Origin of the sequence: Nonomuraea coxensis DSM 45129, from assembly GCF_019397265.1 — a bacterium.
Classification (GTDB): Bacteria; Actinomycetota; Actinomycetes; order Streptosporangiales; family Streptosporangiaceae; genus Nonomuraea; species Nonomuraea coxensis.
Genome location: NZ_CP068985.1, coordinates 1,453,965 through 1,510,308, shown reverse-complemented (window position 1 = coordinate 1,510,308; position 56,344 = coordinate 1,453,965). Strand labels below are relative to the sequence as shown.

General features: G+C 68.5%; 55 protein-coding genes, 1 tRNA gene and 1 pseudogene (2 of these 57 only partly in view). 28 read left to right on the top strand and 29 right to left on the bottom strand.

Annotation, left to right across the window (positions count from 1 at the left end):
- Together Nocox_RS07415 and Nocox_RS07410 are read left to right on the top strand one after the other, a co-directional pair.
- On the top strand, positions 1-351 hold the end of the coding sequence (locus Nocox_RS07415) for an IS3 family transposase (protein ID WP_219495485.1). The gene continues 657 nt to the left of window position 1, outside the view; only the last 351 of its 1,008 coding nucleotides appear in the window; the start codon falls outside the window, past its left edge; its stop codon occupies positions 349-351.
- Positions 352-411: 60 nt separating this feature from the next.
- Positions 412-570 carry a hypothetical protein gene (locus Nocox_RS07410; protein WP_020544434.1) on the top strand — a complete coding sequence of 53 codons (159 nt, stop codon included), beginning with the start codon at positions 412-414 and terminating at the stop codon, positions 568-570.
- Positions 571-795: 225 nt separating this feature from the next.
- Here the strand turns inward: Nocox_RS07410 and Nocox_RS07405 are convergent, their stop codons facing one another.
- Positions 796-2,028, bottom strand: coding sequence for an IS701 family transposase (locus Nocox_RS07405; protein ID WP_020544435.1), 1,233 nt, complete (start codon positions 2,026-2,028; stop codon positions 796-798).
- On the opposite strand from Nocox_RS07405, the gene Nocox_RS07400 reads away from it, so the two are divergent.
- Together Nocox_RS07400 and Nocox_RS07395 are read left to right on the top strand one after the other, a co-directional pair.
- Positions 2,029-3,252 (top strand): scabin-related ADP-ribosyltransferase, encoded by a 1,224-nt coding sequence (locus tag Nocox_RS07400; protein WP_020544436.1) that lies wholly within the window; start codon positions 2,029-2,031, stop codon positions 3,250-3,252.
- Positions 3,215-3,661: a hypothetical protein gene (locus Nocox_RS07395; protein ID WP_157383176.1), complete on the top strand. Its 447-nt coding sequence runs from the start codon at positions 3,215-3,217 to the stop codon at positions 3,659-3,661. Before Nocox_RS07400 ends, Nocox_RS07395 begins: the two co-directional genes overlap by 38 nt.
- Before the next feature lie 123 nt (positions 3,662-3,784).
- Here the strand turns inward: Nocox_RS07395 and Nocox_RS07390 are convergent, their stop codons facing one another.
- Together Nocox_RS07390 and Nocox_RS07385 are read right to left on the bottom strand one after the other, a co-directional pair.
- Positions 3,785-3,931, bottom strand: coding sequence for a hypothetical protein (locus tag Nocox_RS07390; RefSeq protein ID WP_020544438.1), 147 nt, complete (start codon positions 3,929-3,931; stop codon positions 3,785-3,787).
- A gap of 146 nt (positions 3,932-4,077) precedes the next feature.
- Entirely contained in the window at positions 4,078-4,296 is a 219-nt protein-coding gene (locus Nocox_RS07385; RefSeq protein WP_020544439.1) for a hypothetical protein, read from the bottom strand.
- A gap of 85 nt (positions 4,297-4,381) precedes the next feature.
- On the opposite strand from Nocox_RS07385, the gene Nocox_RS07380 reads away from it, so the two are divergent.
- Both Nocox_RS07380 and Nocox_RS07375 read left to right on the top strand, forming a co-directional pair.
- Positions 4,382-4,633 carry a GntR family transcriptional regulator gene (locus Nocox_RS07380; RefSeq protein ID WP_020544440.1) on the top strand — a complete coding sequence of 84 codons (252 nt, stop codon included), beginning with the start codon at positions 4,382-4,384 and terminating at the stop codon, positions 4,631-4,633.
- A gap of 238 nt (positions 4,634-4,871) precedes the next feature.
- On the top strand, positions 4,872-5,162 hold the full coding sequence (locus Nocox_RS07375) for a hypothetical protein (protein WP_020544441.1): 291 nt from the start codon (positions 4,872-4,874) through the stop codon (positions 5,160-5,162).
- 123 nt (positions 5,163-5,285) lie between these two features.
- Here Nocox_RS07375 and Nocox_RS07370 read toward each other — a convergent pair whose 3' ends face one another.
- The 5 genes from Nocox_RS07370 to Nocox_RS07350 form a co-directional block, all read right to left on the bottom strand.
- On the bottom strand, positions 5,286-6,842 hold the full coding sequence (locus tag Nocox_RS07370; protein WP_020544442.1) for a serine/threonine-protein kinase: 1,557 nt from the start codon (positions 6,840-6,842) through the stop codon (positions 5,286-5,288).
- 78 nt (positions 6,843-6,920) lie between these two features.
- Positions 6,921-10,016 carry a type I restriction endonuclease subunit R gene (locus Nocox_RS07365; RefSeq protein ID WP_020544443.1) on the bottom strand — a complete coding sequence of 1,032 codons (3,096 nt, stop codon included), beginning with the start codon at positions 10,014-10,016 and terminating at the stop codon, positions 6,921-6,923.
- Positions 10,017-10,066: 50 nt separating this feature from the next.
- Positions 10,067-11,299, bottom strand: coding sequence for a restriction endonuclease subunit S (locus Nocox_RS07360; RefSeq protein WP_084685735.1), 1,233 nt, complete (start codon positions 11,297-11,299; stop codon positions 10,067-10,069).
- Positions 11,296-13,293, bottom strand: a complete 1,998-nt coding sequence (locus Nocox_RS07355) for a type I restriction-modification system subunit M (protein ID WP_020544444.1) — start codon at positions 13,291-13,293, stop codon at positions 11,296-11,298. Before Nocox_RS07355 ends, Nocox_RS07360 begins: the two co-directional genes overlap by 4 nt.
- 90 nt (positions 13,294-13,383) lie before the next feature.
- Positions 13,384-15,327, bottom strand: coding sequence for an N-6 DNA methylase (locus Nocox_RS07350; protein WP_020544445.1), 1,944 nt, complete (start codon positions 15,325-15,327; stop codon positions 13,384-13,386).
- A gap of 140 nt (positions 15,328-15,467) precedes the next feature.
- Here Nocox_RS07350 and Nocox_RS07345 point away from each other — a divergent pair, with 140 nt between their 5' ends.
- Positions 15,468-17,120: a DUF6119 family protein gene (locus Nocox_RS07345; RefSeq protein ID WP_020544446.1), complete on the top strand. Its 1,653-nt coding sequence runs from the start codon at positions 15,468-15,470 to the stop codon at positions 17,118-17,120.
- 370 nt (positions 17,121-17,490) lie between these two features.
- Here Nocox_RS07345 and Nocox_RS42840 read toward each other — a convergent pair whose 3' ends face one another.
- From Nocox_RS42840 to Nocox_RS07315, 7 genes are all read right to left on the bottom strand, one after another.
- On the bottom strand, positions 17,491-17,916 hold the full coding sequence (locus Nocox_RS42840; protein WP_020544447.1) for a DUF234 domain-containing protein: 426 nt from the start codon (positions 17,914-17,916) through the stop codon (positions 17,491-17,493).
- Positions 17,917-18,145: 229 nt separating this feature from the next.
- On the bottom strand, positions 18,146-19,204 hold the full coding sequence (locus Nocox_RS42835; protein WP_020544448.1) for a dienelactone hydrolase family protein: 1,059 nt from the start codon (positions 19,202-19,204) through the stop codon (positions 18,146-18,148).
- On the bottom strand, positions 19,194-20,474 hold the full coding sequence (locus Nocox_RS07335) for a Gfo/Idh/MocA family protein (protein ID WP_020544449.1): 1,281 nt from the start codon (positions 20,472-20,474) through the stop codon (positions 19,194-19,196). The genes Nocox_RS42835 and Nocox_RS07335 overlap by 11 nt, the downstream gene beginning before the upstream one ends.
- 8 nt (positions 20,475-20,482) lie before the next feature.
- Positions 20,483-21,769: an ABC transporter substrate-binding protein gene (locus Nocox_RS07330; RefSeq protein WP_020544450.1), complete on the bottom strand. Its 1,287-nt coding sequence runs from the start codon at positions 21,767-21,769 to the stop codon at positions 20,483-20,485.
- Between the two features lie 47 nt (positions 21,770-21,816).
- Positions 21,817-22,686, bottom strand: coding sequence for a carbohydrate ABC transporter permease (locus Nocox_RS07325; protein ID WP_020544451.1), 870 nt, complete (start codon positions 22,684-22,686; stop codon positions 21,817-21,819).
- Positions 22,670-23,629, bottom strand: coding sequence for a carbohydrate ABC transporter permease (locus Nocox_RS07320; RefSeq protein ID WP_020544452.1), 960 nt, complete (start codon positions 23,627-23,629; stop codon positions 22,670-22,672). Before Nocox_RS07320 ends, Nocox_RS07325 begins: the two co-directional genes overlap by 17 nt.
- Before the next feature lie 213 nt (positions 23,630-23,842).
- Positions 23,843-24,796: a LacI family DNA-binding transcriptional regulator gene (locus tag Nocox_RS07315; protein ID WP_026214592.1), complete on the bottom strand. Its 954-nt coding sequence runs from the start codon at positions 24,794-24,796 to the stop codon at positions 23,843-23,845.
- A gap of 191 nt (positions 24,797-24,987) precedes the next feature.
- Between Nocox_RS07315 and Nocox_RS07310 the strand changes: the two genes are divergently transcribed.
- The 4 genes from Nocox_RS07310 to Nocox_RS43915 are packed head-to-tail and all read left to right on the top strand — an operon-like array spanning position 24,988 to position 29,712.
- Positions 24,988-25,878 carry an NAD-dependent epimerase/dehydratase family protein gene (locus Nocox_RS07310; protein ID WP_026214593.1) on the top strand — a complete coding sequence of 297 codons (891 nt, stop codon included), beginning with the start codon at positions 24,988-24,990 and terminating at the stop codon, positions 25,876-25,878.
- Entirely contained in the window at positions 25,878-26,750 is an 873-nt protein-coding gene (locus Nocox_RS07305) for a 5-dehydro-4-deoxyglucarate dehydratase (protein ID WP_020544455.1), read from the top strand. Before Nocox_RS07310 ends, Nocox_RS07305 begins: the two co-directional genes overlap by 1 nt.
- Positions 26,747-27,799 carry a mandelate racemase/muconate lactonizing enzyme family protein gene (locus Nocox_RS07300; protein ID WP_020544456.1) on the top strand — a complete coding sequence of 351 codons (1,053 nt, stop codon included), beginning with the start codon at positions 26,747-26,749 and terminating at the stop codon, positions 27,797-27,799. The genes Nocox_RS07305 and Nocox_RS07300 overlap by 4 nt, the downstream gene beginning before the upstream one ends.
- Positions 27,796-29,712: a DUF6807 family protein gene (locus Nocox_RS43915; protein WP_157383177.1), complete on the top strand. Its 1,917-nt coding sequence runs from the start codon at positions 27,796-27,798 to the stop codon at positions 29,710-29,712. Before Nocox_RS07300 ends, Nocox_RS43915 begins: the two co-directional genes overlap by 4 nt.
- Before the next feature lie 6 nt (positions 29,713-29,718).
- On the opposite strand, the gene Nocox_RS07290 is transcribed toward Nocox_RS43915, so the two are convergent.
- On the bottom strand, positions 29,719-30,381 hold the full coding sequence (locus Nocox_RS07290) for a TetR family transcriptional regulator (protein ID WP_020544458.1): 663 nt from the start codon (positions 30,379-30,381) through the stop codon (positions 29,719-29,721).
- A gap of 90 nt (positions 30,382-30,471) precedes the next feature.
- Here Nocox_RS07290 and Nocox_RS07285 point away from each other — a divergent pair, with 90 nt between their 5' ends.
- From Nocox_RS07285 to Nocox_RS07235, 11 genes are all read left to right on the top strand, one after another.
- The gene (locus Nocox_RS07285) at positions 30,472-32,112 is read left to right on the top strand and encodes an ABC transporter substrate-binding protein (RefSeq protein ID WP_020544459.1); all 1,641 of its coding nucleotides are present in this window, start codon (positions 30,472-30,474) and stop codon (positions 32,110-32,112) included.
- Positions 32,109-33,047, top strand: coding sequence for an ABC transporter permease (locus Nocox_RS07280; RefSeq protein ID WP_020544460.1), 939 nt, complete (start codon positions 32,109-32,111; stop codon positions 33,045-33,047). Before Nocox_RS07285 ends, Nocox_RS07280 begins: the two co-directional genes overlap by 4 nt.
- Entirely contained in the window at positions 33,040-34,950 is a 1,911-nt protein-coding gene (locus Nocox_RS07275) for a dipeptide/oligopeptide/nickel ABC transporter permease/ATP-binding protein (RefSeq protein ID WP_020544461.1), read from the top strand. The genes Nocox_RS07280 and Nocox_RS07275 overlap by 8 nt, the downstream gene beginning before the upstream one ends.
- The gene (locus Nocox_RS07270) at positions 34,940-35,971 is read left to right on the top strand and encodes an ABC transporter ATP-binding protein (protein ID WP_020544462.1); all 1,032 of its coding nucleotides are present in this window, start codon (positions 34,940-34,942) and stop codon (positions 35,969-35,971) included. Before Nocox_RS07275 ends, Nocox_RS07270 begins: the two co-directional genes overlap by 11 nt.
- Positions 35,972-35,979: 8 nt before the next feature.
- Positions 35,980-37,203: an acyl-CoA dehydrogenase family protein gene (locus Nocox_RS07265; protein WP_020544463.1), complete on the top strand. Its 1,224-nt coding sequence runs from the start codon at positions 35,980-35,982 to the stop codon at positions 37,201-37,203.
- Between the two features lie 107 nt (positions 37,204-37,310).
- Positions 37,311-37,547, top strand: a complete 237-nt coding sequence (locus Nocox_RS07260; RefSeq protein ID WP_020544464.1) for an MDR/zinc-dependent alcohol dehydrogenase-like family protein — start codon at positions 37,311-37,313, stop codon at positions 37,545-37,547.
- Between the two features lie 125 nt (positions 37,548-37,672).
- Positions 37,673-38,215, top strand: coding sequence for an HdeD family acid-resistance protein (locus Nocox_RS07255; protein WP_020544465.1), 543 nt, complete (start codon positions 37,673-37,675; stop codon positions 38,213-38,215).
- A 40-nt stretch (positions 38,216-38,255) separates the two neighbouring features.
- Entirely contained in the window at positions 38,256-39,110 is an 855-nt protein-coding gene (locus Nocox_RS07250) for an SDR family oxidoreductase (protein WP_026214595.1), read from the top strand.
- A 45-nt stretch (positions 39,111-39,155) separates the two neighbouring features.
- The gene (locus Nocox_RS07245; RefSeq protein ID WP_063711649.1) at positions 39,156-39,509 is read left to right on the top strand and encodes a hypothetical protein; all 354 of its coding nucleotides are present in this window, start codon (positions 39,156-39,158) and stop codon (positions 39,507-39,509) included.
- Positions 39,506-40,348 carry a universal stress protein gene (locus Nocox_RS07240; RefSeq protein WP_026214596.1) on the top strand — a complete coding sequence of 281 codons (843 nt, stop codon included), beginning with the start codon at positions 39,506-39,508 and terminating at the stop codon, positions 40,346-40,348. The genes Nocox_RS07245 and Nocox_RS07240 overlap by 4 nt, the downstream gene beginning before the upstream one ends.
- 118 nt (positions 40,349-40,466) lie before the next feature.
- Positions 40,467-41,522 carry a cellulose binding domain-containing protein gene (locus tag Nocox_RS07235; protein WP_020544469.1) on the top strand — a complete coding sequence of 352 codons (1,056 nt, stop codon included), beginning with the start codon at positions 40,467-40,469 and terminating at the stop codon, positions 41,520-41,522.
- A gap of 73 nt (positions 41,523-41,595) precedes the next feature.
- Here the strand turns inward: Nocox_RS07235 and Nocox_RS07230 are convergent, their stop codons facing one another.
- Both Nocox_RS07230 and Nocox_RS07225 read right to left on the bottom strand, forming a co-directional pair.
- Positions 41,596-42,261 (bottom strand): AIM24 family protein, encoded by a 666-nt coding sequence (locus Nocox_RS07230; protein ID WP_051112617.1) that lies wholly within the window; start codon positions 42,259-42,261, stop codon positions 41,596-41,598.
- 108 nt (positions 42,262-42,369) lie between these two features.
- Positions 42,370-42,750, bottom strand: coding sequence for a response regulator transcription factor (locus Nocox_RS07225; protein WP_033409739.1), 381 nt, complete (start codon positions 42,748-42,750; stop codon positions 42,370-42,372).
- A gap of 115 nt (positions 42,751-42,865) precedes the next feature.
- Between Nocox_RS07225 and Nocox_RS07220 the strand changes: the two genes are divergently transcribed.
- A tRNA-Arg gene (locus Nocox_RS07220) sits at positions 42,866-42,937 on the top strand.
- A gap of 284 nt (positions 42,938-43,221) precedes the next feature.
- On the opposite strand, the gene Nocox_RS44105 is transcribed toward Nocox_RS07220, so the two are convergent.
- Positions 43,222-43,347, bottom strand: a complete 126-nt coding sequence (locus tag Nocox_RS44105) for a hypothetical protein (RefSeq protein ID WP_425517784.1) — start codon at positions 43,345-43,347, stop codon at positions 43,222-43,224.
- A 121-nt stretch (positions 43,348-43,468) separates the two neighbouring features.
- Positions 43,469-44,734 (bottom strand): hypothetical protein, encoded by a 1,266-nt coding sequence (locus tag Nocox_RS07215; protein WP_157383178.1) that lies wholly within the window; start codon positions 44,732-44,734, stop codon positions 43,469-43,471.
- Between the two features lie 659 nt (positions 44,735-45,393).
- Between Nocox_RS07215 and Nocox_RS07210 the strand changes: the two genes are divergently transcribed.
- Positions 45,394-46,950: an OmpA family protein gene (locus Nocox_RS07210; RefSeq protein ID WP_157383179.1), complete on the top strand. Its 1,557-nt coding sequence runs from the start codon at positions 45,394-45,396 to the stop codon at positions 46,948-46,950.
- A 4-nt stretch (positions 46,951-46,954) separates the two neighbouring features.
- Here the strand turns inward: Nocox_RS07210 and Nocox_RS07205 are convergent, their stop codons facing one another.
- The 6 genes from Nocox_RS07205 to Nocox_RS07180 form a co-directional block, all read right to left on the bottom strand.
- Positions 46,955-47,713 carry an iron ABC transporter ATP-binding protein gene (locus Nocox_RS07205; protein WP_020544475.1) on the bottom strand — a complete coding sequence of 253 codons (759 nt, stop codon included), beginning with the start codon at positions 47,711-47,713 and terminating at the stop codon, positions 46,955-46,957.
- The gene (locus Nocox_RS07200) at positions 47,710-48,702 is read right to left on the bottom strand and encodes an iron chelate uptake ABC transporter family permease subunit (RefSeq protein WP_020544476.1); all 993 of its coding nucleotides are present in this window, start codon (positions 48,700-48,702) and stop codon (positions 47,710-47,712) included. The genes Nocox_RS07205 and Nocox_RS07200 overlap by 4 nt, the downstream gene beginning before the upstream one ends.
- On the bottom strand, positions 48,699-49,694 hold the full coding sequence (locus Nocox_RS07195; RefSeq protein ID WP_157383180.1) for an ABC transporter permease: 996 nt from the start codon (positions 49,692-49,694) through the stop codon (positions 48,699-48,701). Before Nocox_RS07195 ends, Nocox_RS07200 begins: the two co-directional genes overlap by 4 nt.
- Positions 49,691-50,521 (bottom strand): siderophore ABC transporter substrate-binding protein, encoded by an 831-nt coding sequence (locus Nocox_RS07190; protein ID WP_020544478.1) that lies wholly within the window; start codon positions 50,519-50,521, stop codon positions 49,691-49,693. Before Nocox_RS07190 ends, Nocox_RS07195 begins: the two co-directional genes overlap by 4 nt.
- A gap of 200 nt (positions 50,522-50,721) precedes the next feature.
- Positions 50,722-51,048 (bottom strand): hypothetical protein, encoded by a 327-nt coding sequence (locus Nocox_RS07185; RefSeq protein WP_020544479.1) that lies wholly within the window; start codon positions 51,046-51,048, stop codon positions 50,722-50,724.
- 3 nt (positions 51,049-51,051) lie between these two features.
- Positions 51,052-51,408: a hypothetical protein gene (locus Nocox_RS07180; RefSeq protein WP_020544480.1), complete on the bottom strand. Its 357-nt coding sequence runs from the start codon at positions 51,406-51,408 to the stop codon at positions 51,052-51,054.
- Between the two features lie 544 nt (positions 51,409-51,952).
- Here Nocox_RS07180 and Nocox_RS07175 point away from each other — a divergent pair.
- The 3 genes from Nocox_RS07175 to Nocox_RS07165 are packed head-to-tail and all read left to right on the top strand — an operon-like array spanning position 51,953 to position 53,241.
- A complete protein-coding gene (locus Nocox_RS07175) occupies positions 51,953-52,303 on the top strand; it encodes a hypothetical protein (RefSeq protein ID WP_020544481.1) in 351 nt (116 codons plus the stop codon).
- Positions 52,300-52,797 (top strand): helix-turn-helix domain-containing protein, encoded by a 498-nt coding sequence (locus Nocox_RS07170; protein WP_020544482.1) that lies wholly within the window; start codon positions 52,300-52,302, stop codon positions 52,795-52,797. Before Nocox_RS07175 ends, Nocox_RS07170 begins: the two co-directional genes overlap by 4 nt.
- A 3-nt stretch (positions 52,798-52,800) precedes the next feature.
- Complete coding sequence (locus Nocox_RS07165) at positions 52,801-53,241, top strand: DUF6941 family protein (protein WP_020544483.1); 441 nt, start codon at positions 52,801-52,803, stop codon at positions 53,239-53,241.
- Positions 53,242-53,376: 135 nt separating this feature from the next.
- On the opposite strand, the gene Nocox_RS07160 is transcribed toward Nocox_RS07165, so the two are convergent.
- From Nocox_RS07160 to Nocox_RS07150, 3 genes are all read right to left on the bottom strand, one after another.
- Entirely contained in the window at positions 53,377-54,246 is an 870-nt protein-coding gene (locus tag Nocox_RS07160) for a hypothetical protein (RefSeq protein ID WP_020544484.1), read from the bottom strand.
- A gap of 133 nt (positions 54,247-54,379) precedes the next feature.
- On the bottom strand, positions 54,380-54,766 hold the full coding sequence (locus Nocox_RS07155) for a TraR/DksA family transcriptional regulator (protein WP_020544485.1): 387 nt from the start codon (positions 54,764-54,766) through the stop codon (positions 54,380-54,382).
- Between the two features lie 52 nt (positions 54,767-54,818).
- Positions 54,819-55,922, bottom strand: a complete 1,104-nt coding sequence (locus Nocox_RS07150) for a winged helix DNA-binding domain-containing protein (RefSeq protein ID WP_020544486.1) — start codon at positions 55,920-55,922, stop codon at positions 54,819-54,821.
- 213 nt (positions 55,923-56,135) lie between these two features.
- On the opposite strand from Nocox_RS07150, the pseudogene Nocox_RS07145 reads away from it, so the two are divergent.
- A pseudogene (locus tag Nocox_RS07145) lies at positions 56,136-56,344 on the top strand (sensory rhodopsin transducer) (it continues 110 nt past the right edge of the window).

Below are 56,344 nucleotides of genomic sequence, written 5' to 3'. Positions count from 1 at the left end.
CCCTACTCGGAGGCGCAGTTCAAGACACTCAAATATTGCCCGGCGTTTCCCGGGAGGTTCGGCTCGATCGAAGACGCCCGTATCTTCTGTGAGCAGTTCTTTGATTATTACAACAACGAGCATCGTCATTCGGGTATCGCGATGCACACTCCCGCGTCCGTGCACGACGGCACCGCCGTCAAGATCCACGCCCAGCGGGTCGCCACGCTGAACGCGGCCTTCCTGGCCCGCCCCGAGCGGTTCCGCGGCCGGCGCCCCTACCCGCCGTCGCTGCCGGCCAGAGTGTGGATCAACAGGCCACCTACGACCCTCCAGAGCGACGCTTCACCTCAAACCACACAAGTAGCCTGATGTCTCATTCGGTTTGACAGGCACCGTACCGAAGAGGCCAGGTCCAGCCTGGATCGGGCGATGGCCCTGATGGCGCAGAACATCTGGACCGGGCCGGCCGCGCAGCGCTTCGGCCAGGAACTCACCGGTCAGCGCCAGGTCCTTCTGGGCGCTTGCACTGAGACGGTGAACGAACTCCGAGCGCTGCTCGCGCGTACCCCTGCCGATAGCCCCGGCTGAGCCATGAGCGGACTCGAAGGCATGGTCCCCGGTACTACATCCGTAGATCATGAGGTGGCGGGTCGCCTCGCTGCCGGTAATGGCTGATCAGGGCGCGGGTTTGGTGCTCTCGCCGGAATTGGGACCAGGCCAGGACATGGTCGATGAGGTTGTTTGCGGGGACGACGAGGCGGGCGAAAACACGGCGGATCTCGGCCAGGGATGGCCGGACCAACCGCAGCGCAGTCAGCCGGCTCTCTCCTGGGGCAGGTGGTCTTTTCCCTGGTCGGCAGAAAGAGCGGTGGACGTGCCGTGCTCGCCGGGGACAGGGTCGTCGAGCCGGGCGCGGCTGACGGCCAAGAAGGCCAGGGCGAGCATGGCGGTGGTGACGTGCCGGTGCCAGCCGACCCAGGTGCGGACCTGGTAGTCGGTCAGACCGAGCAGGTCCTTACCGGTCTCGTTGTTCTCCTCGATCTTCCAGCGCAGCCCGGCCACCGCGATGAGCTCCGGCACCGGCGTGCCGATGCGGGCGTGGGCCAGGAAGAACTCGACGTCTGTGGGATGACTGATGCTGCGGCGGAGCAGCAGCGTGTGAGTGTGACCTTCGGCGGGTCGCTGTCCGGCGAGCTTCACAGCGACCGCTGCCCAGTCGTAGGCGCGGGCGCCTTTGGTGCCCTGTCCGCACGAGCGTCGTTCCCACACCTGCGCATTGGCCTGGGCCAGCAGTCGGTCCAGCACATGCCCGGCCGGCTCGCTGCCGCCCCGCACGGCCATCAGCGGTAGATCGACCGGGACGGCCATCACATAGGAGATCTGCTGGGCGTGACAGTAAGCGCGCAGCGCGGGGTCGCGGCCGTACCCGGAGTCGGCGGCCAGGTAGCGAAACGGCGTGCCGGCCTGCAGTTCCTCGGCCAGCATGTCGATCACCTGCTGAGGCTTGGTGGCGAATTCGATCGGTTCCGGCACGCCCGCCACCTGTCGCCGTTCGAGGTCGGTGGCCCAGCCCTCGGGCAGGTACAGTCGCCGGTTGATGAAAGCGTGCCCGGCCGCGGAGGCGTAGGTGAGCATCGGCATCACCTGGCAGTTCTCCACCTGGCCGGTCAGCCCGCAGTACTGTCGGGCCACCCCGACTGACTTGTCGCCCTTCTTGATCGCCTGTGTGTCGTCGGCGATGAGCACCCCATCCGGCCTGCCCAGATGCTGCAGCACGTAGGCGCGTACCTCATCACGCAGCGCATCTGCGTCCCAGGCGGCCCGTGACAGCAACCAGGTGATCGGATTGGCGGTGGCGTGTCCGAGATGGTCGGCCAGCTGCCAGGAATTCTTGCGTGGCACGTCGGCCAGCAGCCCGCGAACCAGATCACCGAACGTCGCCTTCGGTTCCGGTCGCTTGAACAGCCGATCGGCGATCCGTGAGGTCAGCGCCGTGAGTTCGGCATCCCAGGACACGACGAGATCGTAGGTGAGACACAAGGTCACTTGCAGACCATCGCCTATACACGCACCGTCATGATGGCGAATAGCTTAAAGATCTACCGATGTAGTACCGGAGGCGTCCGAGCGCTGAAGGCGGCCATGCAAGCGGCCGAAACCTCACTCGGCTCCATTGGCGACGAGTTATGGGAGCTGCTGCGCGGGGCTTGGTTATCACCGATGCCGGCCAACCAGATCCGCCAGGTAGCCGCTTGGGCCGGACAACAAGGCCCGGAGATCAACCGGCGATTACTGCTCTTGGAGCGGATGGAACTCGACAAGCCGGAACTGTTCAACGGCGGTAAGCCTGTCATGGTCGACGAGTCGCTTCTTGCCCCTGGCGCAGTGCTTCCCGTCGCAGGAGGAATCCGGGACCGCCTGGGCCAGCAGCTCCAAGCCGCCTTCGACCCGAACCTGAACTCCGGAGACCCGGCGATCGAACTCGCCAAGGGGGCTGTCGAGGGCGTGACCGGGTTAGGCGAGATGGTCCTGAAGTACACCCCCAACCGCATCATCTTCGACTACATGGGGTGGGAGCGCGACGCCAACGACGTCGCCCAAGCCGTCATCGCAGGCGTTCAGGATCCGCTCGGGTTCGTCAAGTCGGCGGTGGACTGGGAAACCTGGGTATCCAACCCCGAACGGGCCTTCGGCCGCCTTGTTCCGGACATCCTCGCGGCGTTGGGATCCGGCGGGTCGAGCGCCGTGGCCTCTGGCGGCAAGCGCGTCACCGGAGCACTGGCCAAAGCAGCGGAGAGCACGAAGGCGCGTGTCTCGGCGAAAGCACCTACACCTGGCAAAGGGACTGCTGGACACGTAACCAAAGAGGTACCGCCGCTGTTTCGGGGCGACGGCCGGCTGACGGAGAAGATATTCGAGGACGGCATGACCGCGCGGAATCCGGAGATGAGTCTCGAAAAGCATCTAGCTGGCGGGAACGGTCTGATCGCCGCATCGAAGAGCAAGGACGTCGCACGCGGGTTCGCGATCAGGCACAGAGGGTTCATCTATGAGATTGACAACTGGGGCAACGGCAAGGGTGTGGAGTACCGGAAGGGTTTCAAGCACCTGAAGCCGGAGCAGGAGATCTTCTTCACCAGGATCGAACCCGGGCAGATCAGAGGCGCCTGGAAGCTGGGAAAGCTTGGCGAGCCTGATACATGGATCCCCAACCCGCATTATGTTCCGAGAGGTGAGCATGTACCGACTGGAAGCGGTAAGGCTCGCTGATGAGTCACGCCTGCCATGCGTCGTGACCCTGCGAGCCCTCGACGATGACGAGATACTTGAGCTTCGCTTCGACCTGCAGAACGCTCCGCCTCTGGTGTTCCGCTCCCCCGTGGACTTCGAGGACCCGCTGACGGAATTGAGACAGGAGCTTGAGCGCCAGGGCCTGCTCCTGCTGTGCAACAGATTCCGTCGGAACGCGTTCGTTTCCTCGATGGCCCGACAGATGAGCACCGGCCTATCCTGCTACCTGGTGACCCTCGGCCAGCCCGTCGACCCCGGCAACCTCTTCGACTCCCTCGGCCCCGCCCCCAGAGAGGCCGTAGTCCTCGCCAAGGAGGGTGCCAAATTCATCGAGGAATGGATCGCCAGCTGCAACGCTGACGACGAGGATGACGACGAGTCTTTCTGACTCTGTGATGCTCGCCCGTGCGGTCTGTTCCACCGCTGCTTCCACACCTATCTGGCCACCCCGCAAGAGATCGCCCAGCAGACTGCCGGCGCCTTCTTCAACCAGCGCGCGAGCACTCCACAGTTACTGCGCCTCGCCGCTGAGGATCTGCTCCCACAGCTTTTGTGCGGCGCGAGCGGGCATCCACGCGCTCTCCAGGATGCCCGCGGGGTCCTCGGCCGGGTGGCACCGGACGAACCACAGACCCCCGGCCGTGCAGAGCTCGAACATCGGGTACCTACACGAGCACGAATGGTCGCGGATCCGCAGCCGGTCGGCTCGAGGCAGGATCGGCGACCACTCCACTCGTACCGCCCCCACTCGGTCAGCCGACACATGGGGGCCGTGATGCTTGAAGCACGGGGGCGGACCGACACTCACGACCTCACCGTCATCTGAGTCTGATCCCGAAGCAGCGACACGAAGACCTCCGCGTCGTCCGCACTGACGGTTTGCCACAGCCCCTTGTCGATGTCGGCATCCCGGAGACGGACACCGCGCCGGGTCGCGTAGAAGACGCCCGCGTCGCTACAGAACAGCGACCAGGCCGGGAACGCCGCGCGAAGTATGTCGAGGTCATAGCCGCGTGCTGACATGCAGTCACCGTACAGGCTATGTCTACCCACGTCTACCCACGTAGGCGAGCGTGGGGCGACAGCCCCGGTTTTCTACCGTGGACCCATGTTCGAGTTCGAGCCCGACCGGCCGAAGTGGCAGCAGGTGGCAGACATCATTCGTCAGCGCATCCAGTCCGGCACCTATCCGCCCAAGTACCTGGTCTCCGAGCTCTCACTCGTCCAGGAATTCGGCATCGCTCGCGACACTGCCCGCAAAGCGGTACGCGCCCTCCGCGAAGAGGGCCTCCTCTACACCATCCCGCACATGGGCAGCTTCGTCAGCCCACCGTCTGACACCGAACCTGCACACAGCTGAACACCTCCAGCCCGAGCAGGCTGCATGACGTGAGCAGGCGGATCGCCAACAACGACCCGGACGCGCACGAGCTGAACAGCCTCGCGCCTTCTGTCAACAACATGACCCTCAATGAGGCCGGCGACCCTCCTCCTGATCCGCCATACCGGCAGCGGCAACTAAGTCCTCCCCAGCGGGACGGGACAACGCGCTGGGCGAGCCATCCCAGCAGCCGCTATCCGGGAAGGCTAGAGAGGAGATGGGGATCACGTGCGAGATCACCGGCATCATGGGCCCCAAGAGCGATCCCAAGCACGTCATCCTCTACACCCACCAAACAGACTGGGCGGCCCCAGCCAGGGCAGCGAACTTCAAAGCTATGGAAGCAGTGGCGCAAGACAGCAAAGCTGCAGTTCAGAAGCATGCCATCGACACGATGGGCCGAGACCCCTGGCGCATCGGGCAGATCGTCCGAGCCGCACTCGTGCTACTGCACCACGAGCACGATTGGACCATCTCGGCATCACACAACGCGATCTTCGGTTACTGAGAACGACTCACTGAGAAGTCGGAAGGTTCTGTACTGCATCGGCTGGCGTCGATGTCAGCTGATGTCCCTTGGTGGACTCCGCTGGCCAGGCCCGGAAGATCATACATAGGCAGGTTCGTGTTGTTACCCGTCCGCAAGATATCCAAGCATCTCTGCTACTTCTCGTGTCTCTTCGTGGTCTGGTCCGTAGAGGATGCGGAGGTCGTCGAACAGCGGGGTTAGTATCTCGTGTGCCGCCGTGACATCGCCCTCGCTGGCGAGGAGCGTCCCGATGCTGCGCCGGACCTCGATGGCGGTTTGGGAGATGTCGCTCTCCTTCGCGCGGACCAAACTCAGAACTTCGTGGTACTCCCGGAGCGCACTAGTGACGTGGCCGAGTTCCGCGCGGCAGTCTGCCGCGTGGCGGCGGCAGTCGATGACGTTGTTGCCAGTCGGTCCTTCGGTGGCCTCATAGGCCCGATTGAGGTCGTCGAACTCCGGTAGCGATCGGCGATAATCGCCGCCGACGAACAGAATCGCGGCCCTCTTCTTGCGCAGGGCGAGGACTCGTGGATGGCGGGCCCCAAGGGCGGCTGAACCTGAGTCGATCACGTCCTGGAGGGCGTCTGCTGCCTGAACGTAGCGCTCGTCGTCAAGGAGCTCGGTGACCTTACTGTTGGCGGCGGCGACGGCATCCTTGAAGTTGGTGTCGACCACTCCACCTGGAGAAGGAGCAGGTGCTGGCTCGGGGACGCTGGGGGCGGCCTCGGGCGGGCGTGGGGCGTTCGGGCGGCGATACATCTGGGTGGGATCCGGACATCCGGCGAACTGAGGGCCGCTCTGCGGCGCGGGTGATCCCGGCGGAGGTAAGAACGGCAGAAGGCTGACGTAGGCCGCGTACGCATCCGATGGGCGCTGCTCGGGCTTCTTGGCCAGCAGTTCGAGGACAAGCTTCTCCAGGTCCTCGGGCACTTCGGGGCGTAGCACGCGAACCAGCGTCGGTCGGGAATGGCGATGCTGCTCAACGAAGTCGTCCTCGGTGGGGCCGTCGAAGACTGGCTGGCCGGTGAGCAGCTCGTGGAGGAGACAGCCAAGGGCGTAGAGATCGCTCTGTGGGGTGACCTGACGGGCCCGGGTCTGCTCGGGCGACATGTACTGGTAGGTCCCCATCGGGATGCCGAGCCTGGTCAGCTGCGGCACATCAGGGCGGAGGATCGCGGCGATGCCGAAGTCGAGCACCTTGACCGTGCCGTCCGCGCTGACCAGCACATTGTCGGGCTTGAGGTCACGGTGGACGACGGGAATGGCGTGGGCGTGGGAGAGGACAGTGGCGATCTGTGCGGCCATCGCCGCCGCCCAGGGGATCGGCAGGAGAGCACCCGGACTGACGTAGGAGCGCAGGCTGGTGCCGTGGATGTACTCCATGACCAGGTAGAGCTGCTCATAGGGCTCTTCGAGAACAGCGTCGTAGACCTGGGGCACGCCATGGTGACGAATGCGCGCGGTGATACGGGCCTCACGCCGGAAACGGTCGGCGAGCTCCTTGGCATCTCGTATGGACGTGACCACGTCTGTCCGGATTACCTTCACCGCGACCTCGCGGTCGAGCACGGCGTCGTAGCCGCGCCAGACCGTGCCCATGCCGCCGGTACTGATCTTCTCGGTCAGCTCGTATCGCCCGGCGACGGGTTCAATCGACACGTTGTCTCCACGAGTCGTCCTCAGCACGTTTGGTGATCAGTGTGACCATGGAAGAGCTCGACTGTCCAACAGAAGCCGTCACGCCACGTCGTCGAGCCCCTCCTGCTCACGGATGAGCCGCCAGGCCGCCCGGCGGGCGGTCTTGGTGAGCGCGACCTTGAACGTGGGGTCCTTGTCGAAGAACCTGTCGCCGAGCGTCTTCAGGTTGTCGACGTGGTCGGCGACCTTCTCCTCGAAGACCTTGTTGAAGACGTGCCCGAAGTTGTCCGGGTCCACATTGGCGACGGCGGCCTGCCGTACCTCGTGGTCGGCGACGGCCTCGTTGAACGGGACGATCATGTCTCGTTCGGTGAAGCTGGTGCCGAACTTCTCGTTGAACTTCTCGATCAGCTCCGACAGCAGCGACTTCTCCTCCTCTTTGGACCGGCCGGAACCGTCGCCGAAGCCCTTGAGAACGGAAGCGCCTTCCGGGGTGAGGCCGAGGTCGTGCTCGCCGGTCTTCTCGGTCTTGACATGCGTGAGGTCGATCTCGCCCAGGTCCACGTCACCCCTGGCTCCGTGGGGGAGCCGGGCCAGCAGGTAGCGGCCGTAAACGTAGAGCAGCTCCAGGTCCTCGTCCTGGTAGGGGATGACCTGAGAGAGGAATCCGTACTTGCTGACATAGGCGTCCAGGTCGGACCGGAAGTTCTCGGCCTTCTCCTGGTCGTCCTCGTCCTCACTGTCCAGCAGGTCCTTGAACCGGCTGACAGCGGGCGCGAGCAGCCGGTAGAGCTCAGCGTGCAGCTTCTCGCGAGAGACCCTGGCCTCATCGGCCGCGAAGAGCGCTGCGGCGAAGGCGAGCATCTCCTGCTTGTAGAGCACCTGGTGACCCATGACCTTGCTCAACGCCGTGTACAGCAGGTTCGGGTCCGAGGGGAGCGTCTCCGCCTCCTCGAAGTAAGGGCGGAAAGAGTCCCTGATCTGCTCGGCGTCGTTGACGAAGTCGATGACGGCCAGGTCCGCCTGTGACTTGCGCTCAGCGGTCCGGTTCAGCCGCGACAGGGTCTGCACGGCGGCGATGCCCGCCAGCTTCTTGTTGACGTACATCGTGGTCAGCAGCGGCTCGTCGAAGCCGGTCTGATACTTGTCGGCCACGACCAGGATCCGATACTCGGCGCGGCCCCTGCCGCCGGCCTTCACGACCTTGTCGTCGGCGCGGGTGTAGGCGAACGCCTTGGGCAGGGCGTCCTCGCCGATGCCGCCGTTCTCCTTGACCTCGGTGATGTCCTTGTCGCCGTCGTGGTCGAGGCTGCCGGAGAAGGCGACCAGCACTCCGATGTCGCTGCCGCGGATCTCCAGCTCCTCCTTGATGGCACGTGACATCTGCAACGCGCTGACCCGGTATGGGGCGACGACCATCGCCTTGGCCCGTCCGCCCATCCTGCCTCGGGTGTGGGCCAGGAAGTGCTCGACGATGACGACCGCCTGCTGCGCGACGGTCGCATCATGGGTGAGGGCGTACCGGGCCAGCTGTGGACTGGCCTTCGACTTGTCCACCTCCCGGTCGTCGGGGTTCTTGCTGACAAGCTTCCAGAAGGTGTCGTAGGTGACGTAGGCGCGAAGCGGATCGAGGATGAAGCCCTCTTCGATCGCCTGCCGCATCGCGTAGGTGTGGAACGGCTTGAACTTCTCCTCGCCGTCGACCTTCGCCAGCTTGCCGAACAACTCCAGGGTCTTGGCCTTCGGCGTGGCCGTGAAGGCGAAGTAGGAGATGTTGGAGGCCATGCCGCGCTCGGCGGCGCTCTGCTTCAGCTTGGCGTCCACACTGGTGGCGCCCTGGGCTTCGTCCTCGGCGTCCAGGCCGAGATCACGTAGCGCGGCGCGGACCGCCTTGGCGGCCTCGCCGGACTGGGAGGAGTGTGCCTCGTCCACGACGATCGCGAACGTCCGGCCTTTGATCTCGGTCGGGTTGTCCTTGAGGTACTCCACCAGCACCGGGAAGGTGGCCAGCGTCACCGTGATGATCTTCCCGCTCTCCTTGGAGAGCGCCTTCGCCAGCTGCGCTGACTTCGCGCCCTGCCGCTCGTCGATCTTGACGACGAGCCCGGCGGTCTGCTCGAAGCTGCCGACCGTTTCACGGAGCTGAGCGTCCAGGTTGCGCCGGTCGGTGATGATGATCGTCTTGTCGAAGACCGGAACGCCGGGCTTGAGCCCTTTGGCCACCGCTGCGGGATCGAGCTCGCGGGCATCGGTCGCCGTGTGCAGCGCGCTCAAGCGGTGCGCCAGCCAGGCGATCGTGTTCGACTTGCCGGAGCCGGCTGAGTGCATGACCAGGTAGTTGTGACCGGCTCCATGCCGTACGGCATGCGCCGTGAGTTTCTTTACGGCATCCCACTGGTGGAACCTTGGGAAAATCGCCGAGCGTCCGCTGCCCTTCTTGTTCTTGGGCTGGTGGACGAAGCACTCCAGCAGGTCCAGCCAGTTGTCACGCTCCCACACCTGCTCCCACAGGTAGGAGGTCGGATACTTTCCCGGTACGGTCGGCGTCGGATTTCCGGCGCCGCCGGATTCGCCCGGGCCATCCGACCCCGTGTTGAAGGGAAGGAACGGGGTGTTCTTGCCGCGCAGTCTCGGGGCGACGAAGACCTGGTCGGGGTCGACGGCGAAGTTCGCCACCGACTTCTGGGCGAAGATCGGCTCGGTCGGGTCACGGTCTTCTCGGTACTGCTTCTTGGCCTGCTCCACGCCCTGCCCGGTGAGTGGGTTCTTCAGCTCGGCGGTGGCGACCGGGATGCCGTTGACGAACAGCACCAGGTCCAGGCGGTGGCCCTGGTCCGCCGCTTTGGTGGCGTAGGCGATCTCTCGGATGACTGTGAGCCGGTTGGCGCGGTAGTTGGTCAGCACGTCGTCGGATTCGACCAGGTTCGGCTTGAAGTAGGCCAGCCTGATACGAACGCCGCGATCCTTCACGCCGTTTCGCAGCACGTTGAGGACGCCTTCGGTGGCGATCTCCTGGTTCAGCCGTTTGGCGAAACCCTGCTGGGCGGCATCGGGTTCGTTGCCGTAGAGGGTGATGAGCCGGTTCCACTCGTCGATCTGGGTCGCGCCGATGAACGTGAACAGCTCGCCGGTGACCAGGCCAAGCTCAGGCCGATAGTCCGAGTGATGGCCCATCTCCCAGCCACGCTGCTGCATTTCGTCTAGGATCGCGCTCCGGAAGGCTTCCTCGTTGTGGTTTGCAGCCATCACTCCTCCACTCCACGTCCACTCGCCGACGACACATCGAACTGCCCGGTCACCGCTGCCGTGATCAGTGCCTGCCGTCGCTCGGCAAGCAGTGTCAGCTGACGTTTCATGGTTGTGCGCAGCAAAGCAGTTGCAGATGTACCTTCTCTAACACGCACAACCAGGGCCTCCTGCTGAGTGATTGCTGCAGCAGGAATTGGCCAGGCCCTAATGTCTTCCCCGCGAAGTTTGACCATCGACTGTGAAGAGCCGCGGGCAACGGCCTGTATGAAGGCCCGCACTCGACTGCTCATCGCTACTTGTGCCACGAACTCTGGGATAACGCCTTCAGTTAGCCCGACGCGGTAAATAAGATCGGGGAGGAGTAGCTTTTCGCATACTCCGTTCACTACCGCTACGTCTCCCACGAGATTCGGGGTGTTCGCCCTGGTGACAAGGAAGTCTCCGGGTCGGACCTCATTTACTCTTGCGGGTTCGACGTCGTCAGGGAGTCGCTTATTCTCGAGTGGATCAAAAGCTCCCCTCTTCACAGCACTAAGCTTGAGGATGCCCCACTCACCTGGCTCGCAGGGTGCAGCTTCGCATTGAGGGCTTGTACCCTGCTCGATAAAAGTGCTTAGCCGTCGCAGCGGTATCTCGCCTACATCCTCAAAGAGAGCATCGACCAGGGCATCTCTGAGTGCGGTGTCCCGCTCACCGAGTCTCTTTATCGCCTCGGCTTGGAGGGTGCTCAAGCGGTCGATGCGGGCGGTCTCGGCGTCGAGGAAGTCTGCGATTCGCCGCTGCTCATCCATTCTCGGTAGCGAGATAGGTAGCGCAGAAATCTCGCTGGGATTTATGGCTGGATAACTGACTCCGACTGACCGTGCAACAATATCATCGATAAATCGCTGAGAGTGGCAGTAGTAAGAAAGGAAGCGCGAATCGATGCATTCCTTGGCCTCCAGAACAGTGAATCCGGTAGAGAATACCAGTGGATCGCTCGTTTCTGGAACAGATGCAATTGCCCGGAGATATGTTCGCACGGTGGATACGATTACAGCGCCAGGCGGAGCCAAGCGCCTTGCCCGTGAGGGGGCGGCCGCGAACGTCAAATCCTCGTCGGGAATGTCTATATTGCCAATACTGTTCACCGAACCGATGTCAATGTAACGAAATCGGAATTCTGGATCTGTGCTCTCGGCCAAGGTGTTCTGGTTGACGAGAGCTACGTCCTTGATGCGATAAGTCATCCTTCAGTCACCTCGCCGAGTAGGATCTGGATCTCGGCCTCAAGGGACTTGAGTTCGGCGTCGATTTCGGCCAGCGGACGGGGCGGCGTGTAGACGTAGAAGTGCCGAGTGAACGGAATTTCGTAGCCGATTTTCGTCTTCTCATGGTCGATCCAAGCGTCGGGCACGTGTGGGAGGACTTCGCGCTTCAGATAATCCTCGATGGCCTCGTCCAGCGGGACATTCTCGAAGTCGCGCAGGTCCGGGTCGGGTTCCGGGTTTGGGTCGCCCTTCTTCTTGTACTGCACCTCACCCTTCGGGTCCTTAACGCCGATGGCGTCGCGGAGCGACTTGAGGAAAGGTGCCTTCGACGGCCACGGACTTCCGACGGCAGCCACCGCCGCGTGCAGAGCCGAGAATGCCTCGGCCTTCGTCCACCACGTGGAGCCGATCAGCGGGCGGATCGCCTCAAGCTGGTCGCTCACACCGATGTCGCTGCCGGCAGCGATCGGATTGTGGACCGTCAGGGAGGTCCGGACCTTGCCGAGAGTCTCTTCGGTGAGCTCGAAACGGAGCTTGAGCGGGCGCTCCACAGTGATACGACGGTACCCGAAATTCTCATTGCGGAAGATCTTGACCTTGCCGTGCAGCGGGTGCTCAGGGTCGTCGGCCACGGTGAAGGCTTCGCCGTACAGCCTGGTGATCTCTCTGATCTGGTCTGCGCCGATGGCCTTGCGCTTGTCGCCGAGGGACTTGCGCATCTTCTGCCAGTACTCCCGCGCGTCCAGCAAGATGACCTTGCCCTGGTGATCGGGGGACTTGCGGTTGCTGAGGATCCAGAAGTAGGTGGAGATCCCGGTGTTGTAGAAGAGCTGGTCGGGCAGGGCGACGATCGCCTCCAGCCAGTCGTTCTCCAGGATCCAGCGGCGGATGTTCGACTCGCCCGAACCGGCAGCACCGGTGAACAGCGGGGAGCCGTTGAAGACAATCGCGATGCGGCTGCCGCCCAGCGCGGGCGTCTTCATCTTGGAGATCATGTGCTGGAGGAAGAGCAGCGAGCCGTCGTTGATCCGGGGCAGACCGGCCTGGAACTTGCCTTCCGGTTCGCGCGCCGCCTCGTCCTCGATCTGGGTCTTGATCTTCTTCCATTCGACGCCGAACGGCGGGTTGGCCAGCAGGTAGTCGAACCGCTCCCGCAGGTGGCCGTCATCGGTGAAGGAGTTGCCGAAGGCGATGTGGTCCGGGTCCTGGCCCTTGATCATGAGGTCGGAGCGGCAGATCGCCCACGACTCGGGGTTGAGCTCCTGGCCGAACGCCTTGACGGTCGCGCCGGGGTTGAACGTCTTGATGTGCTCCTCGGCGGCGCTGAGCATGCCGCCGGTGCCGCACGCGGGGTCGAGCACGGTGCGTACGACACCGCTGTCGCGCAGCAGGTCGGCGTCGGGTGCGATGAGCAGGTTGACCATCAGCTCGATGACCTCACGCGGGGTGAAGTGCTCACCCGCGGTCTCGTTCGAGGCCTCGGCGAAGCGCCGGATCAGGTCCTCGAAGATGTAGCCCATCGCCTGGTTGGGGACCACCTGCGGGTCTAGGTCGAGGTCGGCGAACTTGCCGATGACCTGGTAGAGCAGGTCGGCCTCGTCCAGCTTCTTGATCTGCTGGGCGAAGTCGTACTTCTCCAGCACTTCGCGGGCGTTGTCGGAGAAGGCCGCAACGTACTGGTTCATCAGCGAGGCGGCGTGCTTCGGGTCGCCCGCGATCTTCTTGAGCGTGTAGCGGCTGGTGTTGTAGAAGTTGTGCCCGGCCGCCCTGCGCAGGAAGAACTCCCGCTCCTCGCCCTTGTCGGCGGCGTCGGCGACGGCGTCACGGGTGGATTCCAGGACACACTCTAGGCGGCGCAGCACGGTGAACGGCAGGATCACCTTGCCGTAGTCATGCCTGCGATAGTCACCGCGCAGCAGGTCGGCGACAGCCCAGGCGTGGTTGGACAGTTGGGAGTGCTTACCGAGGTCCAACGGGGGTCCTTCTCTCGTGGCGACCGGGAGGACAGTGTCCTCAAGTGTGAGGGGAATACGAAGAGCGGGAGGGCTGATCCAGTGGAAAAGTCATTGTTGCGGAGGTGTCAGCCCGCCACCGGTCAAGGCTGAGGAGACGATCCTGGCGGTTTCGGCGGCTAGTTCGTGCATGTGCCGGGTTGCCTCCTCCAACCGGTGCAGCTCGCGGAAGGCGGAGCCGTACCGGACCTGCTCTTCCAGTGGGAGGAGCGGCACCTTGAACCGCAGCGGATCGATGGGAATGTAGGAACGCAGACCGGATGCGGCTGCGAGATTCTCCTCCGTGAGTGAGAAGCCGGCCAGGAACCACGGGTCCAGCCGGGACGGGTCCACCCGGAGGGCGACCATGTCGGCGCCCAGCATGGCTCCCGCGTGGCGATCGTCAACCACCCGGAACCTCGCTCGCTCTCGCAAGGCGACCCCCTTTGGAAGGATGACGTCTCCCGCCGCCACGATGACTGGCGTGGCCGGTTCAGGCCGGAGAACGGCAAGCAGACCGCCCCGGACGAGATCGCTGATCAAGGCGGTGCGCCATGTCCTCGGCTGGTCTGACGCAGACCATCGTTGAGACGAGATCGCCTTGTCCAGATCGGCATGACTCTGGGAGAGCTGGCTGAGAAGAAGAGTGGCCTGCTGAAAAGCCTCTGCCGGCTCGAGTTGCGCACTGTGCAGGTGCCGGATCGGTGTGAGATCGACGTTGTCGCCGAAGAGTTCGACCACGGGGACCGCCCTGGCTCTACCGGGCACCGGTTCGAATTCAACCGGGTCGTTGAGGAAGGCCCGCCAAGTGGCGAGGGTGGTCTCCGTGAGGGTCTCCCAAGCAGGCGTTTCGTCGCCGCTTCCTTCGGACAGGTCGAGCATCAGGATCGGTTCGGCAACCGCACTGGGAGGGGGATTGCGCAACACCCACAGGTGAAGGCCGACGTGCAGCGGAACTGCGAGGCCGGGTGGCAGGGCGATCACGGCTCGGATGGCACCCGCTTTGAGTAGCTCGGTGCGAATCTTTCGGCTGGGCGTGCGCGTGGCCGTGGACGGCGGTAGCAGGAGCACCGCGTGGCCACCAGGGGCAAGGTGGGCGAGTGCGTGCTGTACCCATGCCAGCTCGCTCTCACCGCGGGACGGCGTGCCGTACGTCCAGCGAGGGTCGTAGGCCAGTTGGTCGTGACCCCACTCGCGGTCCCCGAACGGTGGGTTGCACAGAACCGCGTCTGCCTTCAGCCCATGGAAGGCATCGACGCGAAGACTGTCGCCAATGCGCACCAGCGTCGAGGCCTCCGGGCGGGACAGTGTCAGGCGTATGGTGCTCCGCAGCGCCTGCACCTCCAGCCGATCCTGCCCGAGCAGCTCGGTCGCTCCCCGACTGCCCGCAGCATCGAGGAGTGACCCACCGCCGCAGGCAGGGTCGAACACCGTCTCGGGGTAGTGGTCATCGGTCCGCAACAGGGCTGCCATAAGGTCAGCGAGCTGGCGTGGGGTGGTGAAAGCGCCAGGGGAGTTGCTGTCGGCGAGCTCTCGTTCGGCCAAGACGTCCAGGACAGCAGGACCACCCTCGTCGCGCACGCTGCTCGCGATGGCTCGGAGTACCGGTGCATCGTCGGTCTCATAGGTCAGCGTGGAGCTTCCCGGGAGGTCAGCGAGACTGACCACGGCCTGGTTGGCCGCCTCGACGAGCGCCTTGTCCGGCAGGGCGGTCCAATCGCGCTCGGCTTGCACAACGGCGAGCACGAAGGGCAGAAGCTGGTGCGCGATGGCGGTTCCCTGCCGGAGCCGTAGCAGCGTGCGGAGCTCAGCCAGAGCAGAACCCGATTTCGTCTGCCCGTGAGCTGCCAACCAGACCCGCACGGCTTCCAGGTCGTAGAGCGGACTGGTGTCTGCTCCAGCGGCAGGAGCGGGAAAGTCCGCGTGACGCCGCCGCCAATTGCTGACGGTGGCTCTGGTGACCCCGGCCAGCCGGGAGATCTCGGCGGCGGTCACGTACACCGGCTGCTGCGGCATGGTCTCCTCGTTCCCTTGGCGACTGCCGTGATGGTAACCGCGAAAAGCAGTCTTAGACAAGCGGGAACTTTTTAACAGCGCTTTCAGTCATACTCGGTGCAAGCTGTCCTCCTCTCACCCTCTTCCCCTTGGAGCACGCCATGGCACCCGCGACCCTGCCCGCCACCGTTTACCGACTCGCCGGCATCGCACCCACTGCGGACGCGATGTTCGACGCCACCTCCACCGGCCGCCTCGCGGCGCCGGGCGTCGATGTCATGGAGCTCGACATCGACGGTTCGCCGGCGGTTCTCTACTTCCGCCAGCACCCACCATCTAAGGCCGGGTGGACTCCTGGCCTCTCCGCGCTCACAGGCGTATCGCTTCCGCTGATCAGGCAGGACTGCGAAGCGGTACTGATCGTGGCGGCGGAGCCGTACGTCTATGCGCTCGGTTTCGGTCAGGGTTACCTCGCGGTCACTGACTCCCGTGAGCCGGGCTTCGGTTTGCACTGCGCGTTGCGTGCGGTCGACCCGGCACGAGTGCGCGACGTGGGTCGACGGGCGCTCGGCGGCCTGCCACGACACGACTCCACCTACGTCCCGGACGGCATCCCCATCGGTGGCGTCGGCATCCGAGACTACGCCGAGTTGGTCAAGAAGCTCGGTGGCCTGATCAAGGCCGCCGACCTCGGTCTCAGCCACCGGGAAAGCGTCTCTGTCGAAGGTGCTGACGGGTTGCGCTTGCCCATCCCGCTGGAGCCGACGGCGTTTCGAGCCCTGCTGCACCGGTTGAACGAGATCAGCGAGCGCGAGGTGCCGCCCGACTTCGAACGGCTGGAAGCCATCCGGCCAGTGGGCTCCGAGTCGCTCCGCGACAAGCTGGACGCGCTGCTTGATGAGGCACTCCGCGGGCAGGGCGACGCCCAGCTGTGTGTGGCCGTCCCGGCCGCCCTGGTCGATCTGCGCCACGAGGCGCGCTCATACCGCATCAAGGTTGGTAGCGTCGCGATCGTCCGGGAGGAGCTCGATCTTGACGACCTCCGCCGTCGGTGCAAGGTGCAGTACTGCACCAGCCCCTCCGCCGCGCTCCGCGACGGGACCGTCGAGATGTGTGCCGACCGTGAAGGAAAGGAGCCGATCGGCAGGGCCCGGGCCATCCGCTGGTTCGAGGCCGTGGTGGCGATTAGGTCACGCATCTACCAGCTCAGCGACGGGGAATGGTACGAGTGCGGTGCCGGCTACGTCGAGTCGATGCGGCGCCGACTGCAGCAGCTCATCGTGCCCGAGTCGGAGGTGACCATGTTGCCGTGGCGGGCCGGTGAGTCCGAGGAGGACTACAACGTGCGCATGCAGAACACGTTCGGACGAGGCCGGTATCTGTGCCTTGATCGCCAGTTCAGCCGGACCCGGCAGCAGCGGCGGGGTAAGGGTTACGAAGCGTGCGACGGGTTGACCGACCTGCACACGCTTGTGCATGTCAAAGCGGCGCACAGCTCGGAGCCCCTCAGCCACCAGTTCGCCCAGGCGCTGATCTCGACCCGGACGTTGTACAACGAATCGGATGCTCGCGCGAAGTTCAGCGCGAAGGTGGCGGAGCTGAGTGGCGGCCTGCTGACCGTGCCAGAGAACTTCGTGCCGGGCAAGATCGTGCTGGCCATCCTCCTCAAGGGCAAGGAACTGACTCCCGACTCGCTCTACCCGTTCGCCCAGGTCGCGCTCGTCGCACTCGCCGATACGCTCCAGCGTGATCACGGGGTGATCGTCGAGGTTGTCGGCATCCCGAACGATTCCTCGGCTGAGGAGGGCGACTGACAGCTCGACAGCATCACTACCTGGCACGATCTGGATCGGACGTCCTCAGCTAACGTAGCTCCGCCGGAAAGCGGAAGGCCATGCTGCCGCACCGCTTCCGGGTGCCCGAGCCTTTAGCAGCCCTGCGCTCCGGGTCGGCTTGCCACCGGATGACATGGCTGACCGTGGTCAATAGTCCTCAGCTGATCGACGCTGATTTTGGCCATCCAGCGATCATGGGAGCAACGGGCCAGGTCCTCAGCGGTGACCTCGGCCGGGTCGAAGATCCTGGTGATCAGTCGGATGCGCTCGCCCTTGCGGTCGGGCACCGCTCAATCGATCACCCGGACAATCACCGCATCTTCGGGATCGAGGTCCCGGCCCTGTCCGCTCAGGCGGACCACGCCGCAAGGAGTTCCGCCGGACCGTACGCGGCGTCGAGCCCCGTGCAGTCGGTCCCGCTGCGCGAGGCGGCGACCACCGGGACGGGATCCGACGTGAGCGCGGCGCGGTGCCGGTGCAGCGCCGCGAGATCGTGCCGGTCGAACGGGGAGTTCTCGAGCCACTTCACCGAGCCGACGAAGAGCAACTCCTTGGCGATCGGCCCACGGTCCGCTCCCACGATGTCGATCTCCACATCGTTGGTACGGGTCCAGTAACCACCTATGACGGGGGCGGCGGGAAGGTTCGCGTCGGGCAGCAGCCGTGCCAACGCCTCGCGCACCAGAGGTTCGACGGCCCTGCCGCGCCAGCTGGTCCAGTTCTCGCGGATGCGGCGCAGCGTCAGGTCACCTCGGCCCCGCTCGATCTCCTCCATCGCCGGACCCAGGAGCTTCAGCCAGAAGCGGAGGTGGGAGTCCTTGACCCGGTAACGGCGGTCCTTCGAGGGCCGAGTCGAAACAGGAAGCTCTGCCGCGATGACCCGCTTGTCCGTGAGAAGCTCCAGCGCCCGATGGAGCGGGGTCGCCCCGATCCCGCCGGCGGCGCGGGCGATGTTGGTGAAGTTCCGCGCACCGCTGCCGATCGCTGAGAGGACAACGCGGCAACTAGGCGAGGGCGCCGGCCAGCCAGTCGAAGGCCCGCTCCTGCATCGGGACGTCGAAGCTGTGCGGCACGCCGGCGAAGACCGCCTCGTACGCGCCGGGGGCGTCCCGGTAGCGGGCGGCGATCGTCTCGTGGGCGCGGCGCATGCCCGCGGCGGGGAACAGCTCGTCGCGGGTGGCGTACTGCACCATGAGCGGGGCGGGGGCGCGGGAGGCCACCAGGTCCGGCCAGTCGGCCAGGCGCGGCAGGCCAGGCGGGTAGAACATCCAGGTGTGCCGGGCGACGTGCCCGTCCAGCAGGTCGCGGTAGCTGCTGGCCATCGCGGCCACCACGACCGCGTCCATGTGCTCGTCGAACGCGCCGAGCAGCCCGGCGCGCAGGCCGCCGCCCGACAGGCCCGCGCAGCCGGTCCTCGACACGTCGGGACGGGAGCGCAGGTACGCCGCGGCGGCCAGGTCCTCGCCGGCGACGACCCCGGCGAACGAGGTGCCGAGCACGGCGCAGTGCTTGGCCACCACGTGCTCGTGGGCGCCGGCGGCGGCGTCGTAGCGGTCGGCCTCGCTCTCCGGGCCCGGCGGCAGGTCGAGCGGGAAGCGGCGGCTGCCCCACACGAACACGTCGTGCGCGAGGACCACGAAACCGCGGCGGGCCAGGGCGTTGGCGAACGCCCGGCCGCCGTAGAGGTCCGCGCGCAGCCTCGCCACCTCAGGGGACGGGCCCTCGGGGGCGTCGGCGATCTTCTCCTTGCCGGCCCATTTCATGCCGGCGTGGCAGTGCAGCGCCACCACGCCGGGGAGCGGGCCAGAGAGCGGGCCGGTCGCGTCCGCGGGCTTGAGCAGGAACGCGCGGGTGCGCGGGCCGAAGCCGACGGACCACGACAGCTCCTCGCCGTACAGGTCGCCGTCGGTCCAGGAGCGCTCCACCCGCACGTCGTCAGCGTGCAGGTCGAGCACCCCCATCGCGTCCCGCGCCGCCTCCCGCAGCTCCGGGCCGGGCTCGGGGTAAACCCCGAACTGCGCCCCGGTGACCCCGGCCAGCTCCCGGAAGAGCTCAGCCGACACGGGTGCCGTGGTCCGACAGGTGGACCGGGGCGCCGGTGCGGGCGGAGAGGGTGGCGGCGACGCCGGTCAGCACGCTGCGGATGCCGTCGCGGTAGCCCGCCTGGCGGGCCAGGGGGTCGCCGTCCGGCCCGCGGAAGACGTCGTTCAGCAGCAGCCGGTCACCGCCCCCGTGCCCGCCCGCGCCGCTCTCGATGGCGATCTCCTCCGGCTCGCTCCAGTGCCGCCGCAGCAGCAGCCGCTCGGACGAGCCGGTCGCGTGCTCCTTGGCGGCCGCGCTCGGGTCGATGGCCGCGTGCGGCGGCGTCCACTCCCGCTCGACGACGTCCAGCTCCAGCCGCCCGGCGGTGCCGTTGAAGGCGACCCGGTAGCCTTCCCACGGAGCGTGGGCGTGCAGCGAGTAGGTGAGGATCGCCCGGTTGGTGTAGCGCACCAGCACCGACATGTTGTCGTCGATGTCGATGCCCTCGCCGAAGACGTCCTGGTCCCGGACGTAGCCGTCCTCGTGCTCGGCGTCCAGGTAGAGGCGCTTGAGCCGGGGATCGGCGGAGATGTCCAGGATGAACGGGTCCGAGCCCAGCCCGGGAGCGCCCTGCCCTCGCTCGGGGCGCTCCTCGACGCCGCGCTCCCTCGCGTTGGCGGCGCCGTAGAAACGCAGGTCGGTCTGGGCGAAGACGAGCTCGGGCGCGGCGCCGAGCCACCAGTTGACGAGGTCGAAGTGGTGGGTCGACTTGTGCACGAGCAGCCCGCCCGAGCTGGCCCGCTGCCGGTGCCAGCGGCGGAAGTAGTCGGCGCCGTGGATGGTGTCCAGCGTCCACTCGAAGTGCACGGAGGTCACCTCGCCGATCGCGCCCTCCATGAGCAGCCGGCGCACCGCGGAGTTGCGCGGGGAGTACCGGTAGTTGAAGGTGACGATCAGCTTGCCGCTGCTGCGCTCCGCGGCGGCGGCGATGGCCGCGCAGCCCTCGGCGTCCACGGTGAGCGGTTTTTCGACGATGACGTCCCGACCGGCGTCGAGCGCCGCGCACACGTAGCGGGCGTGCGTGGCGTCGACGGTCGTGACGATGACCGCGTCGGCGAGCTCGAGCACCTTGTCGAACTCATCGGGCGCGAAGCACGGCACCTCCTGGCCGATCCGCTCGACGTAGTAGTCCATGCGGGTCCGGTTGAGGTCGCACAGGGCGACGATGGTGCCGGCGTCACGCCACTCTCCGAGCAGCGCGTCGACGTACATCTGCGCGCGGTGCCCGAGCCCGACGAACGCGTACCTCATGTCTCTCCTCAGCCGGCGATGGAGGCGTTGGCCTCCGTGATGAACTTCTGGGCGGCGTCGTCAGGCGTCATCCGGCCGAACATGACCTCCTCGGAGTACCGGGTGAGGATGTCCTCCATGGCGCTCGCGCCCTTCGGCGGGGCGGGCGGCGGGTCGGACATCTCGCCGCGGGTCTTGTCGAGGAAGTCGAGCGTCTTCTTGTCGGCGTCCGGCAGCTTGTCCCGGACCGCCGCGAGCACCTTGGAGCTGGCGGGCAGGCCGCGGTCGCTGAGGATGATCTGGCCCGCCTCGGGGTCGTTGACCATGAAGTCGATGAACTTGGCCGCCTCGGCCGCGTGCGCGGACTTGGAGGAGGCGGTGTAGAACATCGCGGGCTGCAGGAACATGCCGCCCGTCGTCGCGCCCTGGACCTTCGGCATGCGCAGCAGCTCCAGGTTCTGGCCGGACGCCTTCGCCGCCGCGCCGAGCTGGTTGCTCCACCACATGCCCATCGCGCCGCTGTTGGTGCCGAGCAGCGACTGGTCGATGCTGGTGGCGCCGATCTCGGAGCTCTTGGCGGCGTCGGGGGCGCCCTTGGTCTTGATCAGGTTCTGCATGATGCCCCACCAGTCCTTGACGGTCTGGGGGCTCAGGCCGAGCTTGTTGCCGTTGTAGAAGGGCTCGCCCTTCTGCGCGGCGTAGATCTGGAGGTAGGCCGGGTTCCAGCTGAGCTGGGTGCCGATCTGCTTGCCGCCGCTCCCCGAGGTGATCTTGGAGGCGAACTGCACGAAGTCGTCCCAGGTCCACGAGGTGTCGTCGGGCAGCTTGGCGCCGCTGCTCTCGACCGCGGCCGGGTTGACGATCAGCGAGAAGGCGTTGACGCCGGTGGGGATGGCGAACTGCTTGCCGTCGATCGCGCCGGTGGACAGCACCTTGGCGTCGATGTCGGCCGTGTTGACCTTGCTGGCCAGGTCGGCCAGCGTGCCGCGGTCGGCGTACTCGCGCAGGCCGCGGATCTCCAGGGTGATCACGTCCGGCGCGTCGTTGCCGGCGACCTTCGTGGACAGCGTCTCGTAGTAGCTGGCGAAGTCGGAGAACTCGCCCTCGACGTCGATGGTGGGGTTCTTGGCCTCGAACTTCTTGATGGCCTCTTCGGTCATCTTCTGCCGAGCGTCGCTGCCCCAGTAGGAGAAGCGCAGCTTGATCTTGCCGTCGGCGGTCTCGCCGCCGCTGCCGCCACTGCCGCACGCCGCGGTGACCGCCAGCACGGCGGTGGCCAGCAGCGCCGCCGACCACGTCTTCTTGCCAGAGCTCACGGCTCTACCTCCTAGGGGGTGTTCGGTTGGGGGGGTGGGTGAAGGGACTACTTCAGGCCGGTGGTGGCCACGCCGCGGATGAGGTACTTCTGGCCGACCAGGAAGAAGCCGAAGATCGGCCCCAGCGCGAGGATCGACATGGCGAACATCGGCCCCCAGGACGAGTCGCTGCTGGCGTCCAGGAACGTACGAAGTGCCACCGGAACGGTGAAGTTGTCCGGATTGTTGAGGTAAAGAAGCTGGCTGAGGAAGTCGTTCCACGTCCAGATGAACGTGAAGATCGCGGTCGTGGCCAGGGCCGGCAGGCAGAGCGGCATGACGACCCTGAGGTAAATCCGCCAGTATCCCGCCCCATCTATCTCGGCTGCCTCGTCCAGCTCCCTGGGCAGTGTACGGATGAACTGCACCATCAGGAAGATGAAGAACGCGTCCGTCGCCAGCACCTTCGGCATCACCAGCGGCCAGATGGTGTTGATCAGGTCGAGCTCGGAGAACATGATGTACTGCGGCACGATCACCACGTGGTGCGGCAGCATGATCGTGCCCAGCATGAGGGCGAACCACAGCTTCTTCAGCGGGAAGGTCAGCCGGGCGAAGGCGTACGCGGCCAGCGAGCAGGCCACCAGGTTCGCCACCACCGACAGCGCGGTGATCACGGCCGAGTTCCACAGGTAGTAGCCGAAGGGGTGCTTGAGCGCGTACCAGCCCTCGGTGTAGTTCTCCAGGGTGACCGTGCTGGGCCACAGGCCAGGCTCGCGGAAGATCAGCTCCTCGGGCTTGAGCGAGCTGGAGATCATCCAGAGCAGCGGGTACAACATGACCAGGCCGAAGCCGATCAGCAGCACGTGCTTGACCAGCGGTCCGCCGTTGAGGGGGCGGAACAGGACCGGGACCGGCCGCCTACTTGTCGTCGCCATAGAAGACCCAATACTTGGAAGCGAGGAAGTTCACCCCGGTGAGGGCCGCGATGATGAGCAGCAGGACCCACGCCATCGCGGCGGCGTAGCCCATGTCGTAGCTCTTGAAGCCCTTGAGGTAGAGGTAGAGGGTGTAGAACAGCGTCGAGTCGGCGGGGCCGCCCTTGCCGTTGCTCACGATGAAGGCCTGCGTGAACGACTGGAACGACTTGATGATCTCCAGCACGAGGTTGAAGAAGATGATCGGCGTCAGCAGCGGCATCGTGATCGACTTGAACTGGCGGAGCACGCCCGCGCCGTCCACCGCGGCGGCCTCGTAGTAGCTCGACGGGATCTGCCGCAGGCCGGCCAGGAAGATGATCATCGGGGCGCCGAACGTCCACACGTGCAGGAGGATCAGCGTGCCGAGCGCGGTGTCGGGGTCGCCCACCCAGCCCTGACCCTCGATGCCGAAGATCCCGAGCACCGCGTTGACCAGGCCGTCCGCGCCGAACACCTTGCGCCAGAGGATGGCGATGGCCACGCTGCCGCCCAGCAGGGAGGGCAGGTAGAAGATCGAGCGGTAGAACGACAGGCCGCGCAGCCCGCGGTCGAGCACCAGCGCCAGGGCGAGGGCGAAGGCCAGCTGCAACGGGACCGAGACGACCACGTAGATGGTGGTCACCTTGAGCGAGGCGATGAACCTCGGGTCCTCGGTGAACATCCGGACGTAGTTGTCGAGCCCGATCCACTTGGCCTCCTGGAGGAGGCTGTAGTCGGTGAAGGAGAGGTAGAGCGAGGCGAAGATCGGACCGATCGTGATGACGAGCAGGCCGAGGAACCAGGGCGCCAGGAAGAGGTAGGCGGCCCGCGCCTCGCGGCGGGAACGTTTGGTGGAGCGGTGACCGCCCTGCGCGGGTGGACTCGCCGCCTTCCGGGGCTTCACCGCCACCGAGTCAGCCATGACGGAACTCATTCGTCATCACGGACCTTCCGGCGAAATGTGAATGGATAGCGCTTTCCTATAGCTGCCGGGAAAGTTACGTCAACCCTTTGCAGGCGTTACATAGCCGTTACCGATATATCGCCACGGCGTTTCCCCTGGTGACACGGGTGCCCTCCGGAGAAGTCAGACAAATTTGCTTCTGGATTAGTACAACCGGTTGCAGCAGGCACGCTATCGTGGCGCTGCGGTCGAGTCCCTGACGACCAGCCGGGTCTCCAGCGACGTCGTGGCGGCCACCTCCTGGATGAGCAGATCGACCGCCAGCCGGCCGGCGGCGGCCGTCGGCATGGCCACAGTGGTGAGCTTGGGCCGATTGAGCCGTCCTGGAACGATATCGTCGATCCCCACCACGGAGACGTCCCCGGGCACCTCCAGTCCGAGATCGCCGAGCCCCTCGATGAGCCCGATGGCCACGAGGTCGTTGTAGGCGAGCACGCCGGTCGCCCCCGACTCGCGCACCCGCTCGGCGGCGGCGAACCCGCCCCGCTCGGTCGGCGCGTTCGGCCCGAGGACCACCAGGTCGACGCCGGGCACCTGCCCGGCGGCGGTGCGGATCTCGTCGCTCGTCCACGAGCCGGCCGGCCCCGCGACCAGGGCGACGCGGCGGTGCCCGAGCCCGGTCAGGTGCTCGACCGCGAGCCGCGCCCCGTGGCCGACGTCCATCAGCACGGTCGCCGCGCCCCGCAGCCGCCGGTTGATGACCACGAGCGGCACCCGCTCGGCCAGCCGCTCCAGCACCTTGTTGGAGGAGCGCGGGCTGCACAGCACCACGCCGTCCACCTGTTTGGAGAACGCCTGGATCAGCTCCTCCTCGGCGGCCGGCTCCTCGTCGGTGTCGGCCACGAACAGGTGGTAGTCGCGCTGCCTGGCGGCCGCGTGCGCCGCCTTGATGAGCGGGGGGAAGAACGGGTTGGCGATGTCGGCCACGATGAGCCCGAGGTTGTGCGTACGCCCGGTCGTGAGCGCCCGGGCCGCCCGGTTGGGGCGGTAGCCCAGCTCCTCGGCCACCGTCAGCACCCTGCTGCGGGTGGCCGCGTTGACCATGTGGGGCGCGGAGAACGTCCGCGACACCGTGGACACATGCACGCCGGACGCCCGGGCCACATCACGAATCGTCACAGTCACAGACACTCACCCTAACGCAACCGCTTGCAGAACCCACGAGTACGCTGAAAGCGCTTGCCGGTCCACCCCATGCCCGGACCTGCCGGAAACCCCCTGGTAGCACCGAGGCCAGGAAATCACCTCTTGACGCCCGGCCCCGGGGACACAAAGGTTTAGTGCAACTGTTTGCAGTCTTGAAGGAGCCCCTCACGGTGAGCAGAGTCCTCGTCACGGGAAGCGCGGGACGCCTCGGCCGCAGTGTGGTCGCCACGCTGGCGGCGGCCGGGCACGAGGTCATCGGCGTCGACAGCGCCCCCGGGACGCCGGAGGAGGCCGCGGCCACCTTACCCGCCGACCTCACCGACACGGGAGAGGCGTTCGAGGTCGTCGCGCGCTTCCGCCCCGAGTCGTTGATCCACCTGGCGGCCATCGCCACGCCGTTCAGCCGCCCCGAGTCGGTGATCTTCAAGGTCAACACGCAGCTCGCCTTCAACGTGTGCGAGGCGTCCGTGACGCTCGGCGTGCGGAACGTGGTGATCGCCAGCAGCCCCACGGTCATCGGCTACGGCGCGCCCGGCGGATGGGCGCCGGCGTACCTGCCGATCGACGAGGAGCACCCGGTGCGGCCCTGGAACGCCTACAACCTGTCGAAGGTCGCCGCCGAGCAGACCATGAAGACGTTCGCCGAGGCCGGCACCACGCACTTCGCCGCCATCCGGCCGTGCTTCGTCATCGCCCCCGAGGAGTGGGCGGGCGCCCCCACCCAGTCCGGCCACACCCTCACCGAGCGCCTCGACCGGCCCGAGCTGGGCGGGGTTTCGCTGTTCAACTACGTGGACGCCCGCGACGCCGCCGAGTTCACCGGGGTGCTCATCGAGGCGCTGCCCGAGCTGCCGAACGGCGAGGTGTTCTTCGTCGGCGCGGCCGACGCCCTCGCCAGGGAGCCGCTGGCCGAGCTGCTTCCCCAGGTGGTGCCGGGCACCGAACCGTACGCGGCGGGGCTCACCGGCGCCTCCCCCGCCTTCTCCACCACCAAGGCAGAGCGCCTGCTCGGCTGGCAGGCCAAGCGGAGCTGGCGCACCGAGCTCAAGGAAGACTCCTGATGAATCTCAGCGGTGTGCTGTTCTTCCCCGTCACCCCCTTCGACGCCGAGGGCAGGCTCGCCGAGGAGGTGCTGGCCGAGCACATCGGGCGGGGCCTGGAGCACGGGCCCGGCGGCGTGTTCGTCGCCTGCGGCACCGGCGAGTTCTCCGCCCTCTCCGAGGCCGAGCACGAGCGCGCGGTCCAGGTGGCGGCCGGCGTGGTGCGCGGCCGGGTGCCGCTGTTCGCGGGCGCGGGCGGGCCCCTCGGCGCGGCGCTCAACCAGGCGCGGGCCGCGCGGGCGGCCGGGGCCGACGGGCTGCTGCTCATGCCGCCGTACCTGGCGCAGGGGCCCGCCCACGGCCTGCGCGCGTACGTGGAGGCGATCGCGGCCGAGCTGCCGGTCATCGTCTACCAGCGCGGCTCGGTCGTGCTGGAGCCCGAGGCCGTGGTCGAGCTGGCCGGCGTCCCCGGCGTGATCGGGCTCAAGGACGGGCTCGGCGACATCGACCGCATGCAGCGGACCGTGCTCGCCGTGCGCGAGGCGTACCCGGACTTCCTGTTCTTCAACGGGCTGCCGACGGCGGAGCTGACCATGCCCGCCTACCGGGGCATCGGCGTGGAGCTCTACTCCAGCGCGGTGTTCGCGTTCGCGCCGGAGATCGCGAAGGCGTACCTGAACGGCGACGAGCGGCTGCTCACCGAGTTCTACGCCCCCCTCGTACGGCTGCGCGGCAAGGTCCCCGGCTACCCGGTCGCCCTGGTCAAGGCCGGCGTACGGCTGCGCGGCCTGGACGTCGGCGCGGTCCGCCCGCCGCTCGTGGACGTGAGCGACGACCACCTGGCGGAGCTGGAGGCGCTGATCAAGAGCGGCCTGGAGCTGGCGGCGTCATGACGGTCGCCGACCTGCGCACCGAGCTGCGCACCGCCCCGCTCCCCCGCCCCTGGGGCGCCGACGTGCCGGCCAACCACGTCGTCGTCACGCACGTCACGCTCAAGGACGGCCGCACCGGCACCGGCTTCTCGTGGACGCCGCAGATCGGCGCGCACGCCGTGCGGGCGCTGCTCGACCACGACCTGCGCGAGGCGCTGATCGGCCTGCCCCCGCACCCGGAGGTGGTGTGGGACCGGCTCTGGCGGCACACCCGCGAGGCCGGCCCCGGCGGGATCACCACGATCGCGCTGGCCGGGATCGACCTCGCCCTGTGGGACCTGCGCTGCGGCGACGCCGCCCTGCCCGACGTGCTCGGCCGGCGGCGCGACGAGGTGCCCGTCTACGGCAGCGGGGTCAACCTGCACTACTCGCTGGAGGAGCTGGTCGAGCAGGCCCGCCGCTGGACGGCCGCCGGCCTCACCGGCGTCAAGATCAAGGTGGGCCGTCCCGACCTGGCCGAGGACGTCGCCAGGGTGGCCGCCGTCCGCGAGGTCATCGGCCCCGACCGGCTGCTCATGATCGACGCCAACCAGCGCTGGGACCTGCACCGCGCCCGGCGGGCGATCGCCGCGCTGCGGGAGTTCGGCCTGCACTGGATCGAGGAGCCGCTGCCCGCCGACGACGTGGCCGCGCACGTGGAGCTGCGCCGCTCCATCGACGTGCCGGTCGCCGTCGGCGAGAACGTCTACACCGTCTACGGCTTCCGCGACCTGCTGGCCGCCGGGGCCTGCGACGTCGTCCAGCCGAACGTGGTCCGGGTCGGCGGCATCACGCCGTTCCTGCGCATCGCCGAGCTGGCCAGGACGTACGACGTCCCGGTCTACCCGCACCTGCTGAGCGAGCTGTCCGGGCAGCTCGCGCTGGCCCTGCCGCTGCCGGCCATGGCCGAGGACGTGGAGGACGCCTCCTTCGCCGCCCTCGGGCTGCTGCGGGAGCCGTACCCGGTGGAGGTGTCCGGTGGCATGCTGCGCGCGGGCGGGCACGCCGGACTCGGACTGAGGTGGTCATGATGGAGAAGGTCGTTCTGGCAGGGGCCAACGGGCACGGCCGGCACCACCTGGGCAACCTGCGCGCCCTCGCCGCCCAAGGGCTGGTCGAGCTGGTCGGGATCTGCGACGTGCGGCCGGTCGAGGTCGACTTCGGCACGCCGCTGCAGTCGCCCGACCTGGGCGAGCTGATCGAGAAGACCGGCGCGGAGTTCACCATCATCTGCACGCCGATCCACACGCACGCCGACCTCGCGGTGACCACGCTCAGGGCGGGCTCCCACGTGCTGCTGGAGAAGCCGCCGGCGCCCAGCCTCGAGGAGCACCGGCGGATCGCCGCGGCGGTCGAAGAGACCGGGCGGGCGCTCCAGGTCGGCTTCCAGTCGCTCGGCTCGGCGGCCGTCCCCGCGCTGCGCGAGCTGATCGCGAGCGGCGCGCTCGGCACGGTGCGCGGCATCGGCGGCGCGGGCGCCTGGGAGCGGCCGGCGGCGTACTTCACCCGCTCGGCCTGGGCCGGCAGGCGCCGGCTGAACGGCGTGGACGTCGTGGACGGCGCGCTCACCAACCCGTTCGCGCACGCCGTCGCGACCGCGCTGGCGCTCACCGGCAGCGGCGTCGCCGGCATCGAGACCGAGCTCTACCACGCCAACCCGATCGAGTCGGACGACACCTCCTGCGTACGGATCCGGCTCGACGACGGGCTGACGATCACGGTCGCGGTGTCGCTGTGCGCGGCCGAGCGGCACGAGCCGTACCTCGTCGTGCACGGCGACCGGGGCCGCGCCACGCTCGTCTACACCCAGGACCAGCTCCGGGTCGAGCACGCCGACGGCTCGGTCACCACCACCGTCCACGAGCGCACCGGCCTGCTGGAGAACCTCATCGACCACGTCAGGACGGGCGCGGAGCTGCTGGTGCCGCTCGCCCGCACCGAGGCGTTCACCGAGGTGCTGGACGCCGTGCGGCGCGCCCCCGAGCCGCTGCCGATCCCCGAACGGCACCAGGTGGTCGAGCGGGACGCGGCCGGGCAGGTCGTGCGCCGGCTGCTGCCCGGCATCGCCGGGCTGACCGCCCGCAGCGCGGACGAGCTGGCGCTCTACTCGGAGCTGGACGCGCCGTGGTCGCGGGTGAACCTGCTGGCCGGCGGCACGGAGGTGGCGTCCTACGAGATCCGGCCCGACCTGCCGGCCACCGACTCGCCCCGGCCGTACCTGCACCGGGTGCGGACGCTGGGCGGGGTCGAGGTCACCGAGGTGCGGCCCGAGGACCACGTGCACCACCTGGGCGCGGGCGTGGCGATCTCCGACCTCGGCGGGGTGAACTTCTGGGGCGGGCGCACGTACGTCAAGGACCAGGGGCCGGCCTGGCTGGACGACCACGGCACGCAGCGGCACCGGGCGTTCACGAGGCTCGACGACGACGGCTTCGCGGAGGAGCTGGAGTGGGTGGGCCCGGACGGGCGGGTCGTGGCGCGCGAGGAGCGGGTCGTCGCCGCCCGGCCGGTGGGGGACGGCGCGTGGGCGCTCGACTTCGCGTTCACGCTGACGAACCTCACCGGGGCGCCTGTCGAGGTCAACAGCTCGGCCACCAAGGGGCGCGCGGGGGCGGGCTACGGCGGCTTCTTCTGGCGCGCGCCCGGCACGTCCACGGACCGGGCGACGCTTCCCGGGGGCGAGGAGGCCGTGCACGGGAGTCGCGACCGGTGGGTGGCGCTGTCCGGCACGGACCCGGACGGGCGGGACTGGACGCTGGTGTTCGTCCAGGACGACGGAGACGCCTGGTTCGTGCGCAACGCCGAGTATCCGGGGGTGGGGCAGGCGCTGGCCTGGGACCGGCCGCTGGTCGTCGATGAGCGGCTGACCCGCCGGGTCGTCACGATCGTCGCCGACGGCCGCCTGACCGCCGGCCAGGCCGCCGCCCTCGCCGCCCAGGTCTGACCCCCGTCACTCGCCGGCCTCGGGGGCCGCGGGGCGGGGGCCGGTGGACTCGTGGCGGAGGAGGCGGAGGGCGCCGCGGGAGAGGGCCGTCAGGATGTCGGCGCACTCGTCCAGGTCGGGGTAGCGGCCCTCCAGGTGGCCGATGGCGAGGGCGTTGGTGGCGGCGTTGATGCCCTCGGCGATCATCTCCAGCCGCCGCCGGTCCCGCTCGTCGTCGGCGGTGTAGCCGAGCGCGGCGAGGTCGGCGGCGTGGTGGTCGCGGTAGGCCGCGGCCGACCGCACGGCGAAGTCCCGCAGCGACGACGACGGGTCGTGCCGCGCCCGGAGCTGGATGCGCAGCAGCTCGGGGTGGCGGCAGATGGCCTCCAGCGGGATGCGGAAGGTCTCGCGGTGCCGCCGGAGGTCGCCGGGCTCCTCGCGGGCCTTGCGCCGGGCCTCGCGCATCGCGCCGCGCAGCCGTTCGCCGCCCTCCTCGGCCAGCACCCGCAGCAGGTCCTGCATGTCCTTGAAGTGCACGTAGAAGCTGGACTGGGCGATCCCGGCGGCCTTGGCCACCTTGACGGTGCTCAGTCCGGCCTCGCCCTCCTGGTCGAGGATCGCGAGCGCGGCCCGGATCAGCCGCCGCCGGGTCTGGTCCTTCGCCTCGCTTCTGCTGAGCGGTGTCGTCATCACGCGGTCCTCTAGGGTCTTGTGCGATTTTTCACCGATAGTACTATCGGTGAAATTGCTCTCGGGGGGACGATCCGGGAGGAGGCGTGTATGAAACGCTGGAGAACGCCGGCCACGCTGTTACTGGCCACGGCCGTGCTGCTGGCCTGCAGCGGCCAACGCCCGGTGGCCGGCCCGCCGGGCGGGCCGGCGTCCGCGGGCTCGTCGGCGGCGGCGTCGGGGCCCACGCAGGGCGGCCGGCTGGTGTACGGGCTGAGCGCCGACGCGAACGGGTTCAACCCGGTGACCGACCAGTTCGCGGCACAGAGCTACAGCATGGTCACCACGATCATCGAGCCGCTGGTGGCGGTGGCCGCCGACGGGAGCTGGAAGCCGTACCTGGCGGAGTCGGTCACCCCCAACGACACGTACGACGAATGGACGATCAAGGTCAGATCGGGCATCGCCTTCTCCGACGGCATCCGGCTGACCGGTGACATCGTCAAGGCCAACCTGGAGGCGCAGAAGGCGTCGCCGCTGACCGCGGCGGTGTTCGTGCCCATCAAGTCGTTCGAGCTGGCCGACCCGATGACGGTCAAGGTCAGGCTGTCGCAGCCGTGGGTGGCCTTCCCCTACTACCTCGCCGCCCAGAACGGCATGATCGTGCCGCCCGCCTCGCTCGCCGACCCGAAGACGGCCAGCCTCAAACCGGTCGGCACCGGGCCGTTCCTGTTCAAGGAGTACGTGCCGGACAACCGAATGGTCGTCGTCAAGAACCCGCACTACTGGCGGCAGGGGCTGCCGTACCTGGACGAGATCGAGTTCCGCGTCCTGCCGGACAGCCAGACCCGCGCGCAGACCCTGGAGGCCGGCGGCATCGACGCCATCGGCACCTCCCGCGACGAGGACCTGACCAAGTTCGGCGCCATGAAGGACGCCTACACCGTGCACCGGTCCCAGGGCATGGCGGTCGCCGAGTACATGTTCCTGCTCAACACCGCCGTCGCGCCGCTCGACGACGTACGGGTGCGCCGCGCCCTCGCCCACGCCACCGACCGCAAGACGGTCATCTCGACCCTGCGCGGCGGGCTGACCGAGCCGGCCGACGGACCCTGGTCGAAGGACTCCCCCTGGTACGCCGCCGGCGGCTACCCCGACTACGACCTCGCCAAGGCCACCGCCCTCGTCAAGGAGGTCGAGGCGGAGAAGGGCCCGATCCGCTTCGAGCTGATCTCCACCCCCGACCCGAACACCATGCAGGGCGTCGAACTGGCCCAGGACATGTGGCGCAAGGCGGGCATCGAGGTGTCGATCAAGCAGGCCGACCAGGCCGACCTGATCAACCGCGCGATCACCGGCGGCTACCAGGCCACCGTGTGGACGCAGTTCTCCGCCCAGGACCCCGACGGCGAGTACATCTGGATGCACCAGGCGTACGCCAAGCCGGTCGGCGCCATCTCGCTCAACATGACGAGGCTCAAGGACGACCGGCTCAGCAAGGCCTTCGACGTCGGCCGGATCAGCCCGGACGAGGCCACGCGCAAGCAGGCGTACGCGACCGTGCAGGAGCGCCTGCGCGAGCTGGTCCCGTACGTGTTCGTCGACCACCTCGACACCGGCGCGATCATCGCCCGGTCGCGCGTGCAGGGCATCGGCGAGCACGCGCTGCCGGACGGCGAGAAGGGGCTGCCGCTGACCGGCTCGCCCATCCCCTACCACCCGTTCACGCAGATCTGGGTCACCCAGCGGTGATCGTCGTCCACCGGCTGGTCCGGCTCCTGATCGTGCTGCTCGCGGTCACCTTCCTGTCGTACGCACTGCTCAACCTGCTGCCCGGCGATCCGGTCACGCAGATCCTGGGCCTGTCGGCGACGGAGGAGGCCCGCGCGCAGGTGCGCCAGGAGCTGGGCCTGGACCAGCCGCTGCTGGTGCGCTATCTCGACTGGCTGGGCGGGATCGCGACCGGCGACTTCGGCACCTCGTACATCACCAGGATGCCGGTCGCCGCGGAGCTGGCCGAGCGCCTTCCCGTCACGCTGGAGCTGCTGGTCGCGGCGCAGGTCATCGCGCTCGGCCTGGCGATCCCGATCGGCGTGGCCGCCGCCCGCCGCGCGGGCCGGGCCCTCGACCAGGCGCTCACCGCCCTCAGCTTCGCGCTGCTGTCGACGCCCGTGTTCGTGCTCGGCGTGCTGCTCATCCTGGTCTTCGCGGTGACCTGGCAGGTCGTGCCCGCGACCGGGTGGACGCCGATCTCGCTCGACCTGGGATGGAACCTGACGTCGGTGATCCTGCCGGCGGTCACGCTGGGCTGCGGGCAGCTCGCCGTCTACGCGCGGCTGCTGCGTACGGACCTGATCGCCACCCTCCAGGAGGACTACATCACGCTCGCCCGCGCGCGCGGGCTGTCGCCGCGCCGCATCCTGTGGCGGCACGCGCTGCGCCCGTCCGCCATCACGCTCATCACCGCCGTCGGGCTCAACCTGGGCGCGCTCATCGGCGGCGCGGTCATCATCGAGACCCTCTTCGGGCTGCCCGGCGTCGGGCGGCTCATCGTCGACTCCATCTTCTCCCGGGATTACCTGTCCGTTCAGGGAGGCGTCGTGCTGATCTCGGTCGGCTACGTGGCCGTCAACGTCGCGGTGGACCTCGTGTACGCCGCCGTGGACCCCAGGATCCGTCGTGCGTAGGGCCTGGCGGCGGCTGCGCGGGACGCGCCTCGGGCTCGGGTTCTGGCTGGCGACCGGCTGGATCCTGCTGGTGCTGCTGGCCGCGCTGCTGGCGGACGTGCTGCCGCTCGCCCGCTACGACGAGACGCTGGCCGGCCCGCCCCGGTCGGGGCCCTCGCCGGCTCATCCCTTCGGCACCGACGGGCTCGGCCGCGACGTGCTGAGCCGCGTGGTGCACGGGGCCCGCGTCTCGCTCGGCGTCGGTCTCGGCGCGGTGCTGCTCGGGCTCGCCATCGGCGCGCCGCTCGGGCTGCTCGCCGGCTACCGCAGGAAGGCCGCCGACGCGGTGATCATGGCGTTGAACGACGTGGCGCAGGCGTTCCCCGCGCTCGTCTTCGCGCTGGCCGTGGTGGCGTTCGCGGGCGCGAGCCTGCGCAACGTGATCATCGTGCTGGGCGTGCTCGGGGTGCCGTCGTGGGTGCGGCTCGTGCGCGGGTCCACGCTCACCTACGCCGGACGGGAGTTCGTGCTCGCCGCCCGGGTGCTCGGCGTCCGCGACCGGCGCATCCTGTGGCGCGAGGTCGTGCCGAACGTCGCCGTGCCGGCCTCGTCGTACGCCTTCATCGGCATGGCCGTGGTCATCGTCGCCGAGGGCAGTCTCGCCTTCCTCGGCCTGTCGGTCCAGGCGCCCACGCCGACCTGGGGCGGCCTCATCAACGAGGGCCGCACCATCATGGAGGACGCCCCCAACGTGGTCCTCGCGCCGTCGGTCGCGATGTTCCTGACCGTGCTGTCGTTCAACCTGGTCGGCGACCGGCTGCGGGCGCTGACCGACGTGCGGGAGATCGGCCTGGAGCCGGTGCGCCAGGCGGTGGCCGCCGTCCCCGCGCCGGCGGCGCCGCACCCCGTGCGGGACTGCCTGCTCCAGGCCGAGGACGTGCGGACCCACTTCGTCACCCCGCGCGGCCTGGTCAAGGCCGTGGACGGGGTCTCGTTCACGCTGGAGCGCGGCCGGACGCTGGCCGTCGTGGGCGAGTCGGGGTCGGGGAAGTCGATGCTCATCCGGTCGATCCTGGGCCTGCTGCCCGGCACGGCGGTGCGCGGCGGCACCGTCTACCTGTCGGGCGACGACCTGACCGCCCGCTCGCCCGCCGAGATGCGCTCGGTGCTGGGGCCGCGCCTCGGGACCGTCTTCCAGGACCCGATGACCGCGCTCAACCCGGTGCGGACCATCGGCGCCCAGGTGAGCGAGCCGCTGCGGGTGCACCTGCGGATGGGCCGGCGGCAGGCGCGCGAGGAGGCCGTGCGGCTGCTGGCCTCGGTCGGCATCCCCGACCCCGCCCGCATGCTGCGCCGCTATCCGCACCAGCTCTCCGGCGGGATGCGGCAGCGGGTGACCATCGCCATGGCGCTGTCGTGCGGGCCCGACGTGCTGTTCGCCGACGAGCCGACGACCGCGCTCGACGTCACCATCCAGGACCAGGTGCTGCGGCTGCTGCACCGGCTGCGCGAGGAACGCCACATGGCCGTGGTGCTGGTCAGCCACGACCTGTCGGTGGTCGCGCGCTGGGCGGACGAGGTCATCGTGATGTACGCCGGGCGGGTCGTCGAGCGGGGACCGGCGGCCGAGGTGTTCGCCCGGCCGCGCATGCCGTACACGGAGGCCCTGCTCCAGGCGGCGCCCCGGCTCGCCGACCCGGCCCACCACCGGCTCCGGGTCATCCCCGGCCGGCCGCCGGACCTGTCGGACCTGCCCGCCGGGTGCGCGTTCGTGGCGCGGTGCGCGTACGCCGGGGACCGCTGCGCCGCCGAGACGCCCCCGCTGGTCGAGGAGGAGGGCCGCGCGTTCGCGTGCTGGCGTCCGCTTCCGCACCGGCCGCTGAACGAGACCTCCTTGGAAGGGACGCGCATCGATGGCCGGTAGCGGGAACGCGCACCTGCGCCCACGTGACGAGGTGCTGCTGCGGGTGGAGGATCTGGTCGTGGAGTTCCCCGCCGGTCGCGGCTCCGTGCGCGACCCGAGCCCAGGCCCCGGGCTCGGCCGCGCCCGCCGGCGCACGGTGAGCGCCGTCGCCGGGGTCAGCTTCGACCTGCGCAGGGGCGAGACGCTCGGCATCGTCGGCGAGTCCGGCTGCGGCAAGTCGAGCGCGGCCCGCGCCCTGGTGCAACTGCCGAAGCCCCGCTCGGGCTCGGTGTTGCTGGACGGCGAGGAGCTGACCGCCCTGCGCGGCGAGGCGCTGCGCAGGACCCGCAGGCGGCTCCAGATGATCTTCCAGGACCCGATCTCCTCGCTCAACCCGCGCCGCCGCGTCCGCGACATCGTCGGCGAGGGCCCCCGCGTGTGGCGGCTGCCCGGCGACCGGGTGGACGAGGTGCTGGAGGCGGTCGGCCTCGATCCGCGGACGGCGGCGGAACGGCGTCCGCACGAGTTCTCGGGCGGGCAGTGCCAGCGCATCTCCATCGCCCGCGCCCTGATCCTGGAGCCCGAGGTGGTGATCTGCGACGAGCCGGTGTCGGCGCTGGACGTGTCGGTGCAGGCCCAGATCCTCAACCTGCTGGAGGACCTCAAGGCGCGGTACGAGCTGACGCTCGTCTTCATCGCCCACGACCTGGCCGTGGTGAAGAACGTGAGTGACCGCGTCATGGTGATGTATCTGGGCAAGGTGTGCGAGCTGGCGCCGGGCGAGGACCTCATCTCCCGGCCCGCGCACCCGTACACCCGGGCCCTGATCGCCTCCATCCCGAGCAGCGCCCGCCCCCTTTCCGCCCCGGCGGAAACCCTGATCGCCGGCGAGCCGCCCTCCCCCGTCGACCCGCCCTCCGGCTGCCGTTTCCGTACGCGCTGCCCGCGCGCCACGGACCGCTGCGCCCAGGAGGAGCCCCAGATCCGGCAGATCGGCGAAGACCACTGGCTGGCCTGCCACAACCCCGCACAGAACCGCTGAGAGGTGCCATGGCCATCGACTTCACCCTCGCCCCGGAGCACGAGGAGATCCGCAAGCGGGTCCGCTCGTTCATCCAGGGCACCGTCATCCCCGCCATGGAGGAGGTGCGGGAGGACGACCGGGACGCCTACCTGCGCGCCATCTTCCGGCTCCGCTCCCAGGCGAAGGCCGAGGGCCTGTGGCTGCCCCACATGCCGAAGGAGTGGGGAGGCATGGGGCTGGGGCACGTCGAGCTGGCCATGGTGCAGTCGGAGGCGGCCAAGACCCGCATCGGCCCGTGGGTGCTCAACTGCCAGGCCCCTGACGAGGGCAACATGCACACCCTGCTGCACTGGGCGACGGACGAGCAGAAGGAGAAGTATCTCCGCCCGCTGCTGGAGGGCACCCAGATGTCCTGCTTCGCGATGACCGAGCCCGAGGTCGCCGGCTCCGACCCGACCCTCATCCGGACGACCGCCGTGCAGGACGGCGACGAATGGGTGATCAACGGCCACAAGTGGTTCATCTCCAACGCCCGCCGGGCCGGCTTCGCCATCCTCATCGCCCGCACCGAGCAGGACGTGCCCGAAGGCACCCGCGGCGCGACCACCGCCTTCCTCGTGGACCTGCCCAACCCCGGCTGGAAGGACGTCCGCGAGGTGGAGACCATGCACGGCTCCACCGGGCACAGCGAGATCGTCATCGAGGACCTCCGCCTGCCGGACACCGCCATCCTCGGCGGCCGCGGCAACGGCCACCGCCTCGGTCAGTACCGGCTCGGGCCGGCCCGCCTCGCCCACTGCATGCGCTGGATCTCGCAGGCGGAGACGGCCCTGGACATGATGGTCGAGCGCGCGCTCAACCGCTACAGCCACGGCTCCCTGCTCGCCGAGAAGCAGGGCATCCAGTGGCTCATCGCCGACTCGGCGATGGAGCTCTACCAGTGCAAGCTGATGGTCCTGCACGCCGCCTCCAAGATCGACAAGGGCGAGGACTTCCGTACGGAGGTCTCGATGGCCAAGCACTTCGTCGCGAACAGCCTCAACCGCATCGTGGACCGCGCCATCCAGGTGCATGGCGCGCTGGGCTACTCGACGGACACGCCGCTCGCGCACATGTTCCAGCACGCCCGCTGGGCCCGCTTCGCGGACGGCGCGGACGAGATCCACCAGATGCGGATCGCCGAACGCACCATCGCCGCCTACCAGGCCACCGGCTCCACCAGCTCGGCCACCGGCGGCCTGCCCATCTGACCCCACACCGCCGGCGGTCCTCCGGGGCCGCCGGCACCCCCATTTGCCCCCATTGCCCGCCTTCTTACCGGCTGCTAGCGTGATCGTCGTCGACCGGAGGACCTCCGGTGAAGGCCATCCGCCACCACGCCTACGGCGGCCCCGACGTGCTCGAACTCGAGGACGTCCCGGCCCCCGAACCCGGCGACGAGGACGTCCTGATCCGGGTTCGCGCGGCCGCGGTCGGCCCCGGTGAGTGGCACCTCATGCCCGCCTTCCGCCCGGGCGACGAGGTGTTCGGCTGCGCCGGCGGCGCCTTCGCCGAGTACGTCACCGTCCGCCACGACGGACTGAGGCCGAGATGAGAAACCTCTCATCTCGGCGGGGTCGCCCGCAGGCGAACACCGTCCACGTCTCCGCTCTCCCCGGTGTGGACGGGGCTGCGGGCCCGTTCCGAATGCGAACCCCCTGGCCGGGAAGGAACCGCCTTATGATCGACGATTATCTGGGCCACTGGTGGGTCCTGGCCTTGCGAGGGGTGCTCGCCCTGATCTTCGGCATTCTCGCCGTCGTCTGGCCGGGGATCACCCTGCTGGTACTGGCCGTCGTGTTCGGCGCGTACGCGCTCGTGGACGGCATCCTCGCCGGTGTCTCCGCCGCCCGCGCGGCCAAAGGGCAGCGCGCCCCGCTGATCCTGCTGGCCCTGGCCGGCGTGATCTTCGGGATCCTGTGCCTGATCTGGCCCGGCGTGACGGTGCTGGTCATCACGCTGCTCATCGGGATCTGGGCGGTCGTGACCGGCGTCTCGGAGATCATGACGGCGATCAGGCTGCGCCGCGAGATCCAGGGCGAATGGCTGCACGTCCTCAGCGGCGCGCTGTCGGTGGTGTTCGGCGTGCTGGTGCTGGTGTGGCCGGCGACCGGGGCGCTCGCCGTCGCGCTGCTCATCGGCATCTACGCCATCCTGGCCGGGATCGTGCTGATCGTCCTCGCCTTCCGCATCCGGCGGCTGCGGACGCAGGCCGTGACCTGACGCGCGTTAGGCGGACCGCCCCACGGGCAGACCGCTGGACATGCCGGAAACGACACCACCACAGCAGAACCAGCAGTACCCCGGCCGTACGGACGAGATGTCCCCTGAGCCGCGCGACGAGATGCGCGACTACGTCGGCCGGAACCTGCTGGAGGGCAGGAAGGCGCTGATCACCGGAGGCGACTCGGGCATCGGCAGGGCCGTCGCGGTGGCCTTCGCGAAGGAGGGCGCCGACGTCGCGATCGCCTACCTGAGCGAGCACGAGGACGCCGCCCACACCCGCAAGCTGGTCGAGGAGGCCGGCCACCGCTGCGTGCTGCTGCCCGGCGACCTCGCCGACCCCGCGCACTGCGGCTCGGTCGTCGCGCAGGCGGTGTCCGAGCTGGGCGGGCTGGACGTCCTGGTCAACAACGTCGCCTACCAGGCGCCGGTGGACGGTCTGGAGGAGCTGTCCGACGAGCAGTGGGAGCGCACGTTCGCGGTCAACATCCACAGCTATTTCCGCGTCACCAAGGCCGCGCTCCCCCATCTGCGCGAGGGCAGCGCGATCATCAACACGTCCTCGATCAACGGCCTGCGCGGCAACAAGACGCTCATCGACTACGCCGCCACCAAGGGCGCGATCAACGCGTTCACCTACTCCATGGCCCAGAACCTGGCCGAACGCGGCATCAGGGTCAACGCCGTCGCGCCCGGCCCGGTCTGGACGCCGCTGATCCCGGCCACGATGCCGGAGGGGAAGGTGGAGAAGTTCGGCGAGCAGGTGCCCATGGGCCGGGCCGCCGACCCGGACGAGATCGCCCCCTCGTACGTCTTCTTCGCCGCGAACCGCATGTCGTCGTACTACACCGGCGAGGTCCTCGCCCCCATCGGCGGCGAGACGCTGCCCGGCTGAGGTTTGCCGATCGCCCTCAGCGGTACGGTCCCCATCAGGGGGAACATGAAGAAGATCGCCGCTGTAGCAGGGCTCGTGGTGGTGACCGCGATGGGAGGTCCCGCCGCCGCAGGTGACGGCACGCAGCCGCACGACGTCAGCCAGGAGCAGTATCGGACCCTCATCTCCCAGTGCCGCTACGCCGACACGGCGAAAGCACGGGCGCGCTGCCGCGCCGAGGTCAGGGAGCTGTACCGCGTCGGCAGGACGGACAAGACGCTCGACTGCCGGACCTACTCCGGCATCACCGTGTGCGGCACGCTCAGGCTGAACAAGTCCGAGCGGGCGTGCGTGCGGGACTCCGTCGCACAGGGCCTGCCGTACCGGCGGGCCGAGGTCGAGTGCTACGCGTTGACATGATCCTCGTGGGGGTGGACGGGTCGCGCACCGGGCTGGAGGCGGCGGCGTGGGCGGGGGCCGAGGCGGCGCTGCGCCGTACGCCCCTGACCGTGGCCCACGTCGTCGCCCGGTGGGTGTGCGAGGACGAGAGCAGCCGCTACGCCGAGGTCGGCCGGTGGCTGCGCGAGGGCGGCGCGACCGTGCTCGCGGCGGCCGAGGAACGGGTGCGCAGGGAGAACCCCTACGTCGAGGTACGCACCGAGCTGCTGCCCGGCGACCCGCGCGCCGCGCTCATCGAGGCCGCCGCGGACGCCGAGCTGCTGGTCGTCGGCAGCAGGGGGATCGGCGGCATCCGCGGGCTGCTGGTCGGGTCCGTGGCGCACGGGGTGGCCGCGCACGCCCGTACGGACGTGGTGCTGGTGCCGGCGCGGCCCGCGGGCGCGGCGGGGGCGCGCGGCGAGATCGTGGCCGGCGTCGACGGCTCCCCCGACGGCCTGCGGGCGCTGGACTTCGCCCTGGCCGAGGCGGGCAGGCGCGGCGTACCGCTGCGGGCGGTGCACGGATGGGCCTGGCCGCAGGTCACGGGGTTCGGGCCGGCCGACCCCGACAGCGAACAGGACGTGCTGCGCGAGCTGCGGACCCTGGTGGCGGAGCGGCGCGAGCGGCATCCGGGCGTCGCGGTCGTGACGGAGGTTGTCCACGGCCATCCGGTCGAGGTGCTCAAGGAGGCGGCGGCGGGGGCGGACCTGCTCGTGGTCGGCTCGCGCGGCCACACCTACTTCGCCGGGCTGGTCCTCGGCTCGGTCAGCCAGGCCCTGCTCCATCACGCGCCGTGCCCGCTCGCCGTGGTACGCCGCTGAAAGTTACACGCTTCCGTACGGCATCGCCGCAGGTCGCGGCTCCTTGACCGGTTAGCCGCTTTCCGTCGTACGACGGCGCTCCTACGATCAGCGCCAGACGACGACGGGAGAGCGGACGATGCGCAAGACCAGCGGTGCGCTGGCGGCGTTCCTGGCCCTGGCCGCAGTGGTGATGTACCTGACCACCACGCCGGCCGGCGCGGCCGCCATCAGGATCATGCCCTTGGGAGACTCGATCACCGGGTCGCCGGGCTGCTGGCGAGCCCTGCTCTGGAACAAGTTACAGAGCACCGGTTACACCGACATCGACTTCGTCGGCACGCTGCCGCCCCAGGGCTGCGGGGTCGCCCACGACGGCGACAACGAGGGCCACGGCGGCTACCTGGCCACGAACGTGGCCAACCAGAACCTCTTGCCCGGCTGGCTCTCCGCCACCAGGCCCGACGTCGTCATGATGCACTTCGGCACCAACGACGTGTGGAGCAACATCCCGCCGGCGACGATCCTCGGCGCGTTCACCACGCTGGTGAACCAGATGCGGGCCAGCAACCCCGCCATGAAGATCCTGGTCGCCAAGATCATTCCGATGAACCCGTCAAGTTGCGCCGACTGCGGCCAGCGCGCGGTCACGTTCAACAACGCCATCCCCGCCTGGGCCGCGTCCACCTCGACCGCGCAGTCCCCGGTCACCGTGGTCGACCAGTGGACCGGCTTCAGCACCGCCACCGACACCTACGACGGGGTGCACCCGAACGCGGCGGGCGACCAGAAGATGTCGGACAAGTGGTATCCGGCGCTGGTGAACGCCCTGTCCGGCGTCACCCCGACCCCGACCGTCACCCCGACCGTCACCCCGACGGTCACGCCCACCACGGGGGCCGGATGCACCGCCACCTACCGGAACGCCGGCCAGTGGCAGGGCGGCTTCCAGGGCGAGGTCACCGTCAAGAACACCGGCACGACGCCGATCAGCGCCTGGACCGTGCGCTGGACGTTCGCCAACGGCCAGCAGGTCACCCAGATCTGGGGCGGCACGCTGAGCGCGAGCGGCGCGAACGTCACCGTGCGCAACGAGAGCTGGAACGGCTCACTCGCGCCCGGCGCGTCCACCACATTCGGCTTCCTGGGCTCCTACAGCGGCACCAACACCGCCCCCAGCCCCACCTGCTCCTGACGACCGATCCCCTGACCGTCCCCTGAACCGTCCCCTGAACCGTCCCCGCCGGCCACGGAGGCCGGCGGGCCGTTCATGAGCCGGCCTTCACCACCGGCGGCCCCTCACTGGCCTGCACCAGCACGAACCCCTGCCCCCTGAACGCGAGCTGCATGGCCTCCCCGCTCCCCCGCCCGATAAGCGCCCCCACCTTGACCGTACGGTTCACGCCCACCTCCAGCTGCGTGCTCCAGCACACGGCCGACTGCGCGTCCGCGTACGTCGGCATGCGCGCCGCGTCGAGCAGCACCGGCGTGCCGTGCGTGGTCACCGCCACCCACCCGGTGCCCGCGACGGTCGTGTTGAACAGCCCGCCGGCCGCCATCCCCGCCCCCTGAACCCGCTTGATGTCCCAGGTGAGCGACGGCTGGAACGCCAGCAGGTTCCGCCCATTGACCGTCAGCCCCTCGTTCTCCAGATAGAACAGGTGGATGTCGTCGGCGTTGTCCGCGAGGTACAGCAGCCCCTGGCCGCGCACCCGCATCAGCGCGGCCCCTTCGCCCGTCACCGCCTTCTTCAGCAGCTTCCCGAGCCCGCCGCCCTCGTAGTCGAAGTCCATCTGCCCCTGGAAGGCCACCATGGACCCCTGCTTGGCCAGCACCTCCGAGGGCAGCTCCACCCGCAGCATCTTGCCGTTCTGCAGGACGAACCCGCCCGGCAGCCCTTGCCCCTCCAGATTGCCGAACACCGAGCTACGCACGCCCTCGACCCCCCGCCACTCCGCGCTTCTGTCCCTGCTCCGCCAGCGTACGGAACATTTCGGACCTCCGCGCGGGCCGCCTTCGGCGGCGGGCAGGGAGCCCGCCGATCAGCCTCGGGCCGCCAGCTCCCGTACGACCTCGATCAACTCCGCCGGATCGAACGGCTTCGTCAGGTAGGCGTCCACCCCGATCCCCAGCCCGCGCCGCCGATCGTCGTCCTGCGCCCGCGCCGTTACCAGCACCACCCTGATGTGGCTGGTGTCCGGCTCCGTACGCAACTTCTCGGCCGTGGACCAGCCGTCGAGATGCGGCATCATGACGTCGAGTGTGATGACATCCGGCTTGACCTCCCGTACCCGATCCAGGCAGTCCTGCCCGTCGGTGGCGGTCTCCACCTCGAACCCCTCAAGGTTGAGGTTGACCGCGATGAGCTGCCGGATGACCTCGTCGTCATCCACGACCAGTACTTTTCCCAGAACCTCGGCCACGGCCGCCAAGCTAACTCCTGAGGCCGTGCCCGCGCGGGGTTTCGCGGGATGTGTTCGACGAGCGTTATCTGGTGCCGACCACTCCCCGGATGCTGATAGCCTTTTCCCTTGTTGAGCCCCCTTAGCTCAGGGGATAGAGCACCGGCCTCCGGAGCCGGGTGCGTAGGTTCGAATCCTACAGGGGGCACTCATCACCAGCCAGGTCAGACATCGTCTGACCTGGCTTTTTGCTGTGTCCGTCCACCGCCGTGGTCCAGATGCCGGCGGCCTCCCCCGACGCCCGGCGGGCGTGCTCGGTGAACGCCGCCGGCACCACGGGCCAGGACAGCCCGTGGTCTCGCGCTGACTGGAGCACCGTCCGCCCGCCGTCGCCCTGCCACGGGTAGATCTCGTGGGCCGGCTTCCCCTTGCTCTCTCAAGCCCTCTGAACCAGGCGAGGCGTCAACCCCGATCGACTTCGAAGAGCCCAGGTCACTCGTCGGCCAGGCAAAGCGTCAGTTCGTTGCTGCTCTCGCCGCCTCTTGCCATGAACTGCGTATACCTGCTGGTCGCCGAAGGGAAAGCGCTGCAGTTCTGGATGCCTTCGAGCCGCCCCACAACCCGGTAGGCCGCCCCGGGCTCATCACAGCTCACGCGGGCCAGGTTTCTTCTCGGGCTCCATCAAATCTCCCTGCACGCGGAGTCCGTCTTATGGCTCCGAAGACTTCGACCAGTCCAGCTAGTAGTCGCTGCCACCATAATCACTGCCGGAATCACTGCCGGAATCACTGCCAGAACCACTGCTGGAATAGCTGCCGGAGCTGTGAGAGCCCCCGCTTGAATAGCTGCTGTACCCACCCTTGGGAGAGTGGTCGTGCCCACCGCCGATACTTCCTGCCGGTTCCGCGGCAGCCTGATCGTCATGCTCGTCATCGGAGCTGAGAAGGTCTCCGGGATCGTCGCGCGGCTCCTCACCGGAGAAACCACCGAGGTGCCATTCGACAGATCCGTCGGCATTTCTTTCGGACGGCTCGGCAGGCAGGCGGGCCAGAACCATGCCGGCTATGTCGAGGATGCTTTGGAGGACATCGTCAAGGGCGGCGACCGGATCCCCTGACGAAGCTCGCACTTCCAGGCCGCCGGCTTCCCGGATGTGGATGTTCTCGACCCGACGGCGACGCAGTTCCTCCTCGACGCGACGGTGATGCGATTGCAGTTCGGCATATGCCGCGGGGTCCCATTTGATCTGCACGATCCCCGCTTTTCGCAGGTCTCGTAAACACGAGTCGAGACGCCAGATATCCAGCGGCTGCGCAGACGGGTCGGTCGCCCATGCGGGCAGACCGGTACGCGGTTCTCCCTCGGGTTCCGGCAGCGGGATGCTCAGCGGACCAGTGTCGAGGTGGACGATCACGCAGTCGTCTCTCACCACGAAGCGCCATACCTTTCGCGCGAACTCTGCTCTGAGCGCCTCGTCCTCGTCCTTTCTCCACCGCTCCCTGATGGACCGCCGTTCCTCCTGCCGGCGTCGTTCGTCCTGCTGCCGGCGTCGTTCGTCCTCTTGCCGGCGTCGCTTCTGCTCCGCCTCCCGGTCTCTCAGCAGCCGGCGCTCTTCCTTGAACCGACGCCGGATCTCATCATGTATCGGGTGATAGGTCGCGATTGCCGTACGGATCCGTGCGACCGTACGCCGCCGATGCTTCCAGAACCACACTCCGGCCAGCGATTTCCCTAACGGGAAGGAAGCCAGCCACCCCAGACGGGCCCTTAACGCCTCGTGCTCGTTCCGGGCCGCGGTGATCGCCTCCTGGCAGTCGCGCATGGCGTCCCGCCACGAAATGCGCTCAGCCTCGTTTCCCGGCACCCAATCGACTTCGGCGCCGTTGGGGTTGTCGACAACGTCGCTACCGGCGAAACCGGCGAAACCGGCGAAAAAGACGCGCTCGTTCCCCGTAGCCGGCCCCATGGGCACAGCGACGATCTCGACGCTGATCCATCTGACCATGGCGATCTCCGTATCCCTGGGCCGTCCCAGCCCCGCCAACCGGGCGGAGAAGGATCAGCGTCCTGATCGACTCGGCGGCGACGCCTGTGGGCGGGCTCTCGCGGCGAATTCCCCGAGATTGATCGGGACATCAGAACAGCGCGCCGCAGCTTGGTCTCCGCCACCGCCCTCTGGGTCACCTCTTCATCAGACCTGCCCGTTCAGGACAAGGCGAGATCGCCCTTTTCCGTGAGGATAGAGCGGTCCGGTATAGGCGCGGTATATCAGCCGCGCTGCGGCCGAGAACTCACCGATGACGAACGCGACCCCCGCCATGCAGGCCACGGCGCTGTGGTGATGCTCGGCCGTTGAGGCGCGTGCTTGGTGTGGTGCCGGGTCCTGCAGTCTCACGGAGTCCCGCCCATCGCTCAGCTCCGCCGAGTTCTGGCGGCGTTCCGGAGGTCGGCGACAGGCGCGCCCGGCTCCACCAGCGCCCCGACGCCCCGACGCCCCTGCCAACCGCGCCCGGCACCGCCCAGAATCGTGGCCGGCCTCCGCAACCTGGCCCGCCGGGGTGAGCGTAAATTCACCCACATCACGGACGATTCTGTTTAAATCCTCATCCGAACCGGATTGCTGTTACTCGAACTCCTCTCAACCGGACCACGATGGAGATGACCATGCCGTGGTGGGGCTCAGGCCGTAGGATCACGATCCTGGCGAGCGCGGTGACGGTCGTCGCGATACTGGCCGGGTGCTCCGCCGGTGACGGCATCGCGCGGCCACCGGCGAGCGCGTCGCCACCGTCGGCGCCGGCGGCGTCCACAGCCGCCTCCGGGGCGCCCGCCCCGCTGGCGACGCTGCGGGCCGGCGGCGACGGGGACGGGTCCGGCACGGGCCGGATCGACGTGGTCGCGCTGGAACGCACGACCCCCGACACGGTCACCGCGCGGCTGCGGATCAGCGCCGAGCGGGGCGAGGTCGATCTGGGCCAGTTCCGTCCGCCGGCGATCGCCGGCACCGTGGCCTACAACTACACCGCTTCCTCGGCGGGATTCTTCCTCCTCGACGAGCCGCGGTTGTCGCTGTACTTCGCGATGAAGCGCGATGCGGAGAAGACGGGGGCGGCCTGCCTGTGCACCCAGCTGTCGGGGAAGCTGACGGTGACCTCCGAGCCCGCTCAGGTCTGGATCGTCTACCGGGTGCCCGTGGAGACCGCCAGCGTCGCGGTGGGCCTGATGTCCGTCGGTGTCACGGCCCCCTTGCCGATCGGGCCGCGCGGGCAGGCCGCCGCGCCTGACGAGCCCGGCCCCGCCGCCGTCGCCGCGGCCTTCCCCAACACCCGAGGTCTGGCGACCAGCCTCAGCGGCGCCGCCGAGAAGGTCGCCGAGACCACCGACAAGGTGGAGATCGCCCTCGACACCGACGTGCTGTTCGACTTCGACAAGGCGAGCCTGACCTCCAAGGCGCAGGCCACGCTGCGCAGTACGGCCGAACGGATCCGCCGCCAGGCCGCCGGAACGGTGCGGATCGTCGGGCACACCGACGACGTCGGCGACGACACGTACAACATGAGGCTTTCGCGCCGCCGCGCCCAGGCGGTGGAGCAGGCGCTCCGCGCCTCGGGAGCCGGCCGGGACCTGACCTTCCAGGTCGAGGGCAGGGGCGAGCGCGAGCCGAAGGAGCAGGGAAGCTCGGAGGCGGCACGCGCCGTCAACCGCCGGGTCGAGGTGAGCTATCCGCGGCCGGTCGCCGCCGCGCCGGCCACCCCGGCCGTTCCGCGGCCGGAGGAGAGCCCGTCCGTGCCTGCCACCACCGGGGCGACGGCCGCCGGGCTGCGCAGTATGGAGGGCGTCACCGCCGACCTGGTGGAACTGCGCCGGCTGAGCCCCACCACCCTGATCGCCACGTTCGACTTCCGCAACGAAGGCTCGCGCGAGATCGCCATGCGGGACGGGGCGATGGACCGGGACGCCCAGAGGTCCAGTGGCACCGCCCACATCGCGGCCTTCGAGTTCTTCTGGCTCTCGCTGGCCGACGCCGCCGGCAACCGCTACTACGTGCTGCGCACGTCCGGGAGGCCCGTCCACCACTGCCTGTGCAGCGAACTCGACAAGCTGCCGCCCGGCGGGCGGGTCAGGACGTTCGCCCTGATGACCTCGCCGCCGCCGGACGTGCGGACGGTGGACGTCGGGCTGTTCGCCTTCGAGCCGATGCGCGGCGTCCCGATCGCCTGAGGCGTCAGGCGAAGTAGACGCCGATACGGCTGCCGTTGATGTCGCGTACGTCGATGTCCAGGTCGTAGACCGCGTGGAGCAGCTCCGGCGTCATCATCTCCGTCGTGGTCCCCTGCGCGATCACCGCGCCGTCCCGCATGGCCACGATGGTGTCCGAATGGCACGAGGCGAAGTTGATGTCGTGCACGACCATGACCACGGTCTTGCCGTAGTCCTCGGCCATCCGCCGCAACCGCCGCATCATGTGCACCGCGTGCCGCATGTCGAGGTTGTTCAGCGGTTCGTCCAGCAGGACGTAGTCGGTGTCCTGGCAGAGCACCATGGCCACGTACGCCCGCTGCCGCTGACCGCCCGAGAGCTGGTCGAGCTGCCGGTCGGCCAGGTCGCCCAGCTCGAAGTAGGCGATGGCCTCGTCGACGTGCGCGTGGTCGGCCGTGGTGAGCCGGCCGCCCGAGTGCGGGAAGCGCCCGAAGGCGACCAGTTCGCGCACGGTCAGCCGTACGGACAGGTGGTTGTCCTGCCGGAGCACGGCCAGCCGCCGCGCCAGCCGGTCGCCGGGCGTGGTGGCGACATCCATGCCGTCCACGGTGACCACGCCCTCGTCGGCGGGCAGCAACCGGCTGATGATGGAGAGGAGCGTCGACTTGCCCGCGCCGTTCGCGCCGATGATGGAGGTCACGCCCCCGCGCGGGATGGTCAGCGACACCCGGTCGACGACCACGTTGTCGCCGTACCTCTTGGTGACGTCCTTGATCTCTATCACCGTCGTGACTCCCGGATGAGCAGGGCGATGAAGTACGCACCGCCGACGAAGTTGATGATCACGCTGAGCGCGGTGTTCATGGCGAGCAGCCGCTCCAGCACGAGCTGCCCGCCGGCCAGCACGATCACCGAGAGCAGCGCCGCGGCGGTCAGGACGGTCCGGTGGCGGAACGTTCCGGTCAGCTGCCTGGCCAGGTTGGCGACCAGCAGGCCGAGGAAGGTGATGGGGCCCACCAGCGCGGTGGACACCGACACGAGCACGGCGACGATCACCAGCGCCTGGTTGACCACCGAGGCATGGTGCACGCCCAGGTTGAGAGCGTGGTCGCGTCCGAGGGCGACGACGTCGAGCCGGCCGGTCAGCCGTACGGTCCAGGCGGCCATGCCGGCGACGAGCAGCGCGGAGAGCGCGAGCAGGTCCGGGTCGACCTGGTTGAAGCTGGCGAACAGGCTGTCCTGCAGCACCACGAAGTCGTTCGGGTTGATCAGCCGGGCGGCCAGCGACGACAGGCTGCCGAACAGCGTGCCGAAGACGACGCCGGCGAGCACCAGGACGTACAGGTCACGTCCGCGGCGGCCGAACAGCCACCGGTACAGACCGCCGGCGAAGATCACCATCACCGTGACCTGGCCGGCGAACAGCAGCCGGGGATCGGCCGTGCTGAGCGCCAGCGCGCCGAACAGGAACACGATCAGCGTCTGGACCAGCACGAACAGCTGGTCGAACCCCATGATGCCGGGCGTCAGGATGCGGTTGCCCGTCACGGTCTGGAACAGCACGCTGGAGCAGGCCACCGCGACTCCCACCACCGTCATCGTGGCGATCTTGCGGAACCTGACGCCCAGGGCGTACTCCCAGTTGCCGGTGAGCCCGATCAGGACGAAGCCGGCCACCACGGCGACGGCGAGCAGCGCGAGCACGGCGAGCCGCCGCCCCTGGCCGCGGCGCGTGGCCGCCAGCGCGGCCTCCGTCAGGACCGGGGCCGTCATCGCAGGCCCATCCGCTTGCCGCCGCCCAGCAGCAGCGCGAGGAAGGCGGCGGCGCCCACGACGCCCAGCACCGTGGAGACCGGGATCTCGTACGGGAATCTGATGATCCGCCCGGCGATGTCGCACAGCAGCACGAACAGCGCCCCGGTGAGCGCGGTCGCCGGCAGCGCGTGCCGCAGGTTGTCGCCGAGCGCCAGCGTGACGAGGTTGGGCACGATGAGGCTGACGAACGGCACCTCCCCGACGGTGACCACGACGACGGCGGTGATGGCGGCGGCGAGCACCAGCCCCGTGTTGACGACGCGGTCGTAGCGCACGCCGAGGTTGACGGCGAAGCCGCGCCCCAGGCCGGCGACGGTGAACCGGTCGGCGTACAGGTAGCCGAGCACGGTCACCGCGCCGGCGATCCACAGCAGCTCGTAGCGTCCGCGCAGCACGCCGGAGAAGTCGCCCGCGGTCCAGGCACCGAGGCTCTGCAGGAGGTCGGCCCGGTAGGCGACGAACGTGGTGGCGGCGCCGACGACCCCGCCGAACATGATGCCGGCGAGCGGCACCAGGATCATGTCGCGGAAGGTCAGGCGGCGCAGGATCGCCATGAAGAAGAACGTGCCGAGCAGCGCGAACGCCACCGCCGTCACCATCTTGACGATGACGGCCTCGCCGCCGGCGAACAGGGTGGCCACCAGCACGCCGAACGTGGCCGACTCGGTGGTGCCGGCGGTCGACGGGGAGACGAAGCGGTTGCCGGTGAGGTGCATCATCACCAGACCGGCCACGCTCATCGCGGTGCCGGCGAGCAGGATGGCGAGCAGCCGCGGCAGCCGGGACTCGACGAGGGTCCGCACCTCCTCCGGCCGTCCGGCGAGCAGGCCGGCCGGAGTGAGGTCGCTGACGCCCACGAAGAGCGATCCGGCGGCCAGGACGGCGAGCAGCGCCGTCCCGGCCACCAGGTGCCACGCGCGCAGCCGGCCGGACAAGGGTCGGCGCGTCACGACAGGCTGTCGCCGACTGCCTTCACCATGCCGTCGACCGAGGACAGGGCGGCCGGGGCGAGGTACCAGGTGAAGGGGTCGAGGTACACGATCTTGCCGTTCTTGGCGGCCTTGGTCCCGTTGACCAGCGCGTTGTCCAGCACCTGCTTGGCCGCCGCGCCGTTCTCCCCGATGGCCGAGTCGCGGTCGACGACGTAGAGCAGGTCGGGGTCGGTCTTGGCGATGAACTCGGCCGAGACGGCCTGGCCGTGGGTGTCGGTGGAAAGTCCTTCGGCGGCCGGCTTCACACCCAGCGTGTCGTGGATGACGCCGAACCGGCCGCCCGCCCCGTGCGCGCTGATCTTGCCGCCGGTGGTGAGCACGATCAGGCCGGTACGGTCACCCGCCTTGGCCTTGACGCCGGCCGCCGCCGTGTCGATGGCGTCGAGGCGCCGCTCGACCTCCGTCTGCTTGCCGAAGATCGTGCCCAGGGCTTCGGTACGCTCGCGGAAACTGGCCAGGAACTTGGTGTTGTCCACGCTCAGGTCCACCGTGGGAGCGATCTTGGACAGCTCGGGATAGGCGGCGGACGAGCGGCCGGCCACCACGATGAGGTCGGGCTCCAGCGAGTTGACCTTCTCGTAGTCCGGTTCGAACAGCGAGCCGACCTTGGTGTAGCCGTCGCCGGCGTACTTGGCGAGCTTGTCCGGCAGGTTCTCGGCCACCGGAACTCCGGCGACGGGGACCCCGAGCTCGTCCAGGGTGGTGAGCACGCCGAGGTCGAAGACGACGACCTTCTCCGGCGTGGCAGGGATCGTGGTGCTGCCCTGGGCGTGCGTGACGGTCACTGCGCTCCCGGAGCCACCGGCCGCGGCGGCGGCACTCGGTCCGGCCTCACCGCCACAGGCGGCGAGCGTCAGCACGGCTGGGACAAGGAGCACGCCCAGCAAACGGGACTTAAAGGTACGAGGGCGCATGGAATCTCCCAAAACGACAGTTAGGTCAGGCTAACCTAACTCATCGTTGAAGCCGCCCCCGAACCGCCCCCTCAGTTCCGCGGAAGGGGTACGCGTAGTTTGCGAGCCGTGGTCACCGCGATCGTCGCGGAGAGCGCGCCGAGCATCCCGCCCAGCACGAAGAAGACCACGAACCAGGCGAGCGACGTCGGCACGACCGACCGCTGCACCGCCGCCACCTCCAGCGCATGGAGCCCGAGGGGGAACCCGCCGCCGAGAAAGCCACCCAGCATGGCCGACTTGGCGACCAACGCGCAGACGGTGGACGGCGACCCGATGAGGAAGAACAGCGGCGTGAAGACCATCTGCGGCGCGTACCCCAGCGAGGCGGCGAGAACGGCCCAGATACCCGCGAACAACGCCTAGGTCGTCACCCAGACCAGTATCGTTCCGGCCACCCGCGCGGCGATCCGCCCTGCTCGCGAGGCCCTCGCCGCGCCAGGCGCGACATCAGGAGCGGCGGGAGACCTGGCGGCCTTCTCTCGCTCCACGGTTTTCCGGGACACCCAGACCGTGCTGATGATCCCGAATATCCCCAAGAAGGTGCTGACGATCACTCCGATGCCCTGCCATCGGGGATCTCCCCGATCGCCCAGCGCTCCCCCAGCGGCCAGTGCCACAACTCCCTCCCTACCCTGCAACCCTGCGAACGCGTACGCCGGCTCGCCGCCGTTGAGCGCCGATCCCGCGCCCTGCAGGGTCTCGACGACCACCGTCACCGATACCCGCGTTCGAGCGCCAGCCGGCAGGGACGGCGAACGACAGGCCCATGGAGGACGCCCAGATGCGACCGAGGTCCTGCGGCGTGAGCGCCTGCGGAAGCTCACTCTCGCCGCCGTCGTACGGCCCAAGCAGGTCCTGCTCGACCAACTGCTGGAACCCGTCTCTGACCTCGAACAACGTGACCGGCACAAGTCCTGCGGCACGTCCGCCGAATGTCGCGCCTCACTCACCGGCAGAGACTACCCCTCAGACCCGTTTCGGCATCGCTTTCCGTAATTTCTCTGTTACTCTGCAGCACCAGGACGCCGAGAGGTAGGGCCGCGAGCACTCAAGGCGGCACGCCCATGCGCGGTGGCGGCGTGGCGGATCACCGGGTTCTCCAGATGGGCGGGCGCGCTCGCTCGGCAATGCCCTCCTGCACCGTGATGGCCTTCCTCCCCGCTACAGACCGCCGACTTGCCAGGAGGTACAGTTATGACTGTACACAGGGACTCGTGTCCGGATTGTGGACGCACGTACTACGAGCGGGGACCGGCGAAGATGATCGAAGCGGCCAGGACCACCCGGGGAGAGTGCAGGGCGGATGCCTTCCTCACGCAGTTAGAGCAGTCGCGGTCCCGTAAGGACGTTGTCCGTCTCGCGGAGATCCTTGTGCGGTTCGAGCGGTACGCCCTGACAGGCTCACTCGCCGTCCCCCGGGAGTTGAATGATCTACGCGGTGGCATCCGCGAGATCAAAGCCGGTGATGTCCGGTTGCCGTTCTTCGACGTACCCCGGTCCAACGCCGGAGCAATCCGGCTAACCAGCGGGTTCCTCAAGAAGTCTTGGCGAACGCCACGCAGACACATCGATGAAGCGATCTGGGTCAGAAGGGAGGATCTAACGTCATGAGTCTCTACGAGCGGTTCGCTGCCACGGCTCGCGGCGCCAGAGCGCTCGCTGCCGCCCGCCTGCGCCAAGAGGTCCTCGGCGCCCTGCATCAGGCGCAGAAACTCAGCGGGCTCTCACAAAGCGAAATCGCCCAGACTCTGGGGGTGCGTCGTTCCGCCGCGAACCAGGTGTTCCGGGGCGACGGGAACCTCCGCGTCAACACCATGGCTGACTACCTGCACGCAATGGGATTTGAACTCGATATCAGGCTGGTACGAGCAGGTGAACCTCGTAGGGCAGCCCTGGAACGCCGTGAGGTCAAGCCCGTCTTGCCCGACTGGCGTGTGCAGCCCTCTCCGCCCACGTCCACCGGTGTGCCCATCGATGGTGAAATTCGTCAGCCGCCCGTGCCGCCGGCGCCTCTCCGGACGGCGAATCAACAGGAATATGGCCTGGCGGCGTTCTCGGCCTCGACGTCGAGCCCGATCGTCGGGATACAGATAGTGGGGCGGTGAACGGTGCAGGCATTCCTTGTGCTGTGCGATGCGGCCAACGCCGACGCTGCCACCGGCAAGCTGAACCTGCTCGGCGCCGGATGGTCGCTCACGGGTCCCGCCGTTCCGATGTCGGCGGTCGCAGGCTTCATACGTCTACCGTGGGATGAGGCACACGGCGAGGATCTGAGCTTCTTGCTTCAGATCGTCGACAATTCGGGTGAGCCTGTACGTCCTTTCACCGACAACAACGAGCCGTTCCGGATCGGAGGAAAATTCACACTCCCCGATCCGGAGCAGGCTGAAGAGGCAGCGAAGACGGTGCCACTGAACATCAGCTTCGCCTTCCCGCTCCCACCGTTGCCGCTGATGCCGGGGTGTACGTACCGGTGGATTCTGGAAGCCCAGGACAAGGAGGTGGCCTCGGTGGCTTTCACCGTTCGCACGGATCCGTCGGCGGGGTGAGCGGATTCGGCGCGGCGATCTCCGCCGCTGCCGGCAGATTCAGCCTGATCAGGATGTGTGGGGCAGGTCTTCCAGGCACTCGGGCCGTGAACCCCTGGGTGTCGAGAGCCCACGTGGCTGATGATCGGCGCTCACTCAGTCTTCCTTGTCGCGTTCCTCGCCGTCCCCGCGGCGACGGAGCGCTCGTTCGGCAATCCCGCTGGAGAGCCTGCCAGTTGCTGATCTGGCCCGGTCGAGGGTCTCGTTGCCAAGGCGCCTGGCGACCTCGACGCCGTCTGCTCCCGTCTCCAGCGCTTTGTCCCTCACCTCCGCGGCCGCGTCCACCCATCGTCTCGCCTCCAACGGGCGGCGACTGCGTTCGATCCCGAGCCTCCCGTGGAAGTCAACGACGGCGATCGCGACATGGTTGCTCGAATGCACCAGAGCCCGGGACGTGGTCGGATGCAGCAGTACCTTCGTGTTGGCCGTGCCGGCCGCCGCATCCATGCGGGCCATCAGACGCTCGGTGCTCCGTGAGATGAGTTCCAGCCGATTCTGCCGGGCAGCCCGAAGTGCGATGCGATGCCGGTCCAACTCCTCCGGAGAGGCGTCCAGCACCCGGTCGAGTTCGAGCACGGCGATCGCGTCCTGCAGTTGGAAACAGCGAGCCAGAACGGCGAGCCACTCCTGAACCCTGGACTCCGCTTCCTTGGACGTCTTGGCGAGCTGACCGATCTTGGTCTTGTGCTCCATCTTCTCCGCGAGTGCGTCGAGTTGACGCAACGCGTACGCCTGCGTCCGTGCGATCGTCATCGACGTGGCCTGCACCTTCGACCACGTGACCTCTGAGACCCGGCCCACCTGCTCTCGGATGGTCATGGCCTCCTCGATCACGAGGTCCACTCCGATCATGTCCGCGACCACCGCGTCTTTCTGGGCGCGGAGCACGTCGTCAACCTTCTCGTCGATCGTGGCGAGATAGTCGGTGATCTCGTCCATGGCCTGTTGCATCGCGACCTGCGCCATGATTCCCGCGGCACCGGCCAGAATCGCCGGGTTGGTCAGAAACGATCTGGATCCCTTGGCGAATTCGACGAATCCCTCTCAGGGAGCTCGGCCAAGGGGCCGCCGCGTTCGAAGGTCCAGGCCGCGGGACGGGTCAGCGGCGGCGGGAGGCGCAGTTCACGCAGGTCTTGCTGGCCGGGAGGATCTTGAGGCGCTCGATGGGGATGCGTTGCCCGCATCTCGCGCAGGTCCCGTAGGTGCCGTCGCGTAGCCGCTCGGAAGCGAGGTCCAGTTCGGCGAGGTGTGTCAGGGCCTGGTCGAGGAGGGCCTGGACGTGGGCCCGCTCGAACGCTGTGGACGTGCCCTCGGGGTCGTGCTCGTCGTCGGAGGCGGTCAGTGCCGACGAGGTGACGATCTCGTCCCGGTCGCGGCCCAGCAGGGCGATACGGTCCGTGGTTCTGCGGCGGTCGGCGTCGAGCAGTTCTCGTAGGGTCGCCTGCTCGGAGGGGGAAAGCGCGGCGTCCCGATGGTGTCCGGTCATCACGGCTCCTCACTTTCCCCACCAGCCTATTCGCCGCAGCCCGGCCGCCGGGTCACGGCCAGCGCACCTCCGGGGTGCGTTCCACGAACCGCGCGTACTGCTCGAACGCCCGCTCGACCTCGGCCCGGTCGCTTCCGTGGAGCGGTGCGAGCGGCTGCACGGCGATCCGTACCCCGCTCTTCGTGAAGGTGCGTTTCCAGGTGGCCACGACCCGGCCGGCGCGTACCACGGTGGACTGGAAGATGCCGTTGCCACCGGGGATGATGGCCGCCTTGTGCTCGTCGGCGACCATGAGCGAGCGGTCCTTGTAACCCAGCAGGTATTCGTCGAACCCCGGCAGCACGAGCACCTCGTCGTCGCCGACCGGAGGAGGGGCGGTGTCGAGGAGCGCGGCGTCGAGGTAGGTCTCCACCCCTTGGACGGTCACCCGGGCCAGCGCGTCGCCGGCCACGGCGATGCCGCGTTTGGCGTCGGCCGCGGTCAGGCCGGTCCAGCCCGCGAAGTCCTGCCGGGTGGCCGGCCCGCGGCCACGGAAGTAGCGCAGGGCGATGGTGCCCAGCGCCTCGTCGCGCTCCGGCCGGTGCGGGTCGGGGACCCACTCGTCGAGCAGCACGAAGCTCTGCTCGTTGCCGATGTTGGGGGCGATGCACAGCAGGCCCCGCTGGCTGGCGTACCACAGCAGGTGGTAGCCGCGCTGGCCACCGGTGTCGATGCCCTTGTCGGCCAGCACGGTGAGGCACTCCGACCGGGTCAGCCGCCCGCCACCGGCCAGCGCCGCGCCCAGCACCTCCATGGCCTGGACGGCGGTCTCCTCGGCGAGGCCGAGTTGTTCGCGCCGCCTCGCCGCGCCGTTCAGCACCCGGACGCCCATCAGTTCGACCATCCAGCGGGCGTCGCGGGACGGGACGAAATGGATGGTGCCCCGCATCGGCCACGTGCGCAGCGCCTCACGCCGCTCCAGCGCGGCCGTGACGTCGGCCTCGGTGTGTCCGGCCAGTCGCGCGCCGAACGACCACAGGCCGCTGGCCAGGTCTTGCGCCTGCATCGCCCCGAGCCAGGTCACCACCTCGGCCACGCCCGTCGCCGGGCCGCGCGACGCTCGCAGGAGCAGGCTGGACATACGCAGGCCGAGCACCTGCTGGGGGGTGAGTTCCACCGGTCAACCGTATCCTCCGCCACCGACAATCCGGCGACGTGATCAGGTTGCGCGCTCTGACTCCCGCGACAGGTCCCAGCCCGATCCGCCCCGGCGGGTGCAGGAGGTCGAACGGCGAAAGCGCAGGTTGACGGCGGGAAATGGGGGCAAGCGGGTTGCATCCGTGGGGGAGGCGTCGCGCTCTCCGCCGCATCGATCGAAGGGACGCGAGACGTGGACCACCTGGGCCGGACGACCTGGATCATCGCCGAGGGCTACATCCCGCCGGAGAGCACCGGTGAGGGCAGGGCCTTCACCAGTCACGAGACCGCCTGCATCCTCAACACGGGGCCGGCTCCGGCGTACGCTGCACCAGCGCTTCAACGACCTGCGGGAGCCCGAGCCCGTCCCGAAGGGCAGCGACTACGCGAGCGTGATCGTGA

What these genes read in the sequence shown, in the direction of transcription:
- Nocox_RS07410 (WP_020544434.1), top strand. Translation starts at nt 412, where the DNA reads ATGGCCCTGATGGCGCAGAACATCTGGACCGGGCCGGCCGCGCAGCGC.
- Nocox_RS07390 (WP_020544438.1), bottom strand. Translation starts at nt 3,931, where the DNA reads ATGTTCGAGCTCTGCACGGCCGGGGGTCTGTGGTTCGTCCGGTGCCAC.
- Nocox_RS07385 (WP_020544439.1), bottom strand. Translation starts at nt 4,296, where the DNA reads ATGTCAGCACGCGGCTATGACCTCGACATACTTCGCGCGGCGTTCCCG.
- Nocox_RS07380 (WP_020544440.1), top strand. Translation starts at nt 4,382, where the DNA reads ATGTTCGAGTTCGAGCCCGACCGGCCGAAGTGGCAGCAGGTGGCAGAC.
- Nocox_RS07375 (WP_020544441.1), top strand. Translation starts at nt 4,872, where the DNA reads ATGGGGATCACGTGCGAGATCACCGGCATCATGGGCCCCAAGAGCGAT.
- Nocox_RS07365 (WP_020544443.1), bottom strand. Translation starts at nt 10,016, where the DNA reads ATGCAGCAGCGTGGCTGGGAGATGGGCCATCACTCGGACTATCGGCCT.
- Nocox_RS07360 (WP_084685735.1), bottom strand. Translation starts at nt 11,299, where the DNA reads ATGACTTATCGCATCAAGGACGTAGCTCTCGTCAACCAGAACACCTTG.
- Nocox_RS07350 (WP_020544445.1), bottom strand. Translation starts at nt 15,327, where the DNA reads ATGCCGCAGCAGCCGGTGTACGTGACCGCCGCCGAGATCTCCCGGCTG.
- Nocox_RS07345 (WP_020544446.1), top strand. Translation starts at nt 15,468, where the DNA reads ATGGCACCCGCGACCCTGCCCGCCACCGTTTACCGACTCGCCGGCATC.
- Nocox_RS42840 (WP_020544447.1), bottom strand. Translation starts at nt 17,916, where the DNA reads ATGGAGGAGATCGAGCGGGGCCGAGGTGACCTGACGCTGCGCCGCATC.
- Nocox_RS07335 (WP_020544449.1), bottom strand. Translation starts at nt 20,474, where the DNA reads ATGAGGTACGCGTTCGTCGGGCTCGGGCACCGCGCGCAGATGTACGTC.
- Nocox_RS07325 (WP_020544451.1), bottom strand. Translation starts at nt 22,686, where the DNA reads ATGGCGACGACAAGTAGGCGGCCGGTCCCGGTCCTGTTCCGCCCCCTC.
- Nocox_RS07320 (WP_020544452.1), bottom strand. Translation starts at nt 23,629, where the DNA reads ATGGCTGACTCGGTGGCGGTGAAGCCCCGGAAGGCGGCGAGTCCACCC.
- Nocox_RS07305 (WP_020544455.1), top strand. Translation starts at nt 25,878, where the DNA reads ATGAATCTCAGCGGTGTGCTGTTCTTCCCCGTCACCCCCTTCGACGCC.
- Nocox_RS07300 (WP_020544456.1), top strand. Translation starts at nt 26,747, where the DNA reads ATGACGGTCGCCGACCTGCGCACCGAGCTGCGCACCGCCCCGCTCCCC.
- Nocox_RS43915 (WP_157383177.1), top strand. Translation starts at nt 27,796, where the DNA reads ATGATGGAGAAGGTCGTTCTGGCAGGGGCCAACGGGCACGGCCGGCAC.
- Nocox_RS07290 (WP_020544458.1), bottom strand. Translation starts at nt 30,381, where the DNA reads ATGACGACACCGCTCAGCAGAAGCGAGGCGAAGGACCAGACCCGGCGG.
- Nocox_RS07285 (WP_020544459.1), top strand. Translation starts at nt 30,472, where the DNA reads ATGAAACGCTGGAGAACGCCGGCCACGCTGTTACTGGCCACGGCCGTG.
- Nocox_RS07270 (WP_020544462.1), top strand. Translation starts at nt 34,940, where the DNA reads ATGGCCGGTAGCGGGAACGCGCACCTGCGCCCACGTGACGAGGTGCTG.
- Nocox_RS07265 (WP_020544463.1), top strand. Translation starts at nt 35,980, where the DNA reads ATGGCCATCGACTTCACCCTCGCCCCGGAGCACGAGGAGATCCGCAAG.
- Nocox_RS07255 (WP_020544465.1), top strand. Translation starts at nt 37,673, where the DNA reads ATGATCGACGATTATCTGGGCCACTGGTGGGTCCTGGCCTTGCGAGGG.
- Nocox_RS07250 (WP_026214595.1), top strand. Translation starts at nt 38,256, where the DNA reads ATGCCGGAAACGACACCACCACAGCAGAACCAGCAGTACCCCGGCCGT.
- Nocox_RS07245 (WP_063711649.1), top strand. Translation starts at nt 39,156, where the DNA reads ATGAAGAAGATCGCCGCTGTAGCAGGGCTCGTGGTGGTGACCGCGATG.
- Nocox_RS07240 (WP_026214596.1), top strand. Translation starts at nt 39,506, where the DNA reads ATGATCCTCGTGGGGGTGGACGGGTCGCGCACCGGGCTGGAGGCGGCG.
- Nocox_RS07235 (WP_020544469.1), top strand. Translation starts at nt 40,467, where the DNA reads ATGCGCAAGACCAGCGGTGCGCTGGCGGCGTTCCTGGCCCTGGCCGCA.
- Nocox_RS07215 (WP_157383178.1), bottom strand. Translation starts at nt 44,734, where the DNA reads ATGGTCAGATGGATCAGCGTCGAGATCGTCGCTGTGCCCATGGGGCCG.
- Nocox_RS07210 (WP_157383179.1), top strand. Translation starts at nt 45,394, where the DNA reads ATGCCGTGGTGGGGCTCAGGCCGTAGGATCACGATCCTGGCGAGCGCG.
- Nocox_RS07200 (WP_020544476.1), bottom strand. Translation starts at nt 48,702, where the DNA reads ATGACGGCCCCGGTCCTGACGGAGGCCGCGCTGGCGGCCACGCGCCGC.
- Nocox_RS07175 (WP_020544481.1), top strand. Translation starts at nt 51,953, where the DNA reads ATGATCGAAGCGGCCAGGACCACCCGGGGAGAGTGCAGGGCGGATGCC.
- Nocox_RS07170 (WP_020544482.1), top strand. Translation starts at nt 52,300, where the DNA reads ATGAGTCTCTACGAGCGGTTCGCTGCCACGGCTCGCGGCGCCAGAGCG.
- Nocox_RS07160 (WP_020544484.1), bottom strand. Translation starts at nt 54,246, where the DNA reads ATGGCGCAGGTCGCGATGCAACAGGCCATGGACGAGATCACCGACTAT.
- Nocox_RS07155 (WP_020544485.1), bottom strand. Translation starts at nt 54,766, where the DNA reads ATGACCGGACACCATCGGGACGCCGCGCTTTCCCCCTCCGAGCAGGCG.